Source organism: Moritella sp. JT01 (assembly GCF_001574435.1).
Taxonomy (GTDB): domain Bacteria; phylum Pseudomonadota; class Gammaproteobacteria; order Enterobacterales; family Moritellaceae; genus Moritella.
Map to the genome: position 1 here is coordinate 1 of NZ_LOCN01000008.1, position 55042 is coordinate 55042.

At 40.3% G+C, this 55042-nt stretch carries 50 protein-coding genes; 15 read left to right on the forward strand and 35 right to left on the reverse strand.

Annotated elements, in window-relative coordinates; all coding sequences use genetic code 11:
* Positions 1 to 301: 301 nt before the first annotated feature.
* Complete coding sequence (gene nadE, locus AKG98_RS10055; RefSeq protein WP_067045184.1) at positions 302 to 1138, forward strand: ammonia-dependent NAD(+) synthetase; 837 nt, start codon at positions 302 to 304, stop codon at positions 1136 to 1138.
* Between the two features lie 73 nt (positions 1139 to 1211).
* Here the strand turns inward: nadE and glmU are convergent, their stop codons facing one another.
* The 15 genes from glmU to mioC form a co-directional block, all read right to left on the reverse strand.
* Positions 1212 to 2576: a bifunctional UDP-N-acetylglucosamine diphosphorylase/glucosamine-1-phosphate N-acetyltransferase GlmU gene (gene glmU, locus AKG98_RS10060; protein WP_067045187.1), complete on the reverse strand. Its 1365-nt coding sequence runs from the start codon at positions 2574 to 2576 to the stop codon at positions 1212 to 1214.
* A 161-nt stretch (positions 2577 to 2737) separates the two neighbouring features.
* Positions 2738 to 3163, reverse strand: a complete 426-nt coding sequence (locus AKG98_RS10065) for a F0F1 ATP synthase subunit epsilon (RefSeq protein ID WP_067045195.1) — start codon at positions 3161 to 3163, stop codon at positions 2738 to 2740.
* Between the two features lie 15 nt (positions 3164 to 3178).
* Positions 3179 to 4564: a F0F1 ATP synthase subunit beta gene (gene atpD, locus AKG98_RS10070; RefSeq protein ID WP_067045198.1), complete on the reverse strand. Its 1386-nt coding sequence runs from the start codon at positions 4562 to 4564 to the stop codon at positions 3179 to 3181.
* 29 nt (positions 4565 to 4593) lie between these two features.
* Positions 4594 to 5460: a F0F1 ATP synthase subunit gamma gene (atpG, locus tag AKG98_RS10075; RefSeq protein WP_067045201.1), complete on the reverse strand. Its 867-nt coding sequence runs from the start codon at positions 5458 to 5460 to the stop codon at positions 4594 to 4596.
* 48 nt (positions 5461 to 5508) lie between these two features.
* Positions 5509 to 7050 carry a F0F1 ATP synthase subunit alpha gene (gene atpA / locus AKG98_RS10080; RefSeq protein WP_067045204.1) on the reverse strand — a complete coding sequence of 514 codons (1542 nt, stop codon included), beginning with the start codon at positions 7048 to 7050 and terminating at the stop codon, positions 5509 to 5511.
* Between the two features lie 12 nt (positions 7051 to 7062).
* Positions 7063 to 7596 (reverse strand): F0F1 ATP synthase subunit delta, encoded by a 534-nt coding sequence (gene atpH / locus AKG98_RS10085; RefSeq protein ID WP_067045207.1) that lies wholly within the window; start codon positions 7594 to 7596, stop codon positions 7063 to 7065.
* A gap of 14 nt (positions 7597 to 7610) precedes the next feature.
* The gene (gene atpF, locus AKG98_RS10090; protein WP_067045210.1) at positions 7611 to 8081 is read right to left on the reverse strand and encodes a F0F1 ATP synthase subunit B; all 471 of its coding nucleotides are present in this window, start codon (positions 8079 to 8081) and stop codon (positions 7611 to 7613) included.
* A gap of 37 nt (positions 8082 to 8118) precedes the next feature.
* Positions 8119 to 8361 (reverse strand): F0F1 ATP synthase subunit C, encoded by a 243-nt coding sequence (atpE, locus tag AKG98_RS10095; RefSeq protein ID WP_006034084.1) that lies wholly within the window; start codon positions 8359 to 8361, stop codon positions 8119 to 8121.
* Between the two features lie 52 nt (positions 8362 to 8413).
* Positions 8414 to 9190, reverse strand: coding sequence for a F0F1 ATP synthase subunit A (gene atpB, locus AKG98_RS10100; RefSeq protein WP_067045213.1), 777 nt, complete (start codon positions 9188 to 9190; stop codon positions 8414 to 8416).
* Positions 9191 to 9193: 3 nt separating this feature from the next.
* Positions 9194 to 9583 (reverse strand): ATP synthase subunit I, encoded by a 390-nt coding sequence (locus AKG98_RS10105; RefSeq protein ID WP_067045216.1) that lies wholly within the window; start codon positions 9581 to 9583, stop codon positions 9194 to 9196.
* Positions 9584 to 9971: 388 nt separating this feature from the next.
* Positions 9972 to 10865, reverse strand: coding sequence for a ParB/RepB/Spo0J family partition protein (locus AKG98_RS10110; RefSeq protein WP_067045219.1), 894 nt, complete (start codon positions 10863 to 10865; stop codon positions 9972 to 9974).
* Positions 10862 to 11665, reverse strand: coding sequence for a ParA family protein (locus tag AKG98_RS10115; RefSeq protein WP_067045222.1), 804 nt, complete (start codon positions 11663 to 11665; stop codon positions 10862 to 10864). Before AKG98_RS10115 ends, AKG98_RS10110 begins: the two co-directional genes overlap by 4 nt.
* Before the next feature lie 12 nt (positions 11666 to 11677).
* Positions 11678 to 12298 carry a 16S rRNA (guanine(527)-N(7))-methyltransferase RsmG gene (gene rsmG / locus AKG98_RS10120; protein WP_067045225.1) on the reverse strand — a complete coding sequence of 207 codons (621 nt, stop codon included), beginning with the start codon at positions 12296 to 12298 and terminating at the stop codon, positions 11678 to 11680.
* A 193-nt stretch (positions 12299 to 12491) separates the two neighbouring features.
* Positions 12492 to 14375 carry a tRNA uridine-5-carboxymethylaminomethyl(34) synthesis enzyme MnmG gene (mnmG, locus tag AKG98_RS10125; RefSeq protein ID WP_067045228.1) on the reverse strand — a complete coding sequence of 628 codons (1884 nt, stop codon included), beginning with the start codon at positions 14373 to 14375 and terminating at the stop codon, positions 12492 to 12494.
* A gap of 389 nt (positions 14376 to 14764) precedes the next feature.
* Positions 14765 to 15214: an FMN-binding protein MioC gene (gene mioC, locus AKG98_RS10130; RefSeq protein ID WP_067045231.1), complete on the reverse strand. Its 450-nt coding sequence runs from the start codon at positions 15212 to 15214 to the stop codon at positions 14765 to 14767.
* A gap of 91 nt (positions 15215 to 15305) precedes the next feature.
* Between mioC and AKG98_RS10135 the strand changes: the two genes are divergently transcribed.
* A complete protein-coding gene (locus AKG98_RS10135; RefSeq protein WP_067045321.1) occupies positions 15306 to 16343 on the forward strand; it encodes an HDOD domain-containing protein in 1038 nt (345 codons plus the stop codon).
* Between the two features lie 273 nt (positions 16344 to 16616).
* Here the strand turns inward: AKG98_RS10135 and mnmE are convergent, their stop codons facing one another.
* The 8 genes from mnmE to AKG98_RS10170 form a co-directional block, all read right to left on the reverse strand.
* Positions 16617 to 17981: a tRNA uridine-5-carboxymethylaminomethyl(34) synthesis GTPase MnmE gene (mnmE, locus tag AKG98_RS10140; RefSeq protein WP_067045234.1), complete on the reverse strand. Its 1365-nt coding sequence runs from the start codon at positions 17979 to 17981 to the stop codon at positions 16617 to 16619.
* A 75-nt stretch (positions 17982 to 18056) separates the two neighbouring features.
* Entirely contained in the window at positions 18057 to 19700 is a 1644-nt protein-coding gene (gene yidC / locus AKG98_RS10145; protein WP_067045236.1) for a membrane protein insertase YidC, read from the reverse strand.
* A 7-nt stretch (positions 19701 to 19707) separates the two neighbouring features.
* Positions 19708 to 19959, reverse strand: a complete 252-nt coding sequence (gene yidD / locus AKG98_RS21895; protein WP_075472414.1) for a membrane protein insertion efficiency factor YidD — start codon at positions 19957 to 19959, stop codon at positions 19708 to 19710.
* Entirely contained in the window at positions 19926 to 20249 is a 324-nt protein-coding gene (gene rnpA / locus AKG98_RS10150) for a ribonuclease P protein component (RefSeq protein WP_045112339.1), read from the reverse strand. The genes yidD and rnpA overlap by 34 nt, the downstream gene beginning before the upstream one ends.
* A gap of 42 nt (positions 20250 to 20291) precedes the next feature.
* Positions 20292 to 20426 (reverse strand): 50S ribosomal protein L34, encoded by a 135-nt coding sequence (gene rpmH, locus AKG98_RS10155; RefSeq protein WP_006034071.1) that lies wholly within the window; start codon positions 20424 to 20426, stop codon positions 20292 to 20294.
* 373 nt (positions 20427 to 20799) lie between these two features.
* Positions 20800 to 21534: an amino acid ABC transporter ATP-binding protein gene (locus AKG98_RS10160; RefSeq protein ID WP_067045239.1), complete on the reverse strand. Its 735-nt coding sequence runs from the start codon at positions 21532 to 21534 to the stop codon at positions 20800 to 20802.
* A 1-nt stretch (position 21535) separates the two neighbouring features.
* On the reverse strand, positions 21536 to 22201 hold the full coding sequence (locus tag AKG98_RS10165; protein ID WP_067045242.1) for an amino acid ABC transporter permease: 666 nt from the start codon (positions 22199 to 22201) through the stop codon (positions 21536 to 21538).
* Positions 22202 to 22954, reverse strand: a complete 753-nt coding sequence (locus AKG98_RS10170; RefSeq protein WP_067045244.1) for an amino acid ABC transporter substrate-binding protein — start codon at positions 22952 to 22954, stop codon at positions 22202 to 22204. It abuts the gene before it with no gap.
* A gap of 261 nt (positions 22955 to 23215) precedes the next feature.
* On the opposite strand from AKG98_RS10170, the gene dnaA reads away from it, so the two are divergent.
* Genes dnaA through gyrB form a run of 4 tightly spaced genes read left to right on the forward strand, consistent with a single transcriptional unit; the run spans position 23216 to position 29271 of the window.
* On the forward strand, positions 23216 to 24598 hold the full coding sequence (gene dnaA, locus AKG98_RS10175) for a chromosomal replication initiator protein DnaA (RefSeq protein ID WP_067045247.1): 1383 nt from the start codon (positions 23216 to 23218) through the stop codon (positions 24596 to 24598).
* A 40-nt stretch (positions 24599 to 24638) separates the two neighbouring features.
* Complete coding sequence (gene dnaN / locus AKG98_RS10180; RefSeq protein WP_067045250.1) at positions 24639 to 25739, forward strand: DNA polymerase III subunit beta; 1101 nt, start codon at positions 24639 to 24641, stop codon at positions 25737 to 25739.
* Positions 25740 to 25745: 6 nt separating this feature from the next.
* Positions 25746 to 26831 carry a DNA replication/repair protein RecF gene (recF, locus tag AKG98_RS10185; protein ID WP_067045253.1) on the forward strand — a complete coding sequence of 362 codons (1086 nt, stop codon included), beginning with the start codon at positions 25746 to 25748 and terminating at the stop codon, positions 26829 to 26831.
* Between the two features lie 22 nt (positions 26832 to 26853).
* Entirely contained in the window at positions 26854 to 29271 is a 2418-nt protein-coding gene (gene gyrB / locus AKG98_RS10190) for a DNA topoisomerase (ATP-hydrolyzing) subunit B (RefSeq protein ID WP_067045256.1), read from the forward strand.
* Between the two features lie 123 nt (positions 29272 to 29394).
* Here the strand turns inward: gyrB and AKG98_RS10195 are convergent, their stop codons facing one another.
* On the reverse strand, positions 29395 to 30672 hold the full coding sequence (locus tag AKG98_RS10195) for a valine--pyruvate transaminase (protein ID WP_067045259.1): 1278 nt from the start codon (positions 30670 to 30672) through the stop codon (positions 29395 to 29397).
* Positions 30673 to 31015: 343 nt separating this feature from the next.
* On the opposite strand from AKG98_RS10195, the gene AKG98_RS10200 reads away from it, so the two are divergent.
* Together AKG98_RS10200 and AKG98_RS10205 are read left to right on the forward strand one after the other, a co-directional pair.
* Positions 31016 to 32635, forward strand: a complete 1620-nt coding sequence (locus AKG98_RS10200) for an AAA family ATPase (RefSeq protein ID WP_067045262.1) — start codon at positions 31016 to 31018, stop codon at positions 32633 to 32635.
* Positions 32636 to 32640: 5 nt separating this feature from the next.
* Positions 32641 to 34050, forward strand: coding sequence for a hypothetical protein (locus AKG98_RS10205; RefSeq protein WP_067045265.1), 1410 nt, complete (start codon positions 32641 to 32643; stop codon positions 34048 to 34050).
* A gap of 148 nt (positions 34051 to 34198) precedes the next feature.
* On the opposite strand, the gene glyS is transcribed toward AKG98_RS10205, so the two are convergent.
* The 3 genes from glyS to tusA all read right to left on the reverse strand — a co-directional run bounded on the left by glyS (position 34199) and on the right by tusA (position 37643).
* Positions 34199 to 36271: a glycine--tRNA ligase subunit beta gene (gene glyS / locus AKG98_RS10210; RefSeq protein ID WP_067045268.1), complete on the reverse strand. Its 2073-nt coding sequence runs from the start codon at positions 36269 to 36271 to the stop codon at positions 34199 to 34201.
* Between the two features lie 8 nt (positions 36272 to 36279).
* On the reverse strand, positions 36280 to 37191 hold the full coding sequence (glyQ, locus tag AKG98_RS10215) for a glycine--tRNA ligase subunit alpha (protein WP_067045324.1): 912 nt from the start codon (positions 37189 to 37191) through the stop codon (positions 36280 to 36282).
* 203 nt (positions 37192 to 37394) lie between these two features.
* Positions 37395 to 37643, reverse strand: coding sequence for a sulfurtransferase TusA (gene tusA / locus AKG98_RS10220; RefSeq protein ID WP_067045271.1), 249 nt, complete (start codon positions 37641 to 37643; stop codon positions 37395 to 37397).
* Between the two features lie 154 nt (positions 37644 to 37797).
* Between tusA and AKG98_RS10225 the strand changes: the two genes are divergently transcribed.
* The 3 genes from AKG98_RS10225 (at position 37798) to bfr (AKG98_RS10235) (ending at position 39115) form a co-directional block, all read left to right on the forward strand.
* Positions 37798 to 38010 (forward strand): hypothetical protein, encoded by a 213-nt coding sequence (locus tag AKG98_RS10225; protein ID WP_067045274.1) that lies wholly within the window; start codon positions 37798 to 37800, stop codon positions 38008 to 38010.
* Between the two features lie 119 nt (positions 38011 to 38129).
* Positions 38130 to 38603, forward strand: coding sequence for a bacterioferritin (gene bfr / locus AKG98_RS10230; RefSeq protein WP_067045277.1), 474 nt, complete (start codon positions 38130 to 38132; stop codon positions 38601 to 38603).
* A gap of 47 nt (positions 38604 to 38650) precedes the next feature.
* On the forward strand, positions 38651 to 39115 hold the full coding sequence (bfr, locus tag AKG98_RS10235) for a bacterioferritin (protein WP_067045281.1): 465 nt from the start codon (positions 38651 to 38653) through the stop codon (positions 39113 to 39115).
* 24 nt (positions 39116 to 39139) lie between these two features.
* Here the strand turns inward: bfr (AKG98_RS10235) and AKG98_RS10240 are convergent, their stop codons facing one another.
* Together AKG98_RS10240 and AKG98_RS10245 are read right to left on the reverse strand one after the other, a co-directional pair.
* Positions 39140 to 39334: a (2Fe-2S)-binding protein gene (locus tag AKG98_RS10240; protein ID WP_067045284.1), complete on the reverse strand. Its 195-nt coding sequence runs from the start codon at positions 39332 to 39334 to the stop codon at positions 39140 to 39142.
* Between the two features lie 64 nt (positions 39335 to 39398).
* Positions 39399 to 40376 carry a GlxA family transcriptional regulator gene (locus tag AKG98_RS10245; protein WP_067045287.1) on the reverse strand — a complete coding sequence of 326 codons (978 nt, stop codon included), beginning with the start codon at positions 40374 to 40376 and terminating at the stop codon, positions 39399 to 39401.
* 191 nt (positions 40377 to 40567) lie between these two features.
* Here AKG98_RS10245 and AKG98_RS10250 point away from each other — a divergent pair, with 191 nt between their 5' ends.
* The gene (locus AKG98_RS10250; RefSeq protein ID WP_067045290.1) at positions 40568 to 42418 is read left to right on the forward strand and encodes a beta-ketoacyl synthase; all 1851 of its coding nucleotides are present in this window, start codon (positions 40568 to 40570) and stop codon (positions 42416 to 42418) included.
* A 5-nt stretch (positions 42419 to 42423) separates the two neighbouring features.
* On the opposite strand, the gene yccS is transcribed toward AKG98_RS10250, so the two are convergent.
* The 6 genes from yccS to fadB all read right to left on the reverse strand — a co-directional run bounded on the left by yccS (position 42424) and on the right by fadB (position 51574).
* Positions 42424 to 44601, reverse strand: a complete 2178-nt coding sequence (yccS, locus tag AKG98_RS10255) for a YccS family putative transporter (protein WP_067045293.1) — start codon at positions 44599 to 44601, stop codon at positions 42424 to 42426.
* Between the two features lie 46 nt (positions 44602 to 44647).
* Positions 44648 to 45916 carry an ABC transporter substrate-binding protein gene (locus tag AKG98_RS10260; protein ID WP_067045296.1) on the reverse strand — a complete coding sequence of 423 codons (1269 nt, stop codon included), beginning with the start codon at positions 45914 to 45916 and terminating at the stop codon, positions 44648 to 44650.
* A 2-nt stretch (positions 45917 to 45918) separates the two neighbouring features.
* A complete protein-coding gene (locus AKG98_RS10265; RefSeq protein WP_067045299.1) occupies positions 45919 to 47382 on the reverse strand; it encodes an ATP-binding protein in 1464 nt (487 codons plus the stop codon).
* Positions 47372 to 48085 (reverse strand): response regulator, encoded by a 714-nt coding sequence (locus AKG98_RS10270; protein WP_067045302.1) that lies wholly within the window; start codon positions 48083 to 48085, stop codon positions 47372 to 47374. The genes AKG98_RS10265 and AKG98_RS10270 overlap by 11 nt, the downstream gene beginning before the upstream one ends.
* Before the next feature lie 153 nt (positions 48086 to 48238).
* Positions 48239 to 49408, reverse strand: a complete 1170-nt coding sequence (gene fadA / locus AKG98_RS10275) for an acetyl-CoA C-acyltransferase FadA (protein ID WP_067045305.1) — start codon at positions 49406 to 49408, stop codon at positions 48239 to 48241.
* Positions 49409 to 49429: 21 nt separating this feature from the next.
* Positions 49430 to 51574 carry a fatty acid oxidation complex subunit alpha FadB gene (gene fadB, locus AKG98_RS10280; protein ID WP_067045308.1) on the reverse strand — a complete coding sequence of 715 codons (2145 nt, stop codon included), beginning with the start codon at positions 51572 to 51574 and terminating at the stop codon, positions 49430 to 49432.
* 496 nt (positions 51575 to 52070) lie between these two features.
* On the opposite strand from fadB, the gene AKG98_RS10285 reads away from it, so the two are divergent.
* Genes AKG98_RS10285 through hemG form a run of 3 tightly spaced genes read left to right on the forward strand, consistent with a single transcriptional unit; the run spans position 52071 to position 54700 of the window.
* Complete coding sequence (locus AKG98_RS10285) at positions 52071 to 52691, forward strand: YigZ family protein (RefSeq protein ID WP_067045312.1); 621 nt, start codon at positions 52071 to 52073, stop codon at positions 52689 to 52691.
* Between the two features lie 21 nt (positions 52692 to 52712).
* On the forward strand, positions 52713 to 54170 hold the full coding sequence (locus tag AKG98_RS10290) for a TrkH family potassium uptake protein (RefSeq protein WP_067045315.1): 1458 nt from the start codon (positions 52713 to 52715) through the stop codon (positions 54168 to 54170).
* A gap of 14 nt (positions 54171 to 54184) precedes the next feature.
* Positions 54185 to 54700: a menaquinone-dependent protoporphyrinogen IX dehydrogenase gene (hemG, locus tag AKG98_RS10295; RefSeq protein WP_067045318.1), complete on the forward strand. Its 516-nt coding sequence runs from the start codon at positions 54185 to 54187 to the stop codon at positions 54698 to 54700.
* Positions 54701 to 55042: the final 342 nt, after the last annotated feature.

Consider the following 55042-nt stretch of genomic DNA (forward strand, 5'->3'; position numbering starts at 1 on the left):
TGCAAGTGCTCACACAGATTGCTTGAATAAATTGTTAAAGAGCATACTGAGCGGCTGTTACCGTGTCAGTGGGATGGATTATAGAGAGTTCGATCACATAGGCAAGCGTTATTATAAAATAACCTCACAAACAACAAACTCTGTATGGATTTAGTACAGAACCGTTTTTTTCCACTCTTAATCGTAGATAAACACCCCAACATAGCGAATCAGTCCATTTAAAAGTCACTATTTACGGAGCCAGATAACTAGTAATGTCTATTTATCGCGATACAATAAGCTTAACCAAGGAGATAAACCCATGACTGAACTTAAAAAACAAATTATCGCAGAGATGAAAGTTAAACCAAGTATCGATATCGCCGATGAGATCCGTAGTCGCATTAACTTTATCAAGCAGCATTTAACTAACTCAGGATTAAAAAGTTTAGTATTAGGTATAAGTGGTGGTATTGATTCATCAACTTGTGGCCGATTATGCCAACTTGCGATTGAAGAACTTAATACTGAACACGGTAATGACGATTATAATTTCATTGCAGTACGGTTACCTTACTCTGTACAGGCTGATGAAGATGATGCACAAAAAGCACTTCGCTTTATTAATCCAAAAACATCTGTCACAGTCAACATCCAATCAGGTGCAGATAGTATTCATGCAGAAGTACTCGAATCCGTGAAAGCAGCAGGATTACCAGAAAGCACCGCATTCAACCAAGATTTTAATAAAGGTAACGTAAAAGCAAGAATGCGCATGATTGCACAATATGAAATTGCAGGTTTATATCAAGGTTTAGTACCAGGGACAGATCACAGTGCAGAAAACATTTCCGGTTTCTTTACTAAGCACGGAGATGGAGCTTGCGATCTAGCGCCATTGTTTGGTTTGAATAAACGTCAAGTGAGATCTCTCGCTGCCTATTTAGGCGCATCAGAATTAGTTTATCAGAAAGTACCTACAGCCGATTTGGAAGAAGACCGCCCTCAATTAGAAGATGAAATAGCCTTAGGTGTTACTTATGAGCAAATAGATGATTTCTTAGAAGGAAAAGCGATCGATGTTAAAGCTGAAGCAAAAATTATCGATACCTATAAAAGAACGACTCATAAACGTAATCCAATTCCAACCCCGGTGTAACGCATAGTTAATGAGACGAATTAAAAAGCAGAGACTTATCTCTGCTTTTTTATAGTTAAAATAACATTAACGCTTACTTTGCAATTTTAGTTGGTTTTGGCCAATTTTTGATATGGCGTTGTTTCACTCGCGTGATCACAAGTTCATCGGCAGCGACATCTCTCGCGATAGTAGAACCGGCGCCAACAACGGCATTTTTACCAATAGTAACAGGTGCGATCAATTGGCTATCTGAACCAATGAATGCGCCATCTTCAATAACCGTCTGGAATTTATTTACCCCATCATAGTTACAAGTAATAGTACCCGCACCAATATTTACTTTTTCACCAATAATGCTATCGCCAAGATAAGCAAGGTGACCAGCTTTAGAGCCTTTACCTAATGTTGTTTTTTTCAGCTCGACGAAGTTACCTACATGTGCATCGTCTTCCAGTATAGTATTAGGACGTAAACGCGCAAATGGGCCCACACTACAATCAATACCAATTGTCGCTGATTCAATAATGGAGTTTGGTTTTATCTCAGAATTATCACCAATATGACAATCTTTCAAAATACAGTTAGCACCGATAGTGACACCACGACCAATCGTTACCTTACCTTCAATGATAACATTAATATCAAAAGTAACATCGTTACCAACATTCACTTCACCGCGTAAATCAAAGCGACGTGGATCAAGCATAGTAACGCCTTGCTCCATGAGTTTATATGCTTGTAATTCTTGGTATGCGCGTTCTAGTTCAGCCAATTGCATACGGTTATTCACACCTTCGACTTCGATATTTGCAATCGGGTGAACGGCGTTAATCGTGCGACCAGCTTTATGCGCAAGTGCAATTACATCCGTTAAGTAATATTCAGCTTGCGCATTATTATTATCTAACAGAGATAACCAGTGCTGAAAATCAGCCCCATTAGCAACGAGAATACCGGAGTTAACTTCATTAATTTTAAGTTGTTCTGCTGATGCATCTTTCTGCTCAACAATACCGACAACTGTCTCGCCATCACGGACAATGCGACCATAACCCGTCGGATTATCTAATTTCACAGTAAGTAAACCAATACCACCTTCAGGCTGTGATTGGCATAAATGTGTTAACGTTTCTTGACTAATTAATGGTACATCGCCATACAATACCAATACCTGTTCATCTGCTTTAAATTGATCAGCAGCCTGCTGTACCGCATGCCCTGTACCTAATTGCTCGGCTTGCAGCACCCAATCTAATTTGTCATCTTTGATCCGCGATTTGAGTAATTCTGCACCATGGCCATAGACTAAGTGGATATCGTTAACATCTAACTGTTTTACGGTATCAATAACATGTTGAACCATTGGTTTTTTAGCGATAGGGTGAAGAACTTTAGGGAGATCTGAACGCATACGCGTTCCTTTACCAGCGGCAAGAATAACAACACTAATAGGCATAATGGACTCTTATCTGAATGATGACATTGAAAATATAAATAATATGTTCAGGTTATAGGGAATTATTAAATTTAACAATATGCAGAGTGTATTAAAGGCATAAAAAAAGCGACCCTAAGGTCGCTTTATGACAACTGAACGTGTTCAATTAAAAATTAAAATTAATTGTATTTTTTAACCAATTTAAGCACGCGTAGTTGAGCAATAGCATCAGCCAGCTGAACAGCTACTTGAACGTAATCTACATCTTGATTAGTTGCAGAATTGTTAAGCAGTTCTTCAGCTTGTCTTTTGGCTTCTTGCGCTTTGGCTAAATCTAGATCTTCTGCACGAATTGCAGTATCAGCCAGAACGGTAACTTCACCCGGTTGTACTTCACAAGTACCACCAGATACGAAGATAACTTCTTCTTCACCGTGTTGTTTAACCAAGCGCACCATGCCAGGTACTATACCAGTAAGTAGTGGAGTGTGACCGGCTAAAATACCGAACTCACCACCAGAACCGGTAATTTGAACGCTTTCAGCACGGCCGGAAAATAACACTCCTTCAGCGCTTACTACATTCAAATCAAAAGTCATAGCCATAGTGCCCTCGCTTAGTTACATTTTCTTCGCAGCTTCAACAGCATCGTCGATTGAACCACAATACATGAACGCTTGCTCAGGAAGATCATCATAATCACCCTCTAGCAGGCCTTTAAAGCCACGTAGAGTTTCTTTTAGTGATACTAGAACACCTGGGTCACCCGTAAATACTTCTGCAACATGATACGGTTGAGTTAAGAAACGTTGGATCTTACGAGCTCGAGATACGATTTGCTTATCTTCTTCAGATAGCTCATCCATACCTAGGATCGCAATGATGTCTTTTAACTCAGTATAACGCTGTAGTACACCTTGAACACCACGAGCGATGTCGTAATGTTCTTGACCAACTACTAGCGGATCTAACTGACGAGAAGTAGAATCTAGTGGGTCGATCGCAGGGTACATACCCATTGAAGCAATATTACGGTTCAGTACAACTGTTGCATCTAAGTGAGCAAATGTTGTTGCTGGAGATGGATCCGTTAAATCATCCGCAGGTACGTATACCGCTTGGATAGATGTAATTGAACCACTCTTAGTTGAAGTAATACGTTCTTGTAGGATACCCATTTCTTCAGCTAGTGTAGGCTGGTAGCCTACTGCTGATGGCATACGACCTAACAGTGCAGATACTTCAGTTCCCGCAAGTGTATAACGATAGATATTATCGATGAATAATAATACATCTTTACCTTCGTCACGGAAGCGCTCAGCCATAGATAAACCAGTCAAAGCAACACGTAAACGGTTACCTGGAGGCTCATTCATTTGGCCGTAAACCATGGCTACTTTATCAAGTACGCCGGCTTCTTCCATCTCGTAGTAAAAATCGTTACCTTCACGAGTACGCTCACCAACACCAGCAAACACAGATAAACCTGAGTGAGCTTTAGCGATGTTGTTGATCAGTTCCATCATGTTTACGGTTTTACCAACACCGGCACCACCGAATAGACCGACTTTACCACCTTTAGCAAATGGGCAAATCAAATCGATAACTTTAACACCCGTTTCTAACAATTCGTTAGAAAGTGACTGCTCTTCATAAGAAGGGGCTGCACGGTGAATTTCATAACGCACATCTGTAGGAATAGCGCCTTTACCGTCAATTGGGTTACCAAGTACGTTTACAATACGACCAAGACACGCGTCACCAACAGGCACGCTAATCGCGCTACCAGTGTTAGTTACTTTAAGGCCTCGGCGTAAACCGTCACTTGAACCCATAACGATACAACGAACAACACCACCACCAATTTGTTGCTGAACTTCCAGCACCAATTCAGATAGGTTAGCGTCGTCAAATGTCAGTGCATCGTACACTTGAGGTACGGATTGCTGTGGAAACTCAACGTCCACAACTGCACCGATGATCTGGACAATAATACCAGTACTCATTTTAAATCCTCTAAACTTTACAAGTTTGCCTAAACCGCTGAAGCGCCAGCACAAATTTCAGAAATCTCTTGTGTAATGGCAGACTGACGGGCTTTGTTAAATACTAACTGCAGCTCATCAATAATGTCACCAGCATTGTCTGTTGCATTTTTCATTGCAAACATACGTGCTGCTTGTTCAGATGCTGCGTTTTCAACAACACCTTGATACACTTGAGATTCAATAAATCTAACTAATAATTTAGTTAAAAGCTCAGCAGGTTCACCTTCATATAGGTAATCCCAGCCATGCTTCGGTAATGCTTCATTTTCTTCCGATGCAGGCAACGGCAGTAGTTGATCGATAGTTGGTTCTTGCGTCATTGTATTAACAAATTTGTTATATACAACGAATAAGCGATCCAACTTCCCATTATCGTATGCTTCTAGCATAACTCGAACAGAACCAATCAAATCATCTAACTTAGGTGCTTCACCGAGGTTTGCTGTATTAGCAACCACGTTTCCACCTACGTTAGCGAAAAATGTACCAGCTTTAGCACCAATAAGCCCTAAATCTATATCTACATTTTTGTCAGACCATCCCTTCATATCAGAGATAGTTTTTTTGAAAAGGTTAATGTTCAAGCCACCGCATAGACCACGGTCAGTTGAAATCACTATATAACCAACACGTTTCACGTCACGTTCTTCTAGATACGGATGAGAGTATTCTAGAGAACCTTCGGCGAGATGACCGATCACTCTGCGCATTGTGTTAGCGTATGGGCGACTAGCTGCCATGCGATCTTGTGCTTTACGCATTTTACTCGCGGCAACCATCTCCATTGCGCTGGTGATCTTCTGAGTATTAGTAATACTCCCGATCTTGTTTTTAATTTCTTTAGCGCCGGCCATTTGCTTCTCCTATTAAGCTAACTGTGGCAGCAAAGGCTGCCACCGCTCTTACCAGGTTTGTGTAGACTTAAAGCTTTCAAGTAAGCTTGACAGCTTAGCTTGAACATCTTTGTCGTACGCGCCTGTTTCATTAATAGAAGCAAGTAAATCAGCGTGTTCTGCTTTAGCATAAGCTTGTAGAGACGCTTCGAAGCTAACAATTTTGTTAACTGCGACATCTTCTAATGCGCCAGTTTCTGCTGCATATAAAGATAGAGCCTGCTCAGCAACAGTCATTGGAGCATATTGGCCTTGCTTCATTAGCTCAGTAACTTTTGATCCATGATCAAGCTGCTTACGCGTTGCATCATCAAGGTCAGAAGAGAATTGAGCAAATGCTGCTAATTCACGATACTGTGCTAGTGCGGTACGAATACCACCAGATAGTTTCTTAATGATCTTCGTTTGTGCAGCACCACCAACACGCGATACAGAGATACCTGGATCAACAGCAGGACGAGTGCCTGAGTTAAACAGCTCTGTAGTCAAGAAGATCTGACCATCGGTAATAGAAATTACATTCGTTGGTACGAACGCAGATACGTCACCACCTTGGGTTTCAATGATAGGTAGCGCAGTTAAAGAACCCGTCTTGCCTTTCACTTCACCTTTAGTGAATGCTTCTACGTATTCAGCGTTTACACGAGCAGCACGCTCTAGTAGACGTGAATGCAGATAGAAAACGTCACCTGGGTATGCTTCACGGCCCGGTGGACGACGTAATAGTAATGAAATCTGACGGTAAGCAACGGCTTGCTTAGACAGATCATCATATACGATCAGCGCATCTTCACCACGGTCACGGAAGTATTCACCCATGGCACAACCAGCGTATGGAGCTAGATATTGTAGTGCCGCGGCTTCAGAAGCCGTTGCAACAACAAAAATAGTATTTTCCATTGCGCCATGTTCTTCAAGCTTACGTACTACGCTAGCGACGGTAGAAGCTTTCTGACCGATTGCTACGTATATACATTTGATGCCTGAGTCTTTTTGGTTAATGATTGCATCGATAGCGATAGCACTCTTACCAACCTGACGGTCACCAATAATAAGCTCACGTTGACCACGACCGATTGGGATCATAGCGTCAATCGCTTTGATACCGATCTGGATAGGTTGATCAACCGATTTACGTTCCATTACACCCGGTGCAATTACTTCAACAGGAGAGAAACCATCGTTGTCGATTGGTCCTTTACCGTCGATAGGCTCACCAAGTGTGTTTACAACACGACCTAATAAGTTGCGACCTACTGGCACTTCAAAAATACGTCCAGTTGAACGTACTTTTTGGCCTTCTGCAAGACCCATGTAAGAACCCATTACTACCGCACCAACAGAGTCACGCTCTAGGTTAAGTGCGATACCAAAACGGTTGCCAGGTAATTCAATCATTTCGCCTTGCATACAGTCTGCAAGGCCATGAATACGAATAATACCATCGCTTACTGAAACGATAGTACCTTCATTTCTTGCTTCACTAACAACGCTGAATTTTTCAATACGTTGTTTGATCAGATCACTGATTTCTGTAGAATTCAGTTGCATGCTATTCCCCAATTACGATTGTAGCGCTTCCGCAAGTTTATTTAACTTACCGCGTACAGAGCCATCAATAACTAAATCACCAGTCTGAATAATCAAACCACCAATTAACGTGTTATCAACGTTGCAATTTAACTTAACTTTGCGTGCTAAACGTTTTTCCAACGCGATTACAATATTTGTTTCTTGCACTGCCGTTAATGGCATTGCAGAAGTAACATCGGCTTCAACAGATTTCTCATGTTCCGCTTTGTAGTATGCAAATAAAGTAACAATGTTTGGTAATGCGCTTAAACGAGCGTTCTCGGCCAATACTTTAATAAAGTTTTGGCCTGATTCGTTAAGTTGCTCATCAGCTACCTTGATAAAGATATCAGCGATAGCGTGTGCACTTACAGCACCATTTAATAATGTAGAAATATCTTTATTTACTGCAATTTCCGCCGTAAACGCTAACATATCTTGCCATTTATCAATAGCCTGTTCCTTAACGGCAAAATCAAATGCAGCTTTAGCATATGGACGAGCAATAGTAGTCAAATCAGACATAAGCCCCCCAGTTGTTAAAGTTCTGCAATGATTTTGTCTACGATGTCACTATTAGCAGCGACATCAATAGAACGTTCGATAATTTTTTCAGCACCGGCAATAGCTAAGCCAGCTACTTGTTTGCGTAACTCTTCTTTTAGACGATTACGTTCAGCTTCAACTTCAGCTTCCGCTTGAGCAAGAATTTTAGCTCGCTCCGCATTTGCTTCTTCTTTAGCTTCATCGACAATTTGAGATTTACGCTTGTTTGCTGCATCAATGATATCTGCCGCTTTCGCTTTAGCATCTTTCAATTGATCTGTTGCTTTAGCTTCCGCTAGCTTCAGATCTTTAGCAGCTTTATCCGCACTTGCAAGACCATCGGCAATTTTCTGTTGACGTTCTTCGATAGCCGCAATCAGTGGTGGCCATACATATTTCATACAAAATAGTACGAATAACGTAAACGAAATCGCTTGGCCTAAAAGAGTTGCGTTGATATTCACAACGAACCTCCTTGGTTAGTAGTGGACCAAAAGCTGATTAAGCGATGAATGGGTTCGCGAATAATAGGAATAATGCGATACCAACTGCAATCATAGAGATCGCATCAAGAAGACCAGCAACAATGAACATTTTAGTTTGTAGTGCTGGCGCCATCTCTGGTTGACGAGCAGAAGACTCTAGGAATTTACCGCCTAAGATAGCGAAACCGATTGCTGTACCGAATGCAGCAAAACCTAGTAAGATAGCAACAGCGAAGATAGTAGCTGATACAATTTCCATTTTATTCTCCAAATAAGATAAAAAATTTTAATTAAAAATTTGTGTTTATAAATTAATGATCTTCACATGCACTGCTTAGATAAACCATAGACAGCATCATGAAGATAAACCCTTGTAGAACGATTACCAAAATATGGAAAATCGCCCATGGCACACTTAGTCCCCACTGAAGGTACCAAGGCATAAGCGCGATCAAAATAAAGATCAGCTCACCTGCGTACATGTTACCAAACAAACGAAGCGCTAATGAAATAGGCTTAGCCAGTAAAGTAACCATTTCCAGTGCAAAGTTAAAAGGAATAAATAACCAGTGGTTAAATGGGTTCATAGTCAGTTCGCGAGCGAACCCTTTGACACCTTTAACCTTGATGCTGAAACCAACAATAAGAAGAAAAATACTAATCGACATAGCGAATGTAGTATTTAAATCCGTTGTTGGAACAACTTTCATGTAGTCAATTCCCATTGCTTTTGCGGCTTCAGGAATGAAATCCACAGGAACCAAATCCATTGTATTCATCAGAATAACCATCATGAAGATAGTTAATGACAGCGGTGCAATTAACGCGTTACGACCATGAAAAGATTCTTTCACGATGTCGTTAACGAACTCGATACTCATTTCAACAAAACATTGAAACTTGCCTGGTACGCCCGTTGTCGCTTTCTGACCAACTCGATAGAATGTCCCTAAGAATAAAATCCCTAAAGCGAGAGTTACGAAAAGTGTGTCTAGGTGCCAAGTCCAAAATCCTTCACCAACCGCTAAATTAGTTAAGTGATGTTGGATATATTGGGTCGACGTTAGTGCTTCACCTGTTGCAGACATTTTTCATCCCAGTTTTTTGTTCATAAAATAAGGAGCAAATAATTGTGAGCCTATTGCTAATGAGAACGTCACGTAAAGAGGAAGATAATTCACCTTAACGAAACCTAATACCACAATAAAGAACACAACTGTCAGTACCAATTTTAGCGATTCGCCTAATGCAAATGATGCTACAACATCTTGAATCTGTCTGGCGCCCATAAACCGGAAAGCCAAACGGGTAAAGATGTAATTTGGCAAGACATAAATAATGCCACCAAAGATTGCAGAGCGAGCTGAAAGCTCACCATCAATAAGCAAAAAGGTTAACGCGCAAACGGCCACTAATAGCACCTGAAACACAATCAATTTAATAGCTTGACTGAGCGCATTCATTGCTAATTTATTTGACACAATAAACCCCTAAAACAATCTTTTTGAAGCATTCAAAAAAAATATATAAAAACGCTTCTAAAAGCAGGATAAATTATACGTTGAAGTGGTGCTAATGCAACTCATTGCAAGCCAGATAAGGAGAGCTAAGTAGAATATTCTGAAAAATGCGATATGACAGGCGTTACCCACTAATGAGTACCGCCCTTATAATATTAAATTCTAAACAACGCAGTTATTATGAAATAAAGTTATTTTGACATCAGGTGAAATATAAACCTTTGATATTTCAAGTGAAGATAATTGTAAAGAAAAGCCTATCTTACTGAGCTAAGTATATTTATTGACTCATAACTGCACTTTTAAAAATATTAACTTAATTTGATCTTTATCATCCAGAGATTAAAATTTAACCCAAAGTTGCAACTATATCATCCAATTCAGCAAGGCTCGTATAGTCAATTGTTAACTTCCCACAGCCATTTGCACCTTGTTTGATGATAACCTTGGCTTTTAATCGTTCCGATAAGCGATATTCTAGGTTAACAACATCGGGATCTTTTACCTTTATTGGGCTTATTTCAGCTTTAGGTTCAAGTAGCTTTCTCACCAATTTTTCGGTATCCCGAACCGTTAAACCTCGCTGGGCAATATTGCTTGCAGCTTGTGATTGCAGCTCACCTTCAAGTGCTAATAATGCACGGGCATGACCCATTTCAATATCACCATGCTCAAGTAATATTTTAACGTCGGTATTTAAGCTATTTAAGCGTAATAAATTAGAGACTGAAGCTCGTGATTTACCTACCGCATCAGCGACCTGTTGATGCGTTAATGAAAACTCTTCAATTAAGCGCTGTAATGCCGTTGATTCTTCCATTGCATTTAAGTCTTCTCGTTGAATATTTTCAATCAGAGACATCGCCATCACCGCTTCGTCAGCCACATCTTTGACGATACAAGGAACTTTACTTAAACCCGCTAATTGCGCAGCTCGCCAGCGACGTTCGCCAGCAATAATTTCAAATTTTTGCGCGCTAAATTCACGCACCACGATAGGTTGGATAATACCTTGTGCTGTAATTGATGCAGCTAACTCATCTAAGGCATCCGTAGCCATGTCTTTACGTGGTTGATACTTACCTGGATACAACCATTCAATCGGTAATTTTTTGAATTCATTCTCAACGGTTAGTATCGATTGCGATAAATCATCAGCAGCTTGTTCTTTGGTTCTTGCAATGGCACTGGTACCGAGCAAAGCATCCAGACCTTTACCTAACCCTCTTTTTTTCGCGTTCATGCTTGTTCCTTTGTCTGTTCGCTCTGTTCATCAGCTAATTCTTGACGACGAATAATTTCACCGGCGAGCGCTAAATATGCTTTAGCCCCGTTAGATGATTTATCATAATACATGGCAGGTGCACCAAAGCTCGGTGCTTCAGCTAAGCGAACATTACGCGGGATCACCGTGCGATAGACTTTATCCCCGAAATGTTGCTTCAGTTGTTCGGACACGTCAGATGCTAATCGGTTACGTGGGTCATACATAGTACGCAGTATGCCTTCGATTTTTAACTCAGGATTCACAGCGGCGGATAATTTACTGGTGGTATCCATCAATGCGGTAAGTCCTTCTAGCGCATAATATTCACATTGCATTGGCACTATAATTGAGTCTGCAGCAGCCATAGCATTAATTGTTAATAAGTTTAGTGATGGCGGACAATCAATAAAAATATAATCGTAATAATCTTTTACCTCCGCTAATGCATTCTTCAACCGTAACTCGCGGGCAAAGAATGCCATTAACTTAATTTCTGCCGCAGTGACATCTTGGTTTGCTGCAATCAGATGATATTTACCCGACGTTTCAGTCACCACGACTTCTTTTACTGATTTCTCATCAACCAATAAATCATAGGCAGAATACTCGACGCTATATTTGTCGACACCACTGCCCATGGTTGCGTTACCTTGTGGATCAAGATCAATCAGCAATACCTTACGTTTAGTCGCCGACATTGAGGCTGCTAAATTGACACAAGTAGTTGTTTTTCCTACGCCACCTTTTTGGTTAGCTATTGCTATGATTTTGCCCACAAATGTTCCCTATTATTTAATCTCAGACATGATTATTAGATGACGTTCGCCCTCTAACTCTGGCACTGTTAGTTTATGTGCAACTTCCAGTTTAAATTTAGTATTCAATGTTTTAATTTCACCCGTTGGTTTTACCCCTTTCAACGCATAAAACAATCCATCTGGTTTTGGTAAGTGCTTACACCAATGTAACATATCTTCTAGTGAAGCAAACGCACGACTTAATACCCCATCAAATTTAATTTCTGGGTGATACTCTTCGACACGAGATTGCACAGGTGTGACGTTGGTTAATTTTAATTCATGTACAGCTTGGGTAATAAAACGCATTCGTTTGCCTAAACTATCAAGTAACACAAATTCTTTGTCAGGATTCATGATTGCTAGCGGTAAACCCGGTAAGCCAGGGCCAGTACCAACATCAATAAAACGTTCACCTTCTAAATATGGGCTCACGACAAGACTGTCCATGATATGTTTTACTAACATGTCATCGGGATCACGTACCGAAGTTAGATTGTATGCCTTATTCCACTTGTGTAATAAAGTCACTAATGCCACTAATTGCTGCTTTTGGATATCAGTAACAACCAAAGAGGTTTGTGCTAATAATGCTTCGAGGCGGTTGATCATACGTAGATTTACTCCGGTAAAACGCGATTATTTAAGTTAATATTAAATCGTAGAAAAAAAGAAAAAGACAACCTACTAAGTAAGGTAGAGGCACCTTAGTTAAATAGTAACATTGCGAATTAGGGAATGATGTCAAAAATGCAGTTATATAGCCACCGATAAATGCGTTAACGGTGGCTGTTGTACTCATTATTTATTTACTGAGTAGGTTTTGTTTTTTCAAATAAATTAACAGAATTGAAATCGCAGCAGGTGTGATACCTGAAATACGAGATGCCATACCAATCGTTTGTGGTTTAACGTCGACTAACTTAGCAATAACCTCATTAGAAAGACCTTTAATTTTTGCGTAATCTAAATCCGTTGGTAACAAGGTATTTTCATGACGCAATTGCTTTTCAATCTCAGCTTTCTGACGGTTAATATAACCTTCATACTTAATCGTAATTTCAACTTGTTCTGCAGCAGATTCATGTTGCAGTTTAGGACCCAGCTCTTCAATTGTCATCAAGGCGTTATAGGTTACTTCAGGACGACGAACAAGATCTTCTAATGTATGTTCACGTGATAATGGTTTAGCCAGTAATGCATTGATCTTATCCGCAAATGCTTTATTCGGATTGATCCAAGTAGAACGTAAACGTTGTTGCTCCAGTTCAATAGCTTCCATTTTCTCGTTAAATACTTGCCAGCGATGATCATCAACTAAACCGAGTTCACGACCTTGCTCCGTTAAACGAGAATCCGCGTTGTCTTCACGCAGTAATAAGCGGTATTCAGCACGACTGGTAAACATACGGTACGGTTCTTTGGTCCCTAATGTTGCAAGATCGTCGACTAACACACCCAAGTAAGCCTGATCACGGCGTGGATGCCATGTATCTTCTTCTCGTGCTGTGCGTGCTGCATTTAAACCAGCAAGTAGCCCTTGTGCCGCGGCTTCTTCATAACCAGTGGTACCGTTAATTTGACCCGCGAAGAACAAGCCTTCGATAAATTTACTTTCTAACGTCAACTTAAGATCGCGGGGATCGAAGTAATCATACTCGATCGCATAACCAGGGCGAGTAATATGGGCATTCTCTAAACCGCGGATCGAACGAACAAGATCGACTTGTACATCATACGGTAAACTTGTTGAGATGCCGTTAGGGTAAACTTCATGTGTTGTTAAGCCTTCAGGCTCGATAAAAATCTGATGCGATTCTTTATCTGCAAATCGCGTGATCTTATCTTCGATCGATGGACAATAACGCGGTCCAATGCCTTCAATCACACCTGTGTACATTGGGCTACGATCCATACCACTGCGGATCACATCATGGGTCTTATTATTAGTATGGGTAATGTAACAAGGTATCTGTTGTGGATGATCTTTACGGCTACCTACGAAAGAAAATACCGGTGTAGGATCATCACCGTGTTGTTCTTCCATCACAGAGAAATCAATTGTACGACCATCGATACGAGGCGGTGTGCCCGTTTTCAAACGACCAGTACGGATAGGCAATTCGCGTAAACGTGCAGCTAACGAAACGGAGGCAGGATCACCAGCTCGGCCACCCGCATAGTTCTGTAAGCCAATGTGGATAAGCCCATCAAGGAATGTACCAACCGTCAATACCACTGATTTCGCTTTAAACTTAAGTCCTGTTTGCGTGACAACACCAACAACACGATCGTTTTCAATAATAAGATCATCAACAGATTGTTGAAATATAGTTAAGTTTTGCTGATTTTCAAGTTTTTGGCGTACTGCTGATTTATACAATAAACGATCCGCTTGTGCACGTGTTGCTCGAACTGCAGGACCTTTACTTGAATTTAATGTTCTAAATTGGATACCACCGAGGTCTGTGGCTTGGCCCATGATACCGCCTAGTGCATCAATTTCTTTAACCAAGTGACCTTTACCAATACCACCGATGGCTGGATTACATGACATATGTCCAAGCGTATCGATGTTATGGGTTAATAATAATGTATTTCGTCCCATACGAGCAGCAGCAGAAGCAGCTTCTGTGCCAGCATGTCCGCCACCTACGACGATAACTTCAAATTGTTCATGGTATGCCATGTATCACCTCGGTTTTATTTGGCGGATATATTCAGAGCGGCACAGTTTACGGTTTTCTCTAACAGATGCAAATGATCTTAAATATATTTTTTATTTAGATCTAACTGTTGATCTTAAGATCTTATAAGAGATCTTATTAGATCTATTATTAAGGGAGCCTTGATCTGTTGATAACCCTCTTTGATCTAGAAAGATCATGCGTTTAGCTGCGATCACTTACTGTTAGTAAGGGTTGTGCTTGTTACGTATAAGTTGGGTATAAATAGCCGAGTTATACACAGGCCGTTGGGGAACTGATTTATTCTACAAGGATAACTATAGGTTGATCACAAGAAAGATCTATAGTTATCCACAGAAAATAAAAATAAAAAAATACGATCATGGTTATATTATAGCCATTTTTTAGACCATTCAGGGAACCATATGTCGATCGCATCTTCAGGGATCGGCGTTTCCAGCGTGCAAATTTCGAGTGTGATCGCCACTTTTTCGGCATTCAATTGTGTTAATTGACGATCGATCATGTGTCCTGCATTGCAAAATTGATCATAAGACTTAGAGCCTAGTGCGATCACGCTGTATTTTATCGAGCTTAAATCGGGATTGTTTTGTGCGAGTTGTTGTGCGAAAAGGGCGATATTTTCTGGGTAATCACCAGCGCCATGGGTTGCAGTACAGATGATCCAAGGGTTGTTTTTGTTGATCGGTAAGTCTTTTAGTTGAGGATCGAGGTGTATATTGGCTTTGAAGCCTTGATCAACGAGCTTCTCTGCTAAATGATCAGCTACATATTCAGCTGATCCCAAGGTCGTACCGACAATAATTTCGAATGTATACATGGTTTTCTCTTATTTAATGGTTTATTCCGATAGTTTTATTGTAAAATATCATCAACAATTATTATTTTATTTATTGCTGATTAAGGCGCTTATGGCTTCATTATTTCAACGTTTTCTTAATGTATTTGGGAACTCCAAAGCGACAGAGAAAGCAACATCCACTTCCCCTAAACCTGTAATTAATAACATTGCTACACCTAGAGTCAGTATACCTGATGTCGCTGTGAGGAATGAGATAATTGATACCAGCTCGTTATTTTACGATCTGTTGTTTAATCATCAGGAGGTTAATGCAGAGGCAAGCCTAGGTTTGAACCCATTAGAAAAAAGTATTTTGCTTAAAGTCGAAGCAAGTGTAGGCCGTCCTGAAAACATTGTCTTGAATGTGGTAAGACTGCCTGCGGTATTACATAAAGTATCAAGCTTAATTGACAGTGATAATTATACTGCACAGCAGCTAGCTGCCTTGATTACGCAAGATCCTGCTCTGGCTGCGGATGTGATTAAGTTAGTTAATTCTGCGCACTATCAATTAGGCACTCAAGAAGTGACAAGTTTACAAGAAGCCGTTGTTCGTTTAGGTGGTTTGCAAATTAAGTCGATTGTATTGACGATCGTTATGCAAAATATAACCGAAATAAAGCCGATCTATTTTAAGTTGTTTGGTCAGTATTTATGGCAACATTCGCTAACCACTGCCTTGTGGGCAAAAAAGCTGGCGAAGAGTAGGGGAGGTGATCCTGATTTAGCATATTTCATTGGTTTGATCCATGATGTGGGTAAAATTGCATTGTTTAAATTGATTGTGGATGAAATGAATATGAGTGATCCACAGTTTAGACCAAACTCCAAGTTATTCCGTCAAATGATGACGAAACATTCATTGCGTTTGTCTGCTCTGATAGCGCAATCTTGGCTGTTACCTGGGCCTGTGGTTAAAGCGTTATATGAACAGGTCGAATCTAGCTCTGTGATAGACCACACGGGGCCTGGTGAGCTATTAAGAGAGGCTAACTTATATAGTGAAATACACTTGCTATTAGCGCAGGGATATATCTCTCAGCAGCAGGCCAGTGAGTTTTGTCTCGATCATCAATTAGATATTAAAGTTTGTATTACTGGGATATAAAGTCGATTTTTTTATCGACTAAAACTCATTTTTAAGGTCTAAAAAAATGCTTTACAAAGCCAGTATATTTACAGTTGTAGTTGTTATTATAGTTGTTATTCAGCGGGGTTAAGTTGTGGGTAACTCTGTGGATGGGTTTGTAATAAGGATCTTGTTGAATCGTTGCTGAAGTGTATTGGGTGTGGGCAATCATGATCTTACTTTAACGGTAAATTGTGATGTTGTGGATAAAGTGATGATCCCAATTAGGATCATCACTTTTATTTTGCTTTTTTATTTACCGATACAGAATGAGGTAAAGATGCGACCAAGAAGATCATCTGAAGTGAACTCGCCTGTGATTTCTGAAAGTTGTTCTTGCGCTAAGCGTAGCTCTTCTGCTAGCAGCTCTCCTGCCATGTAAACTTCAAGTTGTAGTTTACCTACCTGCAGATGCTCATAGGCTTTTTCTATCGCATCTAAGTGCCGACGTCGAGCTATAAAGCCACCTTCTGTATTACTTTGATAACCCATGCATTCTTTTAAATGGGCCTTTAATTCGTCTAAACCCAGGTGTTCTTTTGCTGATATTTTAAAAACAGGGTGACCATGATCGTCACCTGTTGTTAAGGTTTCACCGGTTAGATCCATTTTATTTCTGATCACGGTAAGTCCGATCGACGAAGGTAGACGATCAATGAAATCTGGCCAGATTTCGGCAGGATCCGTTGCGTCTGTGGTTGTACCATCGACCATGAATAATACTTGATCCGCATTATTGATCTCTTCCCAAGCGCGTTCAATACCTATTTGTTCAACACGATCAGGGCTCTCGCGTAAACCCGCGGTATCAATAATATGTAATGGCATGCCATCAATGTGGATATGTTCGCGTAATACGTCGCGTGTTGTACCTGCGATGTCGGTGACGATAGCGGACTCTTTACCTGCTAATGCATTTAGCAAACTTGATTTTCCGGCGTTAGGACGACCAGCAATCACGACCTTCATGCCTTCGCGAATAATGCTACCTTGTTTTGCTTCTTTTTGTACTGCGGTAAGGTTATCAATGATTTTATATAATGCTTGAGAAATTTTACCGTCAGCAAGGAAGTCGACTTCTTCTTCAGGAAAATCAATCGACGCTTCAACATAAATACGTAAGTGAATTAAACTTTCGGTTAGGGTATTAATTTTTTTCGAGAACTCACCTTGTAGTGAATTCATTGCTGATTTGACTGCGCGTTCAGAGGTTGCATCAATTAAATCGGCAATTGCTTCTGCTTGGGTTAAATCCATTTTGTCGTTGAGGAATGCACGCTCTGAAAACTCACCCGGGCGGGCCATTCTAATGCCATCAATTTTAAGGATTCGGCGCATTAGCATATCCATGATCACAGGACCGCCATGGCCTTGTAATTCTAAAACATCTTCACCTGTAAATGAATTAGGCGCTTTGAACAAGATGGCAATACCTTGATCTATGGTTTGTTGTTCTTCATCCAGGAAAGATAAGTAATCGGCTTTACGCACTGCGGGCAATTTATTTAAAACTGTCTGTGCGACTAACTCGGTTTTTGGGCCTGAGATACGAATAATACCAACACCACCTCGTCCTGGCGGTGTGGCTTGTGCAATGATTGTTTCATTAGTTAGCATGTTATTACCCGAAGATAGTAGGTTTTTGAGATGAAAAAAGGCGGCACAAGGGCCGCCTTGATAAGATTAGCAAGTTTATTTCTTGCTATGCAAACCTTGTTTTTCCAATGAGCGGAAAATAATAGTTTGTTGGATAATTGTAACTACGTTACTCATTAACCAGTATAGAACTAGCCCTGCAGGGAACCACAAGAAGAAGAAAGTAAACATAACAGGCATAAACTGCATTACTTTCTGCTGCATTGGATCCTGAACTTGTGTCGGAGACATTTTCTGGATCATGTACATAGTAACACCCATTAATAGGGGTAATACGTAGTACGGGTCTTGTGCTGATAAATCATTAATCCACAATGCGAATGGTGCGTGACGTAATTCCACACTTTCCATTAATGCCCAGTATAGTGAGATGAAAATAGGCATTTGGATGATCATTGGGAAACAACCACCTAATGGATTTACTTTCTCTTCTTTATACAATGCCATCATTGATTGCGACATTTTTTGTTTGTCGTCGCCACATTTTTCACGTAATGCAGTCAGTTTTGGTTGCAGTAAACGCATTTTTGCCATTGACGTGTATTGCGCTTTGGTTAGCGGATACATTGCACCACGTACGGTAAACGTGATCATGATTACGGCAATACCCCAGTTACCCACTAAACCGTGGAAGAACTGTAACAGTTGGAATAATGGTTGTGCGATGAACCATAACCAGCTGTAGTCTACTGTTAGGTCAAGACCTTCAACTAATTCACCCATCTTATCTTGTAATTTTGGACCAACCCAAAGTTTTGCTGAGATAGTTTTTTCGCTGTTTGCTGCAATTGCTTCAACAGGTTGTTTGAAGCCGATAATTGCTTGACCTTTTGTAAAGTCAGTTCGGCCAATGTTCAAACTATAAAAATGATTTTGGCTATCGCCTGGGATCCAAGCTGTTACAAAGTAATGCTGTAACATGCCAACCCAACCAGCTGTCGTTGTGCGGCTTAGGTTCGCATCGCTGATATCACCGAAATCGTATTTTTCATAACGTTTATCAGTCGTCCCCAATGCTGCACCACGGTAAGCTTTCATCATCATGCTGCTACCTTGGTCTTCTGCAAGATCAATGTTTTGTTTTAATTGACCGTACATTTGTACCGAAATTGCATTCGCAGATTGGTTATTAATGTTGTAACTAACTTCAATGTCATAGCTGCCACGAGTTAGGGTAAATACTTTCGTAAATTGAACCCCATTAGCATCTGTATAAGACAGTGGGATACTTAATGTATCACCTGAAATCGTGAAGTTTTGCGCTGTCGTTGTATATTGTGGACGACCATTTGCGTTTGCATCTGGACCGTTTGCGCCAATAAGACCACTTTGTGCAACGTAAACATTTGTTGCATCATTTTGTAATAAGGTGAAACGTTCTTTAGCATCTAACTCTGTCGCATGCTCAAGTAAGTCCGCACGAACAATATCACCACCTAGCGTATCGATAGTTAGTTCAAGTACATCTGAGCTAATCGTGATTAGGTTGTTTGATTGTTTGCTGTTTGGCGCATCAGTTGATGAGTCACTGCCTGCTGGTATATCGCCAGTTAAACCATTGGTGATCGCTTGAGTCGTTGTTGGTACTGCAACCGGGTTGTCTTTATTTTGCCACTCGGTGAATAGCAAAAAGCTGACAAACAATAATCCGATGACAAGTAAATTACGTTGGGATTCCATAATCTAATTAATCTCTTTGTTTGGGTTCTGGTACAGGATCGTAACCATGTTTATTACTAAAAGGATGACATATTAATAGACGTTTGGCTGTGAGCCAACAACCTTTTGTAAATCCGTGGAGTTTTATTGATTCTATCGCGTATTGAGAACACGTTGGAGTGAAGCGACAGCGAGGCCCAATCATCGGACTAATGAATAATTGGTACCCTCGTATTAATTTGGTGCCTAACCATTGCAGCGGCGACAAAGTTTGCGCCATAACTTCTCCAATAATGCATCGATTTCTGCATTTTCCAAGTTTGCAATACCTGATTTAGCGATAACCACGATATCAACATTAGGAAAATCATGTTGGCGTGTCCGAAAACTTTCTCTGAATAGACGTTTAACTCGGTTACGGCCGACAGCAAGTTTAATCGCTTTTTTAGGTACAGCTAAACCAAGACGAGGATGTCCAAGTGAGTTATTTTTGGCAAGTATAGTTATATGAGGTGAGGCTGATCGCACAGGGTCTGCGAATACGTTTTTGAAGTGTTCGGGAGTTAACAAGCGTAACTCCCGAGGAAAGCTCTTATCTATCACGTCTGATAATTAAGCGCTTAAAGTCTTACGACCTTTTGCACGGCGACGTGCAAGAACCTTACGGCCACCTACAGTTGCTTTACGTGCGCGGAAACCGTGTGAACGTTTACGCTTAAGGTTACTTGGTTGAAAAGTACGTTTCATAGCTTTATCCGTTATAAAATTAACTGTACAGTTATGTTGAGTTAGCCAAGAAATAATGACCGGTCGTCAACTTGACTAACACAAAAAGAGGCGGAATTTTAATCATTCTTGTAAAACAAGTCAATAATTAATCAATACTCGCCTCGTGAAAATAGCAATATCTTACTTAAATTCGATATTCTCGGCCGATTATTATGCGATTGGATACATGAAATAATAGGCTAAATTCCTATCTATATAGATAAAAATTATAATTCGGTTTAATAATTGCTGTTATTCCAATCTGATCACAAGGGATCAAGCGGGGAATTATACAGGCTATTTACTAACTAACAAGTCAGCGCTGCTAATTTATCCACTTTATAACGTCTGATTATTGATTTACTCGCTGTAAAAATGTACGAGTACGAGGATCTTGCGGGTTATTAAAGATCATATCCGCGGATCCTTGTTCAATAATCTGACCTTGGTCCATAAAAATCACCCGGTCTGCGATTTCTTTTGCAAATTGCATTTCGTGCGTCACGATTAGCATCGTTTGCTTTTGTTTGGCTAATTTCCGCATTAATCCGAGTACTTCGCCCACCCATTCAGGGTCTAACGCTGAGGTTGGTTCATCAAATAAGATTACTTTGCTTTGTGCCGCCATTGCTCGTGCTATGCCGATACGTTGTTGCTGTCCTCCTGACAGTGAAGAAGGGTAACTGTCTTTTTTATCGGTTAAACCAATGCTTTTTAGGATAGTAAGCGCTTCCTTTCTGGCGACTTCTGCCGATTTACCTCGGACGGTAATCAAGCCCTCTGTAATGTTCTCGAGTGCGGTTTTATTGGCAAACAGTGCATAGTTTTGAAATACGAAGGCGGTTTTTTTACGCAGTTCTGTAATTTGTTTTTTAGTGGCAGTGTTGGCATCAACAACTAAATCATCAATGGTAATCTTCGCGCTGGTTGGCTGTTCTAGAAAATTAAGACAACGTAATAGCGTTGATTTACCTGTGCCTGAAGGGCCAATAATAACCGTGGTTTCACCTTCTTTGATATCTAAATCAATTTTGCGTAAAACCACGTTATCACCAAAATGCTTACTTAAATTAGCTACTTTGATCATGTTAATAGGCCTTGTTGAGGTAACGTTCTAAATGTACTTGCATTTGGGTAAAGACGAGTACCACAGCCCAGTAAATTAGCGCCACAGCCAGGTAGCTTTCGAAGAAGTAAAAACTTGATGACGCTTCCATCTGCGTTTTTGCCATGATCTCGGTAACACCTAACGTAAATGCCAAAGATGTGCTTTTGATCATATCGATAAAGTAATTCATCAATGATGGTGTCGCAATACGTGCAGCTTGTGGGAGCACTATACGGCGCATCGCTTGACTCGAGGTCATTCCGATACTGAGTGCGGCTTCCATCTGTGATTTATCCACCGCCATGATTGCAGCGCGAATACTTTCAGCTTTGTAAGCTGCAAAGTGCAGGGTTAATCCAATCACGGACGCGGTAAAGGCATCCATGTGGATCAATATTGGGAATACTCGCGGCAGACCGTAATACAGCAAGAATAACTGTACAAGGAGCGGGGTGCCACGAAAGAAAGAAATAAATAACATCGCTAATTGATTGAGCACAGGTATTTTGAACGTGCGTACAACCGCTAAGCCAATGGCTATTATCAGGGCGAAAACGACACCAATCAGTGCCATCTGCATGGTTGTTCCCAAATACTTAAGTAGTATCGGGAACAGATTTAGCATGTACTCAAAATTAAATTGCATTTATTTTACAGTGATATCCGTTGAGAACCATTTTTCTGAAATTGCTGCTAGAGTGCCATCTTCACGCATGCTATCCAGCGTTGCATTTACTTTTAGACGTAGTGCTTCTTGTTTTTCTGTTTTCAAAAATGGCATTGCATTTTCGATAGTTTCAAACGTTGGGCCTGCAAGTTGCAACGGTAATGGTGATTTGTTAATTAATTCAAGTGATGATAAACGATCCATCACAAACGCATCGGTACGACCTAATGCTACATCACGTTCGATACCTGTGTCGTAGGTTTTGATGGTAATGTTGTTATAGGTATCGTATTTGCGTAATAAACCGGCAAAATTAGAGCCTAAATTTACGCCTACGGTTTTGTTTGCAAGGTCGTCAATACCGTTAATTTCGGTATTACCTTTTTTCACCACGACTTGAGCACCGTCATACACGTAAGTTTGGCTAAATGAATATTTAGCGGTACGTGCTGGAGTGATGGTTACTTGATTTGCTATCGTGTCGATACGACCTGTTTCTAGCATCCCAAATAAACCGGAAAAATTAACAGTGATGAATTTTACTTTTGAATCATTACGCTTGGCGATCTCTTCCCATAAATCCACTTCAAAACCTTGGAGCTGATCATTTTTTGAAAAAGTGAACGGAAAGTAGTTACCTGACATACCGACTTTAATTGTTTCTTGTGCATGTGCTACGCTTGTTAATGTTGTGCTTACAAGCATTGCTGCCGCTAATAATAATTTTTTCATGATCTATCCTGGTTACGCAAATAATATGTTTAATGCGTGCATGATATTCTAATGTAAAATGAATTATAAATAGCGTTTAGTTATAACTAATTGCTAAAAGATAGCGTGATTTATTATATTTACCGGTTTTTTCATATCTATTCGCACCTTATTGGTTTTTATTTTGCTTTTGTGTGGATAAGTGTTTATTCATGCTAGCGCTTATGCACAATTAGCAGTAAAATAATCCATTATTCTTTATTTTTATCTGGAGTGTGGAGAGTGTCCGTTTCTCTTTGGCAGCAATGCCTTTCGCGCTTACAAAATGAGCTTTCTTCTACTGAATTCAGTATGTGGTTACGCCCACTGAAAGCTGAACTTACCGATAGTACTCTCACCTTGTATGCTCCGAATCGTTTTGTACTTGATTGGGTTCGTGACAAATACCTTAATTCAATTACGGCATTATTCGATGAATTTTGTGGTGCGGATGCACCTATCTTACGTTTTGATATTGGCGGTAAAGCGACGAAGATAACACAAACGACGACCAAGGTTGATCGTGTGGTTACTCAAAAAGTGATCTCAAGACCTGCACTGGATCCGTGGGAATCAAGTTCGCCACAGCAGCCGATAATTAATCACCGTAGCAATGTGAATTTAACGTATACGTTCGACAACTTTGTTGAAGGTAAGTCAAACCAATTAGCACGTGCAGCTGCGCAGCAGGTGGCGAGTAATCCGGGTGGTGCTTATAACCCGTTATTTCTATACGGTGGAACAGGTTTAGGTAAAACGCATTTATTACATGCAGTTGGTAATGGTATTAAAGCGCAAAAACCTAATGCCAAAGTCATCTATATGCACTCTGAACGTTTTGTTCAGGACATGGTTAAAGCATTACAGAACAATGCCATTGAAGCGTTCAAAAATTATTACCGCAGTGTTGATGCATTATTGATTGATGACATTCAATTTTTTGCCAAGAAAGAACGTTCACAGGAAGAATTCTTTCATACTTTTAATGCCTTACTTGAAGGTAACCAACAGATTATTTTAACGTCTGATCGTTATCCAAAAGAGATTGATGGTGTTGAAGATAGATTGAAATCTCGTTTTGGTTGGGGTTTAACCATTGCCATTGAACCACCTGAGTTGGAAACCCGTGTTGCCATCTTAATGCGTAAAGCGGTTGAAAGTAACATTCATTTACCCGATGAAGTAGCATTCTTTATTGCCAAACGTTTACGTTCGAATGTACGAGAGCTGGAAGGGGCATTGAATCGAGTGATCGCCAATGCTAACTTTACGGGTCGTGCTATTAATATTGATTTTGTCCGTGAAGCATTACGTGACTTATTGGCACTGCAAGAAAAACTGGTGACCATTGATAATATTCAAAAGACAGTGGCAGAATATTATAAGATTAAAATCGCCGATTTGTTATCGAAGCGTCGTAGTCGTTCTGTTGCCAGACCACGTCAAGTTGCGATGGCATTAGCCAAAGAATTAACCAATCACAGCTTACCGGAAATTGGTGATGCGTTTGGTGGCCGTGACCATACTACGGTATTACATGCTTGTCGTAAGATAGTGCAACTGAAAGAAGAAAATCACGATATTAAAGAAGATTACTCTAATTTGATTAGAACCCTATCGTCGTAAAAAGCGTAGTAAAGAATCGTCGTAAAAAAGGTTATATTAAATGCAGTTTACAATTAATCGCGAAGCATTATTACGACCGCTACAGTTGGTATCGGGTGCCTTGGGTAACCGTCCAACTTTACCGATCTTAGGTAATGTATTACTTGACGCCAAAGATGGTAAATTATCGTTAACGGGTACTGATCTGGAAGTCGAGTTAATTGGTCAAGTTAGTCTTGAAGGTGAGTACAGTGAAGGCCGTACTACCGTGCCGGCGAAAAAATTTCTCGATATATGTCGAGGGTTACCTGATGGTGCACAAATTCAAGTTAATTATGCGAATGATCGTATTGTGGTGAAATCAGGACGTAGCCGTTTTTCTTTATCAACGTTACCAGCAACAGAATTTCCAAATATTGAAGATTGGGATAACGATATTGAATTTGAACTGCTGCAAGGTTCATTACGTCGATTGATTGATAATACCCAGTTCTCAATGGCAAGTCAGGATGTACGTTATTATCTTAACGGTATGTTATTTGAAACTGAAGGCAATGTGCTACGAACCGTCGCAACCGATGGCCACCGCTTAGCTGTGGCAAGTTGTCAGCATGATGCTAATCTCGCGCAGCAGCAAGTGATCGTACCGCGTAAAGGTGTACTTGAATTAGTGCGCTTGTTAGACAGCGAAGAAGACATGGTTAAGATTCAATTAGGGAGCAATAACATTCGTGCGATCACCGGCGGTTTTGTTTTTACTTGTAAATTGGTTGATGGTCGTTTTCCTGATTACCGTAGGGTATTACCAAAGAATGCCGATAAGATGTTAATATCGGGTCGTGAGGAATTGAAACAAGCCTTCTCGCGTGCCGCCATTTTATCGAATGAAAAATTCCGTGGTGTGCGTCTGAATATGAACCAAGGTCTACTTAAGATCACGGCCAATAACCCAGAGCAAGAAGAAGCGGAAGAGTTACTTGATGTTGAGTTTGGCTACGATGAGTTAGAGATTAGCTTCAACGTAAGTTATGTATTAGACGTTTTAAACACGCTTAAATGTGACAAAGTTAAAATTTCATTATTAGATGCTAACAGTAGTGCCTTGATTGAAGATGAACAATCTGATCAAGCATTGTATGTTGTTATGCCAATGCGGTTATAAGTTTAGATGGGACTGGTTAAGCTAAATATCACCGATTTTAGAAATATTAAACATGTATCTATGCAACCGGGTGTGGGTGTTAATATTATTCTGGGTGAGAATGGCAGTGGTAAATCAAGTGTACTGGAAGCGATTCATTACTTGGGGTTAGGGCGTTCTTTTCGCACTCACTTAACCAGTCGCGTTGTGAAACACGGTGAGAAGGATTTCATTTTATTTTCGCAATGTCAGCAGCGATTAAACGATGAACAGATTACGACTATCGGGTTAAAGAAATCAAAAAACAGTGATACAGAATTAAAAATTGCCGGACAAAAAGCAGAACGGTTAGCAGAATTACCCGGCATATTACCATTACAATTAATTCATCCTGAGAGTTTTACCTTACTTTCAAGTGGCCCTAAATTACGTCGACAATTTGTTGATTGGGGGGTGTTCCACATGGAACCTTCATTTTTTGCTACATGGGCAAAGTTGACGCGATTATTAAAACAGCGTAATGCTATTTTAAAATCGGGCAAGCGTTATGCTGAGCTAGCATATTGGGATAAGGAGTTTGCAGTTCAAGGAACTATTATTGCGCAGATGCGTAGACGTTATCTTGAACAGCTTAATCCGATAATTAAATCTGCCTTGGCAGACTTCTTACCCGAATATGAATTTGATATTCGCTACCACCAAGGGTGGGATAGTGATATTGAGTTAGCTGAATTATTAAAACAAAATTTTATGCGCGATCAACAGCTAGGTTACACTAGCTTAGGTCCGCAAAAAGCGGATATCCGAATTAGAGCGAACGGAGTACCGGCACACGATATTTTATCGAGAGGCCAACTTAAATTGGCCGTGTGCGCAATGCGATTAAGTCAGGGACTTTTTTTAAGTCAGCATAGCAACAAGCGATGCACTTTTTTAATCGATGACTTTTCCTCAGAACTTGATGACAGTAAACGGAAGTTGCTGGCGCAGTATCTGATTGAGAGTAAGGCTCAAGTATTTGTTACGGCTATTGAGAAAAGTCAGGTAACAGCACTTCTTATAGAGGGCTGTAAAATGTTTCACGTGGAACATGGCAAATTAATTGAATTTTAATATAAAGGCGCGAGAGCTAACTATGTCTGAAAATAATTACGACTCTTCAAGTATTAAAGTACTGAAAGGCTTGGACGCGGTGCGTAAGCGCCCTGGTATGTATATTGGCGATACTGATGATGGTTCCGGTTTACATCACATGGTATTTGAGGTTGTTGATAACTCGATCGATGAAGCATTAGCGGGTCATTGTACCGATATTGTAGTGACAATACATGACGATGGTTCTGTATCTGTTAGTGATGACGGTCGTGGTATTCCGGTTGATATTCATGAAGAAGAAGGTGTCTCTGCTGCCGAAGTTATTTTAACGGTACTGCATGCCGGTGGTAAATTTGATGACAATTCTTATAAAGTTTCAGGTGGTTTACACGGTGTTGGTGTTTCTGTTGTAAATGCCTTATCAGAAAAACTGGAACTGACGATCTACCGTCACGGTAAGATCCATAACCAAATATATCGTCACGGTGTACCAGAGGCGCCAATGGCTGCGACGGGTATTATCGAGGGCACGGGTACTAAATTACGTTTTTGGCCTAGTCATGAGACCTTCACCAATACATTATTCCATTATGATATTTTAGCCAAACGTTTACGTGAGTTATCTTTCTTAAATTCGGGCGTATCAATCAAGCTAATTGATGAACGTGAAGACGGTAAACAAGATCATTTCGTTTACGAAGGTGGTATCAAGGCATTTATTGATTACTTAAATGTGAACAAAACACCTATTAATAAAGAAGCATTTCACTTCTCTGTTGAACGTGAAGATGGCATTACGGTTGAAGTTGCGATGCAGTGGAACGATGGTTTCCAGGAAGGTATCTATTGCTTTACCAATAATATCCCGCAACGCGATGGTGGTACTCACCTTGCTGGTTTCCGTGGTGCTTTAACGCGTACCCTGAATAATTACATGGAGAAAGAAGGCTTCCTGAAAAAAGCCAAGTCTTCGACAGCTACGGGTGATGATGCCCGTGAAGGTCTGACTGCGGTTATTTCAGTTAAAGTACCTGATCCTAAGTTCTCTTCACAGACTAAAGATAAACTTGTTTCTTCAGAAGTTAAATCTGCAGTAGAGCAAACGATGGGTGAGAAGTTAGCGGAATACTTGCTAGAAAATCCAAAAGAAGCATCAACAGTAGTAATGAAAATTATTGATGCATCACGCGCGCGTGAAGCAGCACGTAAAGCTCGTGATATGACACGTCGTAAAGGTGCGTTAGATTTAGCTGGTCTACCTGGTAAATTGGCTGATTGTCAGGAAAAAGATCCGGCACTTTCTGAACTGTATATCGTGGAAGGTGACTCTGCTGGCGGTTCCGCTAAGCAGGGACGTAATCGTAAAAACCAAGCAATTCTACCGTTAAAAGGTAAGATCTTAAACGTAGAAAAAGCGCGTTTTGATAAAATGTTATCATCACAAGAAGTCGCTACCTTAATCACAGCGATGGGTTGTGGTATTGGCCGTGATGAATATAACCCGGATAAAACCCGTTACCATCAAATCATTATCATGACAGATGCCGACGTCGATGGTTCACACATCCGTACCTTATTGTTGACTTTCTTCTTCCGTCAAATGCCGGAACTTATTGAGCGTGGTTATATCTATATCGCACAGCCACCGCTATATAAAATGAAGAAAGGTAAACAAGAACGTTACCTCAAAGATGATGCAGACCTAACTCAATACCTTACTACTATCGCGTTAGATGGTGCTGGCTTGTTTGTTAATTCAGATGCGCCTGCTATTCAAGGTGCAGCATTAGAAGATTTAGTTAATGGTTACCGTAAGATTGAAACATTAATGGCGAAATTAAATCGTAGTTTACCAAAAGTGTTCACTAACGAAATGATTTATCAATCACCGTTAACCGCTGAGATGCTGACAGATGAAGCGCTAACGACGGCATGGGCTGAAGAACTCGTTGCCACGTTAACCGCGAAAGAAATGTCGGGTACCTTGTACTCTGCACGTATTGCACAAGATGAAGAAAGTCAGTTATTCTATCCAGTGCTGTCTATCCGTCAACATGGTTTAGATACGAACTATGACTTCACTCCTGGCTTCTTTAAGTCAAAAGAATACGCGATGCTTACTGGTTTAGGTATTGCGAATTTACTTGAAGAAGGCGCTTATATTAAACGTGGTGAAAAGAGTCGTGAAGTAACCAACTTTGTTGAAGCACTAAACTGGTTAATGGCTGAATCGAAACGTGGTAGTTATATCCAACGCTATAAAGGTCTAGGTGAAATGAATCCTAGTCAGTTATGGGAAACAACCATGGATCCTGAAACGCGTCGTATGTTACAAGTGCGTATTGAAGATGCTGTTGCAGCCGATCAATTGTTCTCAACCTTAATGGGTGATCATGTTGAACCGCGTCGTGAATTTATCGAAGAAAACGCATTAAAAGTAGCTAACTTAGATTTCTAATCCCGCTATATTAAATGTATTAAAAAGGAGCCGAGTGGCTCCTTTTTTGTATCTGTTGATTTTTTATTTAATAATTCAGATAAGTACAACTGCAACCGTTTACTGCAAACTTATTCTATAAGGTTAAGCGGTAGCTGTACTTATTACTACCATTTCAGCGTAAGCTTTTTGTACTTCTTCGGCAATAATTTTGATCCCACGTTGTACTGCATCATCTGGTTGCGAATAGTTCATACGGATACATTCATCGGTATGACGCCATTCTTCATCGAGACCAGGGAAGAAGTGATGACCCGATACGATGAGTACGCCACGTGTTTTTAAACGCTCATACAGTTCTTGGCTGCTGATCGGAAGGTCTTTGAACCATAACCACAAGAAGATTGCACCTTCCGGTTTATGAATGCGAAAGCGTTCATCGGTAATACTATCTTGTAACCAAGTAACTGCTTGCTGTGCTTTGGCATAATAATAAGGTTTAATCACGTCTTCACTTAAGCTAATGATATCACCAGACTCAACAAGGTTTTGTGCCAGCATTGGCCCTAAGCTACCCGGTGCTAAGTTAATAATACCGCTTAAGTTCGAGATTGCGGAGATGACTTCTTCATTACCTATCACGATACCACAACGGGTTCCGGGTAAACCAAGTTTTGATAGACTCATACATAAGATGGTATTGTCGTTATAAATCGGTTCTACGGGTTCAAAAATGATATTTGGAAAAGGTGTGCCGTAGGCATTATCGATCAGTAGGGGGATGTTATGTTGTTTGGCCAGTGCATCAAGACGTTGCATTTCTTCATCGGTTAATACATTCCCGGTTGGATTGGTTGGACGCGATACGCAGATTAAACCAATATCATCGGTAATATGAAGGTTGTCAAAATCAACATGATATTTAAATAAACCACCATCGAGTAATTCAATCTTAGGTTTCACCGTCTCAAAGAAGTCATCGCTAAGTGCTGTGTCGGTATAACCTATGTATTCTGGTGCTAATGGAAACAATACCTTTTTTTTCTTGTTACCAGCAAAGTCACCTGCGAATAAGTTGAATAGGTAGAAGAAGGCATTTTGGCTGCCATTAGTTAGGGCGATGTTTTTATCGGTTAATTCCCAGCCGTAAGTTTTATTTAATAATGTAGCAAGTGCAGTGGTGAAACTGTTCTTTCCTTGTGGACCATCGTAGTTGGACATGGCTGCAACCAGATCGCCATTGCTTAATAATTGTTGTGCTTCACTGTTAAAGCGCTCCAGCATCTCAGGGATCTGAGCAGGGTTACCACCACCGAGCATGATGACATCATCACCGCTGCGAATACCTTCATTTAGATCATGCATTAGCTGCGTGATCCCTGAGAATTGAGTAAATCTTTGACCAAACAATGAGAATTCCATATCAGCACTTCTTGTAATTATTTAAAGGGTAAACAACCAACATAGCTGAACTTGACGCGGTTGTCGATAGTACGAGAGAGGCAAATTTACTTTTCTTACTGGTAATGTTTCACGTGAAACAAAAGGGTTTTAATGGTATCGACTTGACAATGTTCCACGTGGAACATCATTTAAAAAGGCTGTTAGTTCCGTGTGCTTATAGCCAAAAGTACTGAATAACAAAGCTGTAATAATAAAAAAAATACTCTACTCATTATGTATTTATTGTCCGCGACAGATAAGGTAAGGTTGAACTCCAAGATTACAATAATAGCCTTTAAAGAGGCAGGAAGAGCTTATTCCTATGCAAAGAAATTTGTTATCAGAACGTATTGAAACACTAATAGATCATCTTTCTTATGGTATTTATGAACGCCGAGATGCCATAAGATTATGTTTATTAGCCGCCTTAAGTGGTGAAAGTGTGTTTTTATTAGGGCCGCCAGGTATTGCTAAAAGTTTGATTGCGAAACGTATGATTGAAATCTTTGAAGATGAAAGTTACTTCGAATATTTAATGACGCGATTTTCCACACCTGAAGAGATCTTTGGCCCATTATCAATTAAGGCGCTGAAGGATGAAGGTAAATATGTACGTTTAACTAAAGGTTACTTGCCAGAAGCTGAAGTGGTGTTTCTCGATGAGATTTGGAAAGCAGGGCCTGCGATCTTAAATACCTTATTAACCGTAATTAATGAGCGTACCTTCCATAATGGTATTGAACATCAAAAAGTACCGATGCGGGTTATTGTCTCGGCATCAAATGAATTACCGAGTGCTGATTCAGGCTTAGAAGCCTTGTATGATCGTATGTTACTACGTCTATATTTAGAGCCTATTCAAGATAAGCGTAATTTCAAAGCCATGTTAATTCAGAAACCAATACGCCAAGTAAACGATAAGATCTTAAAAGTGAGTAATGATGAGTTCGAACTTTGGCAAAACGAGATTAATCAAGTACGTCTCAGTGAGCATTGTTTTGAGATAATTTACGAGCTTAAATTATTTTTAGAGCAACGTAATACCAGTGGCGAGATGATTGTAGAACCCGTTTATGTCTCTGATCGTCGTTGGAAAAAATCAATGCGTCTGTTGCAAGCCAGTGCTTATTTTAATGGTCGTGATGAAGTAACAGAAACCGATTTATTTATTCTTAAAGATTGTATTTGGCATGACCTGAAATCGCGTGATGTGATTATCGAAGCCACCCACCAATTTGCCAGTAAGCGTTTCTGTGACCAAGATGAAGTGAATTCTGCGTTAGCGAGTATCAAAAATAGATTGATTAAACTTGATGCTGAATTCATTGATCGCTTTGCAACACGGTTGACCTCTGACGTGCTATTAACCAAATTACGCTATAAGTTAGAGCGTCAATTTGTGCGTAAATCGAGTCTAAATGGTATTCCGGGTTTATGTAAAATTGCATTATTGGGTGAGTACGATGTATTAGAACAGGGCTCACAAGAAACAGCAAAATGGGTACACGTTGGTTTGGATGATTTCCAAAAACAGATAAGAACAGGTTCTTGCTTAGTAAAAGGCTATGTGAATGATCACCGTAACGATGTGTGGTTAAACTTTTCTGTGGATGCGAATCAGCATTTACAAGTTCACAACTTTGCCAATAAGAGTATTCCGGTTGCCGTTATAGTTTCGGATGTTGCGCTGAATATTGATGAAAACTGGTTACAACCTTTAGCGGATATTGATAATGAGATTACGGTTATCGCGGATAAATTGAAGAAAAGTCAGCGCGAGTTTAGCTTAACGAACCATAATATTTTCGTCAGTGATGATTTTATGGATGATGTCGCGACCAGTCTTGGTTCATTATCGTTAGAGTTAAATAATTTAGTACAGCATAAAGCATCGCTATTAGATCGTTTGAATGCCATTGCACGTTTGTTCGAACAAGGTTAATTGCTATGGCTAAGTCTTATAATCAAAACCCCGCTATTCGACAATTAGTTGATGATGCCTTGTTAGATGTTACCGCCAATAATCGGGTAACCAGTGATATTAAACTGGCTTATATTAATGATTGGAAGCAGCAGGTTACGAGCTTATTAGCGGATACGCCACTACCTGCTGGTTTGAGCAATGAGATCCATTTGTGCGAGACGGCAAGATTATTGAGTCCGAGTAACTTTAGAAATAAAGTTGAAGGTATTTTGAATAAGATAAAAGCCGACTCATCATTTTATCAAACGGGATTAACTATCTATCAGCAAAATAGAAGCATGCAGGATGATGTATTCTTTGCTGTTTTTTTAGATAGCTGGCAGCAAGTAATTGAATTAATGATGTATCAAGAGCAAAGTCGTTTAATTGAAGAAAAACGGGAACAGTTATTGATAGAGTTAGCCGAGCGTGAAGAAACTATTGAACAATTAGAAAACGTGCTAGACCGTGATTTGTTGTGTAATGGTGAACGTTTATGGGATCTGGCTAAGGGTAAGTTGACCCATTTGGATACCAAATTACTGCAACGTTATGCGGTCAATTTACGTAAGAACAAAGAAGTTAAACAAATGGCCTCTGAGCTTGGACGCATGGCGCTTGCGCATATTAATCCGGAAGAAACGCAGCATAGTTATGAGACTTGGGTATTGGATAATAGCTATCAAGATAATGTTCCAGATGATATGCAAGGCGTTACTTACAGTGATGAAATTTCGCGGATGTTGCAAAGCGAAGCTGTTAATTTAACGTTTCCTGAGTTAGAGATCATCTTTTACAAACGCTATGTAGAGCGCCACTTACTAACTTATCAGTATCAAGGTGCACTGCAACAGTATAAAAAAGTAACCCAGTATCGTGACATTACCGATGCTGATGAGCAAACCGGCGGGCCTTTTATTATCTGTGTTGACAGCTCAACATCAATGCAGGGTTTTCCCGAACTGACTGCCAAATCGATTTGTTATGCTTTGTTGCAGGTTGCATTTGAGCAACGACGTCAATGTTACTTGATGATGTTTTCTAATGAAGTGATCACCTTTCCTGTAACGCAAAGTACCAGCTTATCGACGATGCTAACTTTTTTGTCATCAAGCTTTCGTGGTGGTACAGACCTGAAACCTGTAATCGAAAAGTCACTTGAATTGATGAGTTCGGCACAATATAAAAATGCGGATACTGTAGTTATTTCTGATTTTATAGCACAGAAGTTACCAACGCATTTGGCAGATAAAGTACGTGCAATTAAAGCAAAGAAGAATCGTTATCATGCTATTTCATTATCACCGCAAGGTAATCCTGAGTTAATGAAAATATTTGATCACGTTTGGCGTTATTCAGCGGGTTTAACAGGGCGGTTGAAGAAAGTAAAATAGCCGATGTTCCACGTGGAACATGTTCGATATTATTTGGGGTTTTGTTACCTGTTACAGTCTTTATTTTGACCTTGTCATCGAGGTAATAAAAAAGCCAGCATCATAGATGCTGGCTTTTTTTATTGCTATCACAAATTCTAATTAAGGTTTATTTCTGTAATACAGAAATATCAGCTACATTTAAGAATTGGTTACGCAGTGTATTTAGTAATGTTAAGCGGTTAATTTTAAGCGCTTCATCATCAGCCATTACCATTACGTTGTCGAAGAATGTATCTACAACATCACGTAGTTCGGATAATTCTGTTAATGCTTGTTGGTAATCACCGGCCGCGAATAATGGCGTTAGTAATTCAACTTTAGCTTCAACAGCAGCTGCTAATGCTTTTTCTGCATCTTCTTGCAGAAGAGATACATCAACTACCGTATTTAGTTCACCTTCAAATTTAGCTAAGATATTACCAACACGTTTGTTCGCTGCTGCTAATGTTGCAGAAGCATCTAAACCACGGAAGTGATTCACTGCTTTAACACGCTTATCAAAATCAGCAGGTTTAGTTGGGCGACGCGCTAGTACTGCTTGAATTACATCTACACTGATACCAGCATCTCTGTACCATGCAGGGAAACGACCAAGTATAAATGCAACCACATCAGTGGATACATTTTTGTTCGATAGTTTGTCACCAAATAGTGCTTTAGCGGTATCAACTAAATCAACAAGATCTAGCGGTAAGTCTTTTTCGATAATGATACGCAATGTACCAATCGCAGCACGACGAAGTGCAAACGGGTCTTTATCACCTTTAGGGATTTGACCAATACCGAAGATACCAACGAGTGTATCTAGTTTGTCAGCAAGTGCGACTGAACAAGCAACAAGCGATTCAGGTAGACGGTCACCAGCATAACGCGGCATATATTGCTCGTTAAGTGCAACAGCTACTTCTTCTGCTTCACCGTCGTTACGTGCATAGTGCATGCCCATCACGCCTTGTACGTCAGGGAATTCTACAACCATGTCTGACATTAAGTCAGCTTTAGCTAATAGACCTGCGCGTTGTGCATGTTCTGTATTTGCTGATATTTTACCTGCAATAGCAGCAGCTAAATCAGCAATACGTTGTGATTTTTCTTTTAACGTACCTAGTTGTTTTTGGAATAAAACAGTTTCTAGATCAGCAAGACGACTTTCTAATGAGCGTTTCTTATCTGTGTTAAAGAAGAATTCAGCATCTGCTAGGCGAGGGCGTACAACTTTTTCGTTACCTTCAATTACTTGTCTAACATCTTTACTGATGATGTTTGAAACAAAGATAAATTTAGGTAAAAGTTCACCGTCTTGACTTAGCATTGGGAAATACTTTTGGTTGTCCTTCATCGTGTAGATGAGGGCTTCCGCTGGTACGTCTAGGTAGCGTTCTTCAAAGTTACCGACTAATGTTACTGGCCATTCGACTAGAGACGTTACTTCTTCAAGTAGGTCTTCGTCGATTTCAGCAACACCACCGTGTTCGCTTGCAGCTGCGATAACTTGCTTACGAATTACATCTTTACGACGTTCGTAATCAACCATTACCATGCCGTGATCTTCAAGCAAATCTACATAATTGTCAGCGTGTGGTAATTCGAAATCACCTTTACCTAGGAAACGGTGACCACGAATAGTACGTGCCGCTTTAATACCTAAGATTTCGCCTTCAAGGGCTTCAGCACCAAATAACATCGTAATTGTATGTACTGGACGAATGAATTGAATTGGGCTAGAACCCCAACGCATCGGCTTGCTAACAGGCAGCTTAGCCAAAGACGTCGCAACCATGTCAGCGACAAGCGCTTGTGTTGGTTGGCCTTTTACTTCTGATTTATGAAGTAGCCATTCGCCTTTGTCTGTTTTAATTCGACCTGCTTGCTCAACAGTAATACCATTACCACGAGCCCAACCTTGAGCCGCTTTCGTTGCATTACCGTCGGCATCAAATGCAACAGAAACCGCAGGACCGCGTTTTTCAATTACTTTGTCAGCTTGAGAGTCTGCAAGTGCTGTTACTGTTAACGCTAAACGACGAGGTGCTGCCATCCAACTAATGTCAGCAAATTCTAAACCCGCTTTTTCTAGCTCAGCTTGGAAGTTTGCTGCAAATGCTTCTGCTAATGTGCGTAACGATTTTGGTGGTAACTCTTCAGTACCAATCTCGATTAATAAATTTTCAGTTGCCATGCTACTTCCTATTTGTCTTTTTTACATAGCGGGAAGCCTAGCGCTTCACGAGATGCGTAATACGCTTCAGCAACACCTTTAGAAAGGGTTCGGATACGTAAAATATAGCGTTGACGCTCAGTCACAGAGATTGCATGACGTGCATCTAGCATATTAAATGCGTGGCCTGCATCAAGAATACGTTCGTATGCTGGTAGCGGTAGCGGCACTTCTAAATCTAGCAGCTTTTGCGCTTCTTTTTCACTTTCATCAAAGAGAGTAAATAGGAAATCAACATTTGCATGCTCGAAGTTGTAAGTAGACTGCTCAACTTCATTTTGGTGGAAAATGTCACCGTATTTAACGGTGCCCAGTGGACCGTCTGTCCATACTAGGTCATAGACGCTGTCTACTTCTTGGATATACATCGCAAGACGTTCAAGACCATAAGTCATTTCACCAGTAACTGGTTTACACTCGATACCGCCAACTGCTTGGAAATAAGTAAATTGCGATACTTCCATACCATTTAGCCAGATTTCCCAACCTAGACCCCAGGCACCCAATGTTGGATTTTCCCAGTTATCTTCAACGAAGCGGATGTCATGAACTAATGGATCAAGACCAACTTCTTTCAGTGAGTCCAAGTATAATTCTTGGATATTAGCTGGCGATGGTTTTAGCACTACTTGGAACTGATAGTAGTGTTGTAAACGGTTCGGATTTTCACCATAACGGCCATCGGTAGGACGACGTGATGGTTGAACATAAGCAAATGCCATTGGCTCTGGACCTAATGAACGTAAAAACGTCATTGGGTGAGAGGTGCCGGCACCTACTTCCATATCGAATGGTTGTACAATCGCACAACCTTGGCGAGCCCAGTAATCCTGCAGTGCTAGGATCAGCCCTTGAAAGGTTTTAACATTATATTTTGACATGATATCTGCACAATAAAGCAAAGAAATAATCATTAAAGTATACCTGCTGCGCAGATATGAATATAGGATAAATTACAATATTTCGCATTGTTAGTGTGGTTTTTTCAGGTATTTTAGCTAGGTAAGCAAGTCTTCGGCAGAAAGTTGGCAGGGTATAGGGGAGACGCGAATATACCTTGTTGATATTCGCGTATATCGAGTGGCTAATTTACACCTTTTTTAATCAAGTATTGATACGGTAAATGATCCGTCTGACTCGCCACTAAGGTGTGATCCATAAACTGACAAAAACTGGGGATATCTCGCACTGTCGCGGGGTCGTCTGCAAGTATTAATAACGTTTGACCATCCTCTAGTTTCCTCACTGTTTTTCTTACCATCATTACAGGTTCTGGACAGCGTAAACCGAGGGCATCTAGTTCATGTTCTGGATCGGAAAATAATGAGTTCATCAGGCTTTCTCTATGTGGTCAATATACGTAAATAGACTAATATTAATGAGTGATTGTAATTATATATTGGTAAATCACCATTATGTTGTTAAATTGTTAATGATCGCGCAATATTCGTTTTGCGCCGTTAAGTAACCATCAACAAGGAGTGTGTATGTTACTACAAGCCAGTGGCAGACTAAAAGTATATTCTTCAATCGCTTTTTTTGCTTTATTAATCATGCTTATGGAAGTGCCTATTGCTGATACAGGTACTTGGCTAGGGGTGCTGAGTATTGTTGGGATCGCAGTTTGGGTGGAATTAAGTGATTATTTTGTTGAAGAAGATAAAGCGGAAAAAACCAAACACGACGACGAAAATAAATAACAAAACAGAGGGCATATACCCTCTGTTTTGTTATCTTGCCTGCAATTTCTGTTCTTGAAATTGTAAAACTTAAATTGTTATCTAAGCTTAATTCTACTATCTGTTTATTGGAGTTAGTTATGAAAGGCAACACTAAGGTACTCGCGAGTTTAAATGGTTTATTGCACAATGAATTGGCTGCCATTGATCAGTATTTTACTCATTCCCGTATGTATCAAGACTGGGGTTTAGAAAAACTCTATCACCAAATTAATCATGAAATGCAAGAAGAGATCACCCACGCCGACGCGCTTATAAAACGTATCTTATTTCTGGAAGGCATACCGAATTTAAAAGACCGCCGAGATCTACTGATCGGAAATGATGTCCCGAGCATGTTAGCAAACGATTTAGTATTAGAAATGGAAGTCGTTACAGCGCTTAAAGCCAGCATTAAGTTATGTGAAGCTGAAGGAGATTATCAAACACGTGAAGTACTCTTACCCTTGTTGGCAGATACAGAAGAAGATCATGTTTATTGGTTAGAGCAGCAGTTAGGTCTGATCCATAAAATTAGTGTAGAAAACTATATTCAATCCCATATCGAGAGCTAAGCAAGCGTTAAGTCAGTTACAGTTAAATCATTATTAAGGAACTATTTATGCAAGGCGACAACCATATATTGACTCTGTTAAATAAAGCGTTAGCGTGTAAATTAGTGGCGATTAATCAGTATTTTTTGCATGCCCGTATGTATCGAAATTGGGGATTGGAACATCTAGATAAGGCAGACTATAAGCAATCTATTTTAAAAATGAAACAAGCGGATAAATTTATAAATAGGATTTTATTTTTACAAGGGTTACCTAACTTACAAGACTTAGGACGTCTGGCAATTGGTGAGGATGCGCCAGAAATGTTGCACCTTAATATGGAACTAGAACTGAGTATTCGGGTGGTATTACAAACCTTAATTGCGGAATGTGAAAAGAGCCAAGATTACATTAGTCGAGATCTCGCCGCTGACATACTGGAAGAAGTAGAAGAACAAATCGATTGGATTGAAAGCCAGGAGTATTTGATCCGTCACGCTGGTTTAGATAACTATTTACAGTCACAGATGTAATTGTGAATGGTTTTATCTGTGTGATTAAGCAACCTGTGGATGTTGTTGCGCTTGTTTGATTAAGGTCTGATTTAAGATCTTTTTCGCACATTGGCAACACTTGCCACACTGACTACCGATACCAAGCTCAGTGCTTAATTCTTTCATTGTTGTCACACCTTCATCAATGCTCTTAATTAGCTGTTTATCGGTAATACCGCGACAAATACATACGTACATAAATAACCACTCTGGGCTTGAATTTATGTCGATGTTAATATGAATGAGAATGATTATCAAGCCGCTAAACGACAAAAACCTTGGCTTTCACCATGTCTCGATATTGTTTTGGAGCCATATCAAAGTGTTGCTGGAATTTTTTTTTGAAATAATAAGCGTCACGAAAACCGACTTGTTCGGCGACATCACACATAGTTAGGCCAAAGTCGCGTAATAGCACTTGTGCAGTTTCTAGTCTCAGGGTTAACAGGAACTGATTTGGGGTTTGTCCCACTTGTTCTTTGAAGCGGCGATTGAAAGTGCGTAGTGGTAATTGACAAACATCGGCAACTATTTGATTAGTAATGACGTTAGCCATATTACGCTGCATCCAATCTTGTGCGAAGGCTATCGATTCATCAAATTGTACTTGGCCGCCAATTTGGTAGAAAGGTTGCTGCTGAGTACGTGATATTTCATGGGAGAAATGATTTTCAATGACGCTCGCTATTTTCTTACCAAACATTTCATTAATTAAAAACAACATCATTTCTGATTGCGAGTTAATACTGCCTGCACAATATAAACCGTTTGCGGCAGTGATAGAGGCTTGACGATTGAGTTTGACTTGTGGGTATTGTTGGCTAAATTGATCGTAAAAATACCAGTGTGTTGTTGCGGGTAGGCCATCAAGTAATCCAGCTTCTGCTAACCAGCAAACTCCGGTACCAGTCGATAGTATTTTCGCGCCTTGGTTATATTGTCGATGTAACCACGGAATGATTTCTTTCTGTTTAATAATTGATACTAAAGGGTTTCCCCACATAGGCGGAAAGATAACAAGATCAAATTCTTGCTCGCAGGAAAAAGTTAGATCGGGTTGTAAACGTAACCCTGCGGTGAGTGATTTAGCCTCTAAACTGGTCGAAATTAATTTTATTTCTAACGGATCTTGATGCTGGGTTTTTCGGTCGCGTAAGCGAGAGGCGCCGGATAGCATTTCTGCGGCTAAGGAGATCCCAGTGACTAATGCTTTATCATAAAGTACAAATCCAATTTTCATATCAAGCTCCCATTCTGTTGCGTTCTAAACTTAGTATATCTATTTGTTTATGGTTCTGTACCTTGATTTTATAGGCTTAAAATCTACATTGGCATAACCATCATGGTTATTGGCACAGTTGAAAGTGTATTGTTAGTATAACTTGCTAGACTATCTAGCAATAGCTGAGATTCGAATTGAGATGTAATAAAATGGCAAAGTTACCGTTAATTGTTGGTTTAGGTGGAATTAATGCAGCCGGACGTAGTTCTGGTTTCCACAGTTATAAGCGTTTAGTGTGTGATGTCCTGAAAGAAGATGTCATGGCCAGTACTTGGCAAGACCTCGCGCAGCGTATGGGATTAGATACTAACGATATTAATGCTGACATTATTGCCCAGATTAAAGCGGGTACGTTAGTGCGCCGTACCACTACATTTGTTCCTGAAGCCGTACCTTTTCAGCGTAAAGCTAAATTAGCGCCAGGTGCAGCGCCAATTACATTTCAATTGAAAAAATCTAAATTACCACAGACGATTCCAGCGAATTGGTCACTTACCGACGTGGATAATAAAACCGTTGAAGTTGTTGTTGAGGGTGAATTCGAGGCGTTAGTTCATGACACCATTACTTATCCAGTATCAAGTGCCGGTAATATTCCTACGGGCTTTGACTTAGATAAATTATACAATTCACGTTCGCACCCTCGTGGTTTGAAACTCACAGTATATGGTGCATCCGATGCGCTAAATTCTTTGGGCATTGATTGGGATAGCATACTTAACTTAATTAACCCTGATGAAGTATCTGTTTATGCTGGTAGTGCATTAGGGCAAGTAGACGAAAATTCATTTGGCGGCATGCTTTCTGCCTATTTTAAAGGCGGTCGTGTCAGCTCTAAAATGATGGCAATGGCGTTAGCCGAAATGCCTGCTGATTTCATTAATAGTTATGTGATCAACAGTGCTGGTACTACCGGCACCAACATGGGCGCTTGTGCGAGTTTCTTATATAACTTGCGTCAGGGGATGTTAGATATTCAGTCTGGCAAGTCAAAAGTCGCTATCGTGGGAAACGCTGAAGCACCTGTTGAAACTGGAGTCATGGAGGGGTTCCGCGTGATGGGGGCCTTGGCTGAAGATGATCAGTTAAAAGCATTGGATAACAGTGATACGGTTGATAATCGCCGCGCCTGTCGTCCATTCTCATCGAATGCAGGGTTTACGATGGCAGAGTCAGCGCAATTTGTGGTGTTGATGGATGATGAACTTGCATTAGAGCTGGGTGTGTCTATTTATGGCTCTGTTGCCGATGTATTTATTAATGCCGATGCTAATAAAAAATCAATTTCAGCGCCGGGCATTGGTAACTATGTGACCGTCGCAAAAGCCACCGCATTAGCGAAAGCAATTTTAGGCGAAGCAGGTTTACAACATACTTTTGTACAGGCGCATGGTACCGGAACACCACAAAACCGCGTGACTGAAAGCCATATTTTGAGTGAAGTCGCGACCAGTTTTAATATTAAAAATTGGCCTGTGACGGCAATTAAATCTTATGTCGGTCATTCTATGGGCGCTGCTGCAGGTGATCAATTAGTCGCCTCACTCGGTGTTTGGCAGCACGGCTGGATCCCAGGGATTAAAACCATTGATCATATTGCCGATGACGTACATCAGACCAACTTGAATATCTTAACTGACCACAAGTTTGTTGGTGATAAAGGTCAAGAAATGAAAGCGGTGATCTTAAATGCTAAAGGCTTTGGTGGTAATAATGCCAGTGGTTTGGTGTTATCACCTCAGCAAACATTAACCATGCTCGAAGCTAAATACGGTAAGTCGGTAGTAAGCGCTTACCATGAAAAAAATAATAAGATCCAAAAAACGGCTAAAACGAATGATAACAAGGCTTGTTTTGGCGATGAAAATATCCGTTATGAATTTGGCAATGCGGTGATTGACGAAAGCGGTGTGAATATCACGACTGAAGAAGTGCGTTTACAAGGCTTTGTAAACGCCATCAAGTTAGCTCAAATTAATCCGTACCACGATTATAGCTAATACGTTCATGACTCTTGCACGTTACTGCGTGCAGGAGTATCTGCAACGAGATTCATCTCATCTGCCATGATCTGCAACTCTTCAGTAATTTCTGCAATCTGTTTCAGTTTCTGAATTAATAATAGCGTATGTTTATTATCATCATTTTCATAGCGTTTGAGTAACTTCTCAAGCTCACTAATATAAAAGTTATTATCATTGATTGGCGACAAAATAGTGTTTTTCGTTTGTGCTAACGCCTGAGTAATCATTTGCTCCACTAGGCGTAGGTCTTGTTGTAATCTCACATCAATAATTTTATTTCTGTGTACGCCTAATGCAGATAATGCCGATAACATGGCATGGTTCCGACGAGAAATATCGTAAACATGATTCAGTTTATGCCGCTTATCGTTAGGCTCAACTTGCATGTCTTTCCAAGAGGCGGTCAAGTGGCTATCTGCTACATAGGCTTTACGGCGCGAAACGCGATACGGTAATTCATTGTTTTTCCCTGAGACATATTGATTAATGATCTCGTGAAAGTAAGCCTGATTAGCGGTGATCGCTTCGACCAAATACTTCGGGAATTGCTTATATTGCCAATTTGGCAGTACTAATTTAACCAGTAGGTAGGCAATACTACAACCCGTTAAGGTATCGATTATACGTGGGAGCGTCACGATATAACCTTGTTGGTAAAGCACGTTAAAGGCCAGTAATACCAGCAATGTTATATAGGTAACCGCGCGACTGTAATTTTTACGTAAATAATAAAAGAACAAGAATGCCGATATTGCCAATAATAATAACTGACTACGTTCTGTCGGGAACAGGTAGAGCAAAATAGCACCGATGATGATGCCCATCAACGTACCTGTGATACGCTGTTTTAATTTAAGTCGAGTCGCACTGTAACTGGGCTGAAGCACAAATAATGTCGTTAACACCACCCAATATCCATGTAGATCAGAAGCAAAAATAATCCCTATTCCTAATGCGATACCGATGGTTAAGCGAATGGCATGGCGGAATACTGGGCTGGATAAGTGTAATGCGTTAGTGAGTCGTTGTTTTATTGATAATCGCTCACGTGGCGCCATGACTAAGAATTCATGCTCACTTGTGGGCTCGCTATTAATTAATAGCTCATCAGCCTTGCATAAATTACGAAACAATAATTTTAGCGGGCCAAAGAGTTGCCATTCCACAGATTTTTCTAATGTCAGCAATTCTTGTTTTAAAATAGCCAATGACCACGTCAGGCCATTATCATGTGCATAAGCTTGCTTGTATAGCGTTGCATTAGCCCTTTGTGTGCAAGCGTTAGCCAGTTGTTTTAACACCTGCTCAAACCCACTGATAATCAAATCGTTATTTAAATTACGTTTTAGTGAATCATAATGAAAATGGCTGGATGTCATTTTTTCATGGAGTTCTTGCGCTTCTTGATAAAGGTGTATCAGGTGTTGAAGTTCATGGGATAGACTTTTATCCATATGGTAGTCAATGTTAGTACGACATGCCGACATGGCATTGACGATATTAATATTCAACGTCGATAAAGTATGGCGAATGGTTTTATGGTCATGTTTTTTTTGTGAGAAAAATTTGGCTTTTTCTTGTTGGTATAACCCCAGTGAAAAATAAATGTCAGCTAATTGCTCTCTGATCGGGTTATATAAAGTTACCTTAAGCAGTACTGTCGAGATAATAAAATACCAAGCCGCACCGGCAATGAGGAGTAAAGAATAAGGATTAAATTCGACTTCAGTAGTGAGTAACGTTGCGGATTCAGCATCATGGCTTAATCCTAGCATGGTATAAACTGCAATCATCAAAGTAGCAAAACTGATGGTGACATAGCGTTTACCTAAGGAACCAAGAATGATGATCGCAAAGCTAAATAAACAACTGCCAATTAAAAAAAATAAAGGATAAGGGAATAGCAGGCTGACTAATAATGAGGAGACTGCAAAGCAAAATAACGCCAGTAAACTATTAATAATACGCTGCTTAATGCTGTCATCACCTTCTGAAATTACCGCGGCCACAATACCGAGTACGGCAGTAACTGAAAAGGCCGATAATTCGAGGAAATAGCCAGGGATCAATAAGGTTATTGATGCTAAAAATGCTTTTAGCGCAATAAAAAAATTACTGTTGGCTGTTAAATAAGTCAGCTTTCGCCATTGCTGTAGCATGCGTGATTAGTCCCTTATAAAAATAGTGTTCACGTTGTTCTGTGTTTTACTGTGCTGCTTTAATGGCATTGGCGAGTTGTACTACTGCCGCTTCATTAGTAATACTTTTATCATAAATAAAACTACTGATTACCCGTGTTATTGCTGACTGCACATAGGTTGTCGTTGCCATTGCCTGAGAAAAGGTAGGTACTAATGTGTTGTCTCGGGTTGCTTGTTGATAGTCTTGGTATGCCTGCTGCGTACAAGCATTAAAATTACGCTTATCGGCTGTATCAATAATGGGTAGTGAACCTTTTTTGGCGTTAAAATCACGCTGTAACTCAGGGGTCAATATGATACTCGCTAGGGTATTTTGTGCTTTTTTGACTTCTGATGATACACTTTTTAATTTAAAAAAAGCAAAACTATCAACATTGTAGCTAAATATACCTGCAGTGCCAGGGAAGGGGATACAGTGGATTTTAGTATTTAATTGCTGCTTTTCTTGGAGTAATTTACCCGCGACCCAATCACCCATGATTTGTATCGCTGCTTGATCTTCAATCAAGAGTTTAGTGGACTGCTCCCAAGTCCGATTTTTGGCATTTACATCGATGAATAACGATATCATGCGTAATTTAGCAAAAGCTTGGATCATCGCTGATGATGATAATACTTGTGGATTAAGGTCGACAAAAGCCTGCTTATATTGCTCTGCACCAAGAATCGATAAACTGATGGACTCAAATAAAATCGCATCAGCCCAGGGTTCAGATGTATGGGCTATTGGTAAGTAACCAGCGACTTCAAGCTGTGGTAATGCCGTGATCAACTCGGTGAGATCGCGGGGAATAGCAATGTTCGTTTTGTTAAAAATTGTTTCATTGAACCATAACCAATTAATACGATGAATATTAATCGGTACTGCCACGTAATGCCCTTGGTATTTCATCACCGGCTTAATGAAGGCTGGGAGTTTAGCGTCCCATTGTTCCTGTTTGGCGATGTCGTCTAACGAGGTAAGAAAGCCCAGCTTTGCCCATTCTTGAATATTATGGCCTTTGATTAATGCTGCTGTAGGTGGATTCCCCGATACCGCTCGCGAACGTAATACCGTTAACGCACTATTACCACCGCCACCTTTAATGGCAAAGTCGAGCCAGGTATTATCTGTTTCTTCGACTTTATTTTGTAGTTCGCTGAGGGCATCAAGTTCACCACCGGATGTCCACCAATGTAATACTTCTACTTGGCTTGCTATTGCAGGGGAAGTGAATAAAACACTCAGTAGTATAAAGAGTCGTTGGATGCGATTACTTATGATGGTGCTCATTATTATATCCGTGATGATGGTTTGTGCGGGAGTCGTAAGATCACTTTTAATCCTGAATTTTCTCGATTGTGTAAGGTGAGTGTACCGCCATGGGCACTCGCTATACTGCGAGCAATACTTAAACCTAACCCTGATCCTTCACTATCTTGAGCTATACGTGTATAAGGTGTAAAAATATCTTCTAACATATCTTCTGGAATACCAGGACCTGAATCAATCAGGCAAATGACGATGTGTTCTTGTTGTTGTTCTACGATCAGGTGTAAGAACTCCCCATATTTGATGCCATTTTCAACCAAATTAGTTAGACAGCGTTTGATTGCAAGGGGTTTTCCATAATAGTGAATGGCCAGTTTTGGAAATGCAAAGGTCACTTTTTCGGTACTGTGATTATGATGTTCAGTGATCTCATACAGTAACTCTTGTATATCAATGGGTGCACTGTTTTCGTGAATATCGGTATCTTTCACACACTGCAGAGCCCCTTTAACCATCATTTCTAATTGGTCGAGATCATTATTGAATTTCGCTGTTTTTACATCGTCATTGAGTAACTCTGCCCGTAAACGTAGTCGCGTGATAGGGGTTTTTAAATCGTGAGATATAGAACGAAATAAACGTTCTCGATCGTCAATATAACGCTTTATTCGTAAGTGCATACGGTTAAATGCTTTAGTGGCAATCACTAATTCCGATGCGCCTTTTTCTTCAAGCAGAGGTTGGTCTAGATCTTGGCTTAATGTCGCCGCTGCCGCTGCCAATTTTTTAAGTGGTTTGGTTTGCCAGCGCACTAATATGTAGATCATCCACATTAAATTAGCTGTGATAAGAAAGATGAAAAACAGTTGATCATTACTTACCAATGTATCATTAAGGGATACATAAGGTGCCGGTAGCAATGCGGCGATATATAGCCATTCATCAGGTGCTAACATCATTTGTATTACTAATACGGGTGGGTTTAACGGTTCTAGCGTGAGTGAGTAGTGTGCCCAAGAACGAGGTAATTCGGATAACAGGATATCGTTGTTTAATACGTGTAAGGTTTTGGGGTGAGAAAATTCCGTTTTAATGACGATATTATTACCCAGTTTATTACCGAGCACACGCTGAAATTCATCGAGTACTACACGTTTCATTTCACTGTTGGCAACGGGAACGATGTTAATTTCAACTTCATTTAATGATACAAAATAGCGGCTGCCACCAAAATCGCGTAACTGTTCTAATACGATGTGACGATATTGCAAGGGTAAGGAATTAAAGAAGGTTGCGGTCGAGGCTATATTTTGAGCCATGCTTTTCGCGGTGTTTTTTAATCCTTCGAGTTCTTTATCTTTACTAAAATTATACCAAATACTGGTTGAAATTAACTGCGCGGTGGCGATTGATAACAGTGTCAGTAATAACATTCTAGAGACTAAAGAGCTGGGCAGTTGGCGGTAAATATGCTCTTTAAGCGTCATAGGAAACTTCGGTGATCAAGACATAACCACGACCGCGGATGGTCTTTATCAAGGTCGGACTTTTACTATTATCTCCTAGTTTTTGACGTAATCGACTGAGTTGAATATCGATGCCTCGCTCGAGGGGGAGCGCTTCTCGACCGCGGGTCGCATCCGAAAGGGCATCACGACTCAGTACTTGATTTGGGTTAGTTACAAACAGTTTCAGCATATTGAATTCACTGCCTGACAGTTCTGTTGTACTGCTATCATGTTGATTAATTAATTGGCGTGTTAATGTATCAAGTTTCCAATGAGCAAAAACAAAATAGCGACCTTGCGTTGGTTTGGTGTAACTTGAACGGCGTAATAAGGCTTTGATTCGCGCCAGCAATTCTCGCGGACTAAACGGTTTAGCCATGTAATCATCAGCGCCAATTTCTAAACCGACAATGCGATCAGCTTCATCTGAGTTTGCTGTTAACATGATTATCGGTACTTGTGAGGTTCGGCGAATTTTTTGGCATAAAGTAAAACCATCATCACCTGGCATCATCACATCTAAGACAATCAGGTCGGGTGTATTGGTGGCTAAGACACGTTGCATTTCTTTGCCTTCACCGGCTGTCAGCACTGAAAATCCAGCTTGTTCGAGATATTCACTGAGTAATTCTTTGATCTCAACGTCATCGTCAACTACTAATATTTGCTTTTTTGTGCTCATGCCCAGTCCATTATTTACATTGCGTAACTTGTATTGAACCGCTTGGAGGGGGAAATTTCAAGAAGAACATTTTAAGAAGAACATAAAAAAGCCAACTATCGTCATAGTTGGCTTGATATAGATTAACTAACCGTATGTTTTATACCGTTGTTTTTAGTCTTCGATACGCTCAAAGATAGTCGCGATACCTTGACCAAGACCGATACACATAGTCGCTAGACCATATCTACCGCCTTGAACTTCAAGTTCGTTAACAAGCGTAGTTGAGATACGTGAACCAGAACAACCTAGAGGGTGACCTAATGAGATTGCGCCACCGTTAAGGTTAATCTTAGTATCAACAACATCTTCTAAGCCAAGATCTTTAACACAAGGTAAAGATTGCGCTGCGAATGCTTCGTTTAATTCGAATACATCGATATCGTCAATGGTTAGACCTGCACGCTTAAGTGCTTTCTTCGTTGCTGGTACTGGACCGTAACCCATGATTGATGGGTCACAACCTGCGACAGCCATTGAAACAATTCTTGCACGTGGCTTAAGACCCAGTTCTTTGGCTTTGTCAGCAGACATAAGTAACATCGCTGAAGCACCATCTGATAACGCAGATGACGTACCGGCGGTTACGGTACCGTTTACTGGATCAAATACAGGACGTAAACCAGCGAGGCTTTCCATTGTTGTTTCTGGACGAATTACTTCATCGAAATCATACAATTTTAATACGCCATCAGCATCGTGACCTTCGATAGGCAGAATTTCACGTTTAAAACGACCTGAAACAGTCGCTGCTTGTGCTAATTTGTGTGAACGAACAGCAAATGCATCTTGTTGTTCACGTGTAATACCATGCATTTTACCTAACATTTCAGCTGTTAGACCCATCATACCCGCTGCTTTCGCAGTAGATTTAGCCAGACCAACGTGGAAATCAACACCGTGGTTCATCGGTACGTGCCCCATGTGCTCTACACCACCAATGATCATGACGTCACCGTCGCCCATCGCGATAGCACGCGTTGCATCATGGATAGCTTGCATTGATGAACCACATAGACGGTTAACGGTTGTTGCGCCTGCTGTGATAGGGATACCTGCAAGTAATGAAGCATTACGGGCGATATTAAAACCTTGCTCTAGCGTTTGCTGAACACAACCCCAATAAACATCTTCGATGTCATTTGGATCGACTTTAGGGTTACGGTCAAGTAAGCCTTTCATTAATTTTGCAGATAGATCTTCAGCACGAACGTGACGGAATGCACCGGCTTTAGAACGACCCATAGGTGTACGTAGGCAATCGATTACAACTACATCTCTCATTTTATTATCCTCGTTCGTGTCTTAGTAAAAAGTTTTGCCGTCAGCTGCGCGTTGACGCAAGCCATCAGTTACTTGGTAAAGTGGTCCTAAATCAGCAAATGAATCTGCTAATGCAATGTATTTATCTAGTCCCATCGTGTCTAGATAACGGAACACACCGCCACGGAATGGAGGGAAACCAATACCATAAATAAGTGCCATATCAGCATCACCTGGCGTAGCAACAATACCTTCTTCAAGACAACGAACAACTTCGTTAATCATTGGGATCATGCAGCGAGCAATAATGTCATCTTTCGAGAAATCAGCTTTCTCGCTTGCCACTTCAGCAAGCAGTTCATAGCTTTTTGCATCTGGTGTTTTTTGTACGCGACCACGACGGTCTTTTGCGTAAGAGTAGAAACCTACACCATTCTTCTGACCATAACGCGTTGCTTCGAACATCACATCGATAGAATCTTTGCCTGTTTTAGCCATACGCTCTGGGAAACCGTCAGCCATAACCGCTGCTGCATGGTGACCAGTATCAATACCTACAACGTCGAGTAGGTATGCAGGACCCATTGGCCAGCCGAACTCTTTTTCCATTACTTTATCTACAGCAACAAAATCAGCGCCATCAGCGATGAGTTTTGAGAAACCGAAGAAGTATGGGAATAATACGCGGTTAACGAAGAACCCTGGGCAGTCGTTTACCACGATAGGTGTTTTACCCATTTTTGCTGCGTATGCAACTGTTGTAGCAATTGTTTCATCAGATGATTTCTCACCACGGATGATTTCTACAAGTGGCATTTTGTGGACTGGGTTGAAGAAGTGCATACCACAGAATTGTTCAGGGCGTTTTAAGCTCTTCGCTAGTACGTTAATTGGAATCGTCGACGTATTTGAAGTGATGACTGTGTCTGCACTTACGTTATCTTCCAATTCAGCTAATACAGCCGCTTTAATTTTTGGATTTTCAACAACCGCTTCTACGATAATGTCAGCTTCATCAACTGAGTTATAGCTTAGTGTTGGTGTGATTGAAGAAATAACTTTAGCCAGTTTAGTACCGTCAATACGGCCACGCTTAAGTTGCGTTGTTAATAAACCAGACGCTGTCGCCATACCTAGGTCAAGTGCTGCATCATTGATATCTTTCATGATAACAGGTGTGCCTTTAACCGCTGATTGGTAAGCGATACCGCCACCCATAATGCCAGCGCCAAGTACAGCGGCTTTATTTGTTGTTTTACCTGCTTTTGCTGCTTTCTTCGCGCCTGCTTTTAATGCTTGGTCACTTAAGAATAAGCCAACTAATGCTTGTGCAGCATCTGTTTTAGCAAGTTTAATGAATGTTGCTGCTTCTACACCAAGTGCACCTGTACGCTCCATTCTTGCTGCTGCTTCAATAGTCTTCACTGCTGCAGTCGGTGCTGGGTAATGTTTACCTGCTTTCGCGTATACCATGCCTAGTGCAGTAGAGAAGCTCATTGTTGCTTCAATTTTATTTAAACCTAATGGTGCTTGTTTTTGCGCACGACGTGATTGCCAGTCAAGTTTTCCTGCAATCGCATCTTTAACCATTGATAGTGCTGCATCACGTAATTTTTCAGGTGCTACAACCGCATCTACAGTGCCAAATTTAAGGGCCGCAGGTGCTTTATAATCTTTACCTGTTGTGATCCATTCAACAGCATTATCTGCACCGATCAGGCGTGGTAAACGTACTGTGCCACCGAAACCAGGCATGATACCTAATTTAGTCTCAGGTAAACCGATACGTGCTGTTGTGTCTGCTACACGGAAGTCTGTTGCAAGAATTGCTTCACAACCACCGCCCAGTGCATGACCGTTTACGGCTGAGATTGTTGGATATGGCAGGTCTTCAATGGCATTGAATACTGCATTTGCTTGTTCCAACCAACCTAATAATTCAGCGTCAGGTAGTTTAAAGAGTTCAAGGAATTCAGTGATATCAGCGCCAACGATGAATGCACCTTTACCTGATGTTTGAATTAATCCTTTAATGTCTGAATTAGTCTGTAATACTTTTACAGCTTCAGTTAATGCTTGTAATGTTGCTTGATCAAATTTATTAACAGGGCCTTTCGCGTCATATTTTAATTCTGCGATGCCATCTTCTAATAGAGTGACCGAGAGTTGTTCGGCTTGGTAAATCATTACGTTTCTCCTTGCTAAAGCGATGGTGATCATCAGCTCCGTTTGCTATTTACCAGCTATGTAGGGCACTGGTTGATCTCATTCTGTCGATAATCTAACAATATTTCAACACTTATTTTAAACGACTGTTTAAATTTTTATCGAAGGGGTCATACTAATCTAATCACTAAGTAGTATAGTTGTTGGGAGGGATAGAGAGGGTGACAATACTCGTAAAATAAGTTATTTGTCTTTCAGTTTAGCACTAAGCACTTTGTTTAAGCTTGTTTTTGGTGGTTAACTCTTTAATGTTGTTGTTTTTTGGTTTTGTGTGCCCCATATAGTTCGGCTTACAACTGTTTTTAATTGTTAGATGTTTGTTGATGAATGTTTAATAAAAAAAAATGACCATCACTTAACTTTTAAAATTTGTGATCCTGAACCTGCTATTATCAACAGGCATATAACAGTAGAATAGCGATGAGTATCTCATCAGCACCAAATACACAGGATTTAAATGATAGCGAATAGCCCTTATTTTGTTTTAGAGCAGGCCTATGAATATACTGAAGAAATAAAAAAAAGCCGTTTTATTACTTATCTAGCACCAACCAAAGGACGCCAAATAGCCGAGCAATTTGTTCGGACAATCAAAGCACAACACCCTGATGCGCGTCATCATTGTTGGGCATTTGTTGCTGGACGCCCCAGTGACGGGCAACAATATGGTTTTAGTGATGACGGTGAACCTTCAGGTACCGCGGGTAAGCCTATTCTTCATTGCTTAATGGGCTGTGACGTAGGGGAAATGACCGCGGTTGTTGTACGTTATTATGGTGGAATTAAATTAGGTACTGGAGGGTTAGCGCGTGCATATGCAGGCGGTGTACAACAAGTATTAAAATTGATTGATCCTATTGAATGTTTTATATATGCAGAACTTAATTTAACTTGTGATTATGCTCAAATAGCCGCAATAGAGCGCTTATTTTCAGTATATAATGGTAAATTAAAACATGCCGAATATGGTGAACAAGTAATAATGCAGCTTGATGTTGATGCAAGACATACGCAAGCGTTTATTATTGCGGTTAAAAATAAAACGAATGGCCAAGTTAATGTCAAAGTGGTCGATTAATATTTAGGGAAAAAAATAATAATGCAATTCAGGGCAATTTTAAGAATTGTTGGGATATTAGTTACCATCTTTAGTGTAACCATGATATTCCCTGCACTGATCGCCGCAATATATAAGGATGGTGGTGGTCTCGTCTTCATTAATTCGTTTGCTTTTTGTGTCACGTTAGGCAGTATCGTATGGTACCAAAACCGCAATTATAAAAAAGAATTAAAAGCTAAAGATGGTTTCCTGATTGTAGTTTTGTTTTGGACAGTACTAGGGAGTGTTGGTGCGTTACCTTTTATTCTTTCCGATCAACCAGATCTCAGTGTCGCTGGTGCATTCTTTGAATCTTTCTCTGGTTTAACAACAACAGGTGCAACCGTTATAGTTGGACTTGATGAATTACCTAAAGCATTGCTGTTTTATCGCCAGTTTTTACAATGGCTAGGTGGTATGGGTATTATTGTACTTGCTGTTGCCGTATTACCTGTTTTAGGTATTGGTGGTATGCAGCTTTATCGTGCAGAAACCCCCGGCCCAGTCAAAGACTCTAAGATGACGCCTCGTATTGCTGAAACAGCAAAAGCACTTTGGTATATTTATTTATGTCTTACAGTTATTTGCGCAATGGCATTTTGGCTGGCAGGAATGACTATTTTTGATGCTATTGCGCATAGCTTTTCGACTATTGCAATCGGTGGTTTCTCTACACACGATAGTAGTATGGGTCATTTTGATAGTTCGATTATTAATATGATCACTGTGGTGTTCTTAATTATTGCGGGGATGAACTTTTCACTGCATTTTGCCGCATTCTCAATTAAAGGTTTTAAACCTGGCGCTTACTTACATGATCCGGAATTACGTACATTCTTATTTGTGCAGCTTACGCTTGTGGCTATTTGCTTCTTTATCCTCTTGTCTAAAGGTGTTTATGATTCCCCTGAAATGGCACTAGACAAAGCTGTTTTTCAGGCCGTGTCAATTTCAACAACTGCAGGATTTACGACGACTAGTTTCCACGATTGGCCATTGTTCTTGCCTGTACTGCTTGTGTTTTCGAGTTTCATTGGTGGTTGTGCTGGTTCTACTGGTGGTGGTATGAAGGTGGTGCGTATCCTATTACTTTATTTACAAGGTATGCGCGAAATGAAACGTTTAGTACATCCTCGTGCCGTATATAAGATTAAATTAGGCAAAAAAGTATTACCCGATCGTGTTATCGATGCGGTTTGGGGATTCTTTTCTGCTTATGCCTTAGTATTTGTTATTTGTATGTTGGCATTGATCGCGACCGGTATGGATGAGCTATCGGCCTTTTCTGCTGTGGTTGCAACATTAAATAACTTAGGGCCGGGACTCGGACAAGTTGCGGTACATTTTGGTGACGTTAATGACAGTGCAAAATGGATATTAGTTGTCGCTATGTTGTTTGGTCGTTTAGAAGTCTTTACCTTATTAATTTTATTTACTCCAGCTTTCTGGCGTAGTTAAATGGAATCATATAAATGAAAAAAATGTTAGTACTGTATTCTACCGTTGATGGTCAAACCTTAAAGATAATTAAAGCTATCGAGGAGTCTATTGCCAATAAGTATCATTGTGAAGTTATGAGCCTTGAAGAATGCCAGCATCTTGATATGGCTATTTTTGATAAAGTCGTTATTGGTGGCTCTGTACGTTATGGTCATTTGAATAAAAAGCTCTATCAATTTGTTGCGACGCATAAAGCAGAGCTTGAAGCAAAAGAGAATAGTTTTTTCTGTGTAAACTTAACCGCAAGAAAAGCTGAAAAGAATACCCCTGAAACGAATGCATATATGCAGGCATTTTTAGAAAAGTCGAATTGGGTACCCAAGCAGCAAGCCGTATTTGCAGGCGCATTGTTATATTCAAAATATAATTGGTGGCAAACACTTATTATCCAGTTGATTATGAAAATAACCGGAGGTAGTACTGATAAGACGAAAGATATTGAGTTTACTGATTGGGCTAAAGTGAAGTCATTTGCGAAAACCTTATAGATTAGTTTGCTTAATATAACGATACATTGACGTTCAGCGTTAAATTTAACCAGTGGTCGTTGGTTAATCGCTCATGTAATAATATTTGTAATGCCTGACGTTGAAATGCTTGCCTATCAAATTGTTTTATCTATAATAGCGCCCACTGACACGGCAAACGTCGCTCAGTAAAGGTGTTTAAAATCGACCCCGGTTACTTTTTAAGCGTCCTGAATAAAGCATAAATATATGCTTGACTTCAAATTCGGTTTGCGTAGAATACGCAGCCTGACCACGACGAAAGACGTCAAGGTCAATGCTCTTTAACAATTTATTCAAGCAATCTGTGTGAGCACTTGCAGA

What these genes read in the sequence shown, in the direction of transcription:
- nadE (WP_067045184.1), top strand. Translation starts at nt 302, where the DNA reads ATGACTGAACTTAAAAAACAAATTATCGCAGAGATGAAAGTTAAACCA.
- glmU (WP_067045187.1), bottom strand. Translation starts at nt 2,576, where the DNA reads ATGCCTATTAGTGTTGTTATTCTTGCCGCTGGTAAAGGAACGCGTATG.
- AKG98_RS10065 (WP_067045195.1), bottom strand. Translation starts at nt 3,163, where the DNA reads ATGGCTATGACTTTTGATTTGAATGTAGTAAGCGCTGAAGGAGTGTTA.
- atpD (WP_067045198.1), bottom strand. Translation starts at nt 4,564, where the DNA reads ATGAGTACTGGTATTATTGTCCAGATCATCGGTGCAGTTGTGGACGTT.
- atpG (WP_067045201.1), bottom strand. Translation starts at nt 5,460, where the DNA reads ATGGCCGGCGCTAAAGAAATTAAAAACAAGATCGGGAGTATTACTAAT.
- atpA (WP_067045204.1), bottom strand. Translation starts at nt 7,050, where the DNA reads ATGCAACTGAATTCTACAGAAATCAGTGATCTGATCAAACAACGTATT.
- atpH (WP_067045207.1), bottom strand. Translation starts at nt 7,596, where the DNA reads ATGTCTGATTTGACTACTATTGCTCGTCCATATGCTAAAGCTGCATTT.
- atpE (WP_006034084.1), bottom strand. Translation starts at nt 8,361, where the DNA reads ATGGAAATTGTATCAGCTACTATCTTCGCTGTTGCTATCTTACTAGGT.
- atpB (WP_067045213.1), bottom strand. Translation starts at nt 9,190, where the DNA reads ATGTCTGCAACAGGTGAAGCACTAACGTCGACCCAATATATCCAACAT.
- AKG98_RS10110 (WP_067045219.1), bottom strand. Translation starts at nt 10,865, where the DNA reads ATGAACGCGAAAAAAAGAGGGTTAGGTAAAGGTCTGGATGCTTTGCTC.
- rsmG (WP_067045225.1), bottom strand. Translation starts at nt 12,298, where the DNA reads ATGATCAACCGCCTCGAAGCATTATTAGCACAAACCTCTTTGGTTGTT.
- mnmG (WP_067045228.1), bottom strand. Translation starts at nt 14,375, where the DNA reads ATGGCATACCATGAACAATTTGAAGTTATCGTCGTAGGTGGCGGACAT.
- mioC (WP_067045231.1), bottom strand. Translation starts at nt 15,214, where the DNA reads ATGTATACATTCGAAATTATTGTCGGTACGACCTTGGGATCAGCTGAA.
- AKG98_RS10135 (WP_067045321.1), top strand. Translation starts at nt 15,306, where the DNA reads ATGGCTTCATTATTTCAACGTTTTCTTAATGTATTTGGGAACTCCAAA.
- mnmE (WP_067045234.1), bottom strand. Translation starts at nt 17,981, where the DNA reads ATGCTAACTAATGAAACAATCATTGCACAAGCCACACCGCCAGGACGA.
- yidC (WP_067045236.1), bottom strand. Translation starts at nt 19,700, where the DNA reads ATGGAATCCCAACGTAATTTACTTGTCATCGGATTATTGTTTGTCAGC.
- yidD (WP_075472414.1), bottom strand. Translation starts at nt 19,959, where the DNA reads ATGGCGCAAACTTTGTCGCCGCTGCAATGGTTAGGCACCAAATTAATA.
- rpmH (WP_006034071.1), bottom strand. Translation starts at nt 20,426, where the DNA reads ATGAAACGTACTTTTCAACCAAGTAACCTTAAGCGTAAACGTTCACAC.
- AKG98_RS10160 (WP_067045239.1), bottom strand. Translation starts at nt 21,534, where the DNA reads ATGATCAAAGTAGCTAATTTAAGTAAGCATTTTGGTGATAACGTGGTT.
- AKG98_RS10165 (WP_067045242.1), bottom strand. Translation starts at nt 22,201, where the DNA reads ATGCAATTTAATTTTGAGTACATGCTAAATCTGTTCCCGATACTACTT.
- AKG98_RS10170 (WP_067045244.1), bottom strand. Translation starts at nt 22,954, where the DNA reads ATGAAAAAATTATTATTAGCGGCAGCAATGCTTGTAAGCACAACATTA.
- dnaN (WP_067045250.1), top strand. Translation starts at nt 24,639, where the DNA reads ATGCAGTTTACAATTAATCGCGAAGCATTATTACGACCGCTACAGTTG.
- recF (WP_067045253.1), top strand. Translation starts at nt 25,746, where the DNA reads ATGGGACTGGTTAAGCTAAATATCACCGATTTTAGAAATATTAAACAT.
- gyrB (WP_067045256.1), top strand. Translation starts at nt 26,854, where the DNA reads ATGTCTGAAAATAATTACGACTCTTCAAGTATTAAAGTACTGAAAGGC.
- AKG98_RS10195 (WP_067045259.1), bottom strand. Translation starts at nt 30,672, where the DNA reads ATGGAATTCTCATTGTTTGGTCAAAGATTTACTCAATTCTCAGGGATC.
- AKG98_RS10200 (WP_067045262.1), top strand. Translation starts at nt 31,016, where the DNA reads ATGCAAAGAAATTTGTTATCAGAACGTATTGAAACACTAATAGATCAT.
- AKG98_RS10205 (WP_067045265.1), top strand. Translation starts at nt 32,641, where the DNA reads ATGGCTAAGTCTTATAATCAAAACCCCGCTATTCGACAATTAGTTGAT.
- glyS (WP_067045268.1), bottom strand. Translation starts at nt 36,271, where the DNA reads ATGGCAACTGAAAATTTATTAATCGAGATTGGTACTGAAGAGTTACCA.
- glyQ (WP_067045324.1), bottom strand. Translation starts at nt 37,191, where the DNA reads ATGTCAAAATATAATGTTAAAACCTTTCAAGGGCTGATCCTAGCACTG.
- tusA (WP_067045271.1), bottom strand. Translation starts at nt 37,643, where the DNA reads ATGAACTCATTATTTTCCGATCCAGAACATGAACTAGATGCCCTCGGT.
- AKG98_RS10225 (WP_067045274.1), top strand. Translation starts at nt 37,798, where the DNA reads ATGTTACTACAAGCCAGTGGCAGACTAAAAGTATATTCTTCAATCGCT.
- bfr (WP_067045277.1), top strand. Translation starts at nt 38,130, where the DNA reads ATGAAAGGCAACACTAAGGTACTCGCGAGTTTAAATGGTTTATTGCAC.
- bfr (WP_067045281.1), top strand. Translation starts at nt 38,651, where the DNA reads ATGCAAGGCGACAACCATATATTGACTCTGTTAAATAAAGCGTTAGCG.
- AKG98_RS10240 (WP_067045284.1), bottom strand. Translation starts at nt 39,334, where the DNA reads ATGTACGTATGTATTTGTCGCGGTATTACCGATAAACAGCTAATTAAG.
- AKG98_RS10245 (WP_067045287.1), bottom strand. Translation starts at nt 40,376, where the DNA reads ATGAAAATTGGATTTGTACTTTATGATAAAGCATTAGTCACTGGGATC.
- AKG98_RS10250 (WP_067045290.1), top strand. Translation starts at nt 40,568, where the DNA reads ATGGCAAAGTTACCGTTAATTGTTGGTTTAGGTGGAATTAATGCAGCC.
- yccS (WP_067045293.1), bottom strand. Translation starts at nt 44,601, where the DNA reads ATGCTACAGCAATGGCGAAAGCTGACTTATTTAACAGCCAACAGTAAT.
- AKG98_RS10260 (WP_067045296.1), bottom strand. Translation starts at nt 45,916, where the DNA reads ATGAGCACCATCATAAGTAATCGCATCCAACGACTCTTTATACTACTG.
- AKG98_RS10265 (WP_067045299.1), bottom strand. Translation starts at nt 47,382, where the DNA reads ATGACGCTTAAAGAGCATATTTACCGCCAACTGCCCAGCTCTTTAGTC.
- AKG98_RS10270 (WP_067045302.1), bottom strand. Translation starts at nt 48,085, where the DNA reads ATGAGCACAAAAAAGCAAATATTAGTAGTTGACGATGACGTTGAGATC.
- fadA (WP_067045305.1), bottom strand. Translation starts at nt 49,408, where the DNA reads ATGAGAGATGTAGTTGTAATCGATTGCCTACGTACACCTATGGGTCGT.
- fadB (WP_067045308.1), bottom strand. Translation starts at nt 51,574, where the DNA reads ATGATTTACCAAGCCGAACAACTCTCGGTCACTCTATTAGAAGATGGC.
- AKG98_RS10285 (WP_067045312.1), top strand. Translation starts at nt 52,071, where the DNA reads ATGATAGCGAATAGCCCTTATTTTGTTTTAGAGCAGGCCTATGAATAT.
- AKG98_RS10290 (WP_067045315.1), top strand. Translation starts at nt 52,713, where the DNA reads ATGCAATTCAGGGCAATTTTAAGAATTGTTGGGATATTAGTTACCATC.
- hemG (WP_067045318.1), top strand. Translation starts at nt 54,185, where the DNA reads ATGAAAAAAATGTTAGTACTGTATTCTACCGTTGATGGTCAAACCTTA.